The sequence below is a fragment of the Bradyrhizobium sp. NDS-1 genome, assembly GCF_032918005.1.
In the GTDB taxonomy this organism is placed as follows: domain Bacteria; phylum Pseudomonadota; class Alphaproteobacteria; order Rhizobiales; family Xanthobacteraceae; genus Bradyrhizobium; species Bradyrhizobium tunisiense.
Genome location: NZ_CP136628.1, coordinates 5,854,996 through 5,911,001 on the forward strand (window position 1 = coordinate 5,854,996; position 56,006 = coordinate 5,911,001).

The following is a 56,006-nucleotide window of genomic DNA, read 5'->3' on the forward strand; positions in this document are numbered from 1 at the left end:
GTCGGGCTTGGCACGCTGATCGGCATCGTCACGGCCGTGCCGCTCGGCATCGCCATGGGTGTGAGCCCGACAGTTGCAGCCTTCCTGACGCCGCTGTTCCGCTTCTTCTCGGTACTCGCAGGCATCGCCTGGATCCCGATCGCGACGCTGTGGTTCGGCTACGGCTTCGGCGCGATCGTCTTCGTGATCTTCAACGCGGTGTTCTTCGTCGTCGCCTACAACACCCTGCTCGGCGTCCGGACCATTCCGCACACGCTGCGCAATGCTGCCGCCGCGCTCGGCGCCGGCCGCTGGGCGCTGCTGACCGAGGTGCTGCTGCCGGGCGCGCTGCCCAACATCGTCACCGGCATCCGTACGGGCCTCGGCTTTGCCTGGCGCGGGCTGATTGCCGCCGAGATGATCGCGACCAATGTCGGGCTCGGATACATGCTGTTCGTCGCACGCGACTTCTACCGCACCGAGGTGATCGTGTTCGGCATGGTCGTGATCGGCGTGCTCTGGCTTCTGATCGACCGTCTGCTGCTGGTCCCGCTGGAACGCGCGACCATCGAGCGCTGGGGCATGGTGAGGCGCGCATGAATCTGATGCTGCAAGTCTGGGCTGGCTATACCCGCCTGACCCGGCGCTGGCCGGGGATAGCCGCCATCATTCCATTCATACCGGTGCTCGCGCTGTGGACGGCGGTCAGCGAGGCCGGGTTGTTTCCGCGCGCATTCTTCCCGGGACCTGCCGACGTCGTACGCGCCTTCTTCACGCTGACCTACAAGGGCATCCTGCCCGATTATCTCCAGGACAGCCTGATCCGCCTCGCCACGGGCGCCGCCGTCGGCATGGCGCTCGGCATTCCCTTAGGGATTCTGATCGGCACCAGCCGCTGGGCGCACCGCATCTGCTGGCCGGTGCTGCTGTTCTTCCAGGCGATCGGCGACATTGCCTGGCTGCCGATCCTCCTGATCTGGTTCGGCTTCGGCCTCACGACGATGACCTTCGTCATCGTCTACACCGTGCTGTTCCCGGTCGTGCTCAACACCGTGCTCGGCGTCGAATCCGTACCGCGCGACCTGTCGCGCGCCGCCCTCAGCCTGGGCGCCTCTCGCGCGCGCGTGCTCTGGGAGGTGACACTGCCGGGCGCGTTGCCGAACATCATCACGGGCCTGCGCAACGGCCTGGGTTATGGCTGGCGCGCGCTGATCGCGGTCGAGATGATCGTCGGCACGTCGGGCATCGGCTTCATGATGTTCGACGCCCGCCGCGCCGGCTCGACCGTCGAGATCGTCCTCGGCATGATCATTCTCGGATTGCTCTGGTACATCGTGGACGCCTGGATCCTCGCGCCCCTCGAGCGCGCGACCGGCCAGCGTTGGGGATTGGTGACATCATGAAGACGCTCTCGCTGCGCAATCTCGGCAAGACCTATTTCGATCCTTACGCAGGCGCGCATGTCACCGCCGTCCACGACGTCTCGCTGGACGTCGAGCCCGGCGAATTCATCTCGGTGGTCGGCCCCTCCGGCTGCGGCAAGACGACGATCCTGAACATGATCGCCGGTTTCATCCCTTATTCGAAGGGAGACATTCTGCTCGACGGCAAGCCGGTGCACGGGCCCGGCCCCGAGCGGGGCGTCGTGTTCCAGTCGTTCGCGCTGTTCCCCTGGAAGACGGTGCTCGACAATGTCGGCTTCGGCCCGAAGATGCGCGGCGTGCCGAAGGCCGAGCGCGACCGCATCGCGCGCGAATACCTCGCGCTCGCCGGACTTTCGCACGCGGCGCACCGCTACCCCAACGAACTTTCCGGCGGCATGCAGCAGCGCGTCGGCGTGGTGCGTGCACTCGCCAACAATCCCGATGTCCTGCTGATGGACGAGCCGTTTGCGAGCGTCGATGCGCAGACGCGCATGACGCTTCAGGAGGAACTGACCCGCATCTGGCAGGAGCGCAAGCCGACGGTGATCTTCATCACCCATGACGTGCAGGAGGCCGTGTTTCTCGCCAATCGCGTGGTCGTGCTGTCGAAGGGACGCGTGCTCGACCAGATCGCGGTCGACCTTCCGCGCCCGCGCGTCTGGGACGATCTCGTCAAGGACGACGACTTCAAGCAGCTCTCCGCGCGGGTGCTTCAGATGGTGCGCGCGGCATGAGCATCGCCTCCGACGTCCTGCGCTCTTCCAAAGGCCGCGTCGTGCTCGGCGCCATTGCCGCATGGGCGCTGTTTCAACTCTGGCTGACGATGGCCGCACCGGGAAAGATCTCCCCGGAGCTCAAGGGCTCCTCGGAAAAGGTGAACGTGCAGATCGAGCTGCCGTTCACGCCGGAGCGCTTCCACGTGCTCGCGTTCCAGCAATATGGACGCGTCTCGGGCACCGACGAGCATTCGATCGAACTTCGCGGCGTCAAAAGAACGGACCTCAAGGCCGTTGCCCGCCCCTATTGGGTGACGGCGGTGGGGCCGATAAAAGAGGGAGGCTGAAAATATGAAACGGTTCGTGTTGCTTGGATTCGCGCTGCTCGCCGGCATGGTGCCGGCAAGCGCCCAGACCCCGACGAAACTCAAGGCCGGCATGGTCACCGGCATCGACCAGATCGGCCTGCCGATCGCCCTCGAGCGCGGCTTCTTCGAGAAGTACGGGCTCGACGTCACGATCGCGCGCCCCTACGCGACCGGCGTCGACGCGCTGAACGCATTGCAGGCCGGCGAGAGCGAGATCGTGCAGGTCGGCGTGCCCATGATCGGCGCCGTGCTGCGCGGCATGGACCTCGTCGCCCTCGGCAATTACAGCGGCAACGCCACAAAGGCCGGCTCCGACGCCACCATGGCGATCATCGCGCGCGAAGGTTCAGGCATCGTCAAGGGCGATCTGTCGACGCTGAAGGGCAAGAAGATCGCGGCCTCCTTCGGCACGATCAACCATCTCTACATCCTGGCGACGCTGGAGAAGGCAGGGCTGAAGCCCGACGACGTGACATTGGTCAACACGCCGCCGCCGGACATGACCGTCGCCCTGCTCGCCAAAGGCATCGATGCGTTCTCGGGCTGGGATCCCTGGCCGATCGTCGCCGGCAAGGACGTGCCGGGTGCCGTCGAGATCATCCGTGGCGGCGATGTGATCTCCTACATCGGCTTCAACGTCGCGCTCAGGCCCTGGGTGCAGGCCAATGGCGAGACCATCGAGAAATTCCTCGCGGCCGTCTCCGAGGCCGACCAATGGATGCGCAAGAACCCGAAACAGGCAGCGCAGGTTGCCACGCGCTGGATTCCGGGACTCAAACAGGACGTCGCCGAGACAGCGATGCAGTTCAACGTCCAGCAGGCCGACCGCCGGCTGTCGGCGAACAATTACCGCGCGCTCTGGAGCGCCGAGGACCGGCTCTCCCGCCTCGGCATCCTCAAATCGACCTTCGACGTCAATGCGCATATCGAGCCGAAGCACATTCTCAAGGTCATGAAGGACCGTCCCGAACTGTTCGCCGACCTGCCGCCGATCCCGGAGGCTGCGGCGATCTCGCCGGGCTACGTGTTCAAGCCTTGATCTGTTGCAAACCTCTGGACCGGCGCGCTCGGCGCGCCGGTCCAGTCGTTCGTCTACAACGCCGGAAACGTCTCCAGGCTCGCCTTCATCGCCGCAACCGGCGATCGCGAGCGTCTCAAGCGCGATGAGATTTGGATGAACCATCATCGCGCTTGAGGTTGTTGTTTACGCGTGATCTTTCCGGAAAATCGCTTCGCACTTTTCCGGATCATGCTTTGGTCTACACGGTCGAGATACCGTCGATCGGGCTGATATCGCCGACGAAGCGCAGCAAGTCCGCCATCGTGAATTCGCCTGGCACTTGCGACGGAAGTGTCGGCTTCCAGCTCTTGCCTTTGACCCAGAGATACGACTGGTGATCGCCATGGACGAGGCCGACGAAGACCTCGGCAAGCAGCGTCGCGCCAACCGGTCCGAGCCGTTCCCCGCCGCCCCGCTGCTCGGCCTCCTTGAGGATGTAGTACCAGAGCGGCGTATGCTGGTGCAGGCCATGCTTCCTCGCCACGGCACCGTCGCTCCCCTTCGAGATTTCTTCCGGCGTCAGCGGATTCTTGATCTTCATGGCCTTGGCAACGTCCTGCCCTGACGGCAATCCCAGCAACACGCCGCGCTTGAGGTTGCGGAACGGCAGGCTGCCGCCATCACCAGGCAGGGTATGCAGTTGCGGCACGACGAATGGGTCGATCTTGCGAGATGGATTGAGCGCCACACCCGGCGGATTGGCCGACAGGACCTGATAGAAGCGGCGCCAGTCGATGATCCAGTTGCTTGAAAGCACCGGAAGCGGAAGCGGCGGCTGAACCGGATTAGGTGCGAGATCTCCGATGATTCCTCCCGAAAGCCCCGTAAACCTGAACAGCAGGTCGAGAGTTGCAGGAATGCCGCCCGGCCCGGGCGTGAAGATCCTGTTGTGGCTATAGACCTGACGAACCATGCTGTGGCCGAAACGATAGACGGCCGCGGAAAACTCGACAGGCATATAAGGGATCTTCTTGAATCGATAGAAGCGCCGTCCCTGCTCTAGGATCTTGGCCACCAGCCCCTTCTCGGTGATCCGCTCCACGAAATCGTGCAGAACCATCCATTGATAGTGCCAGGTCACGATCTGGCGCGCTTCCTCGAATATCTCTCCCGGCGGCTTCCCTGACGCCGCGAGCCGATCGCAGACCTTGTTGTGAAATTTGAGCATCGCCAGATGGGTCTGCGCGACAAGCAAATTCTCATCGTTGCGATGGTCGCCGATCAGGGCAAACCCTTCGGGGCTGCGCGGAAGATCGTTACGATGATCACCCGTGATGCTATCGACGTTGACCGTTTTGCCGATCAGCAGCTTGGGCCCCGGTGTCTTGCCGTTGTCGGTGGCCGAGTTGCGCGCATACAAGTGGCGGCTTCCGTCGGGACCGAGACCATAGACGCAGTCGAGATCGAGCGCCGGCGTGCGAAAATTCTGCACGCCCATGGGATCGGCCTGCTTGTCGCCAAAGGAGGTCAGGTCAAGCGTGATGTCATGATCGACGAATTGGCCGAGATAGGTGAAACCCGCCGGGACGTTGAGATTGTTTCCCGCGGCGTCGCCGGGGGCGGGGTCCTTCATCGCGTCAGCGAGCTCACGCAGCGGACCGTCGTCGACAGCCAGCGGCTCCAAGGTCGGAAACATCCGGCCAAACATGCCCGGATCGTCGTGTCCGGAAAGCGTATCCAAAAATTGTCGCGTCGGTTGACGTCCGGCCTTGCCGTGACCGGGATGAACATTCACGTCGGTTCCCATCGCTTGCTCCTGCTCAAAATGCTGTAAGGGAGAGGGGCGCCGAATATGCCGATTGGTCTCAAATTCTCGTTTCAGTATACGTTCAGAAGAATTGCCCCTCAGGGTGCAGTAAAATGAAATATTACTACAGATTGCATTCTGTGGGTGGGTCCTACCGCGAGGCTTTTTGCCCCACCAGCCACACAGGCTTTTGATCGCCCGGAGCTTGAGCAAGAAAGACTAAGGCGCGATCAACGCGCCGGCTCGATCTCTCAGCGCTTCAGTGTTTGGCAGCGAACCGCGACCAGATCTCGGCGTCGGTGTAGAAGTCCACGCCGCCATCGAGATCTCTCACCAGCCACTCGCCGAGATAGACGATCTGAGTGCCGCTGCGCCGCTCGTGCCGAAGCTCGAATTTCCCGTCGGCATCCTTCTGCAACGAGCAATTCGACTGAACCCAGCTCGGCCATTCCTGCAACGGCTGTCCCAAAAATTGCCAGGCAACCAAAGCCGCGTTGTCCGACAGGGGTTCTAAGCGCAGTGTCTTGGTCACGTGATCTCCACCATGCGAGTTGTCCCCGTGCAACGCCTCGGGACCGGAAAGGTTTGGAATCGTCGTTCCGTGACAGCATGCCTGACGGGATTCAACGGTTCCTCTACTTTTCCGCCCGTGAAAACCCGGCCCCCCCTGCGCTCTATCCGATCGTCTGCAACGCCGGGAACGTCTCCAGCAGCCAGATGCTCACATTCGTGACTGCACCGGTGAGGAAGCCGATACCGGTGATGACCATCAAGACGCCCATGGCGCGCTCGACGTTGACGAGATGGCCTTTCATCCGCGCGAACAGCGCAGAAAACTGTTCGATCATCAGGGCCGCCAGCAGGAAGGGAATACCTAGGCCCAAGGAATAGACGGCGAGCAGACCTGCACCCTTGGTCACCGTCGCCTCGGCTGCGGCGATCGAAAGAATCGCCGCGAGGATCGGGCCGATGCAGGGGGTCCAGCCGAAGGCGAAGGCGAGGCCCATGATGTAGGCCCCCCAGAGCCCGACGGGCTTGGGGATAGGCAGCCGCCCCTCGCGCATCAGCAGGCCGATGCGCGTCAGGCCCAGGAAATGCAGGCCCATGACGATGATGACGAGGCCAGCGAGGATCGACAGCTCTGCCGACCAGGCCCGGATCAGCCCGCCGACCAGCGAGGCGCTGGCGCCGAGCGCGACGAACACAGTGGAGAAGCCGAGCACGAACAAGAGCGCCGACAACATGATCGCGCGCTTCGACGCCGCGGCCGGCTCGTCGCTCTCGACATGCTCGATCGTGGCGCCCGTGAGGTAGATCAGATAGGGCGGGACCAGCGGCAGGACGCAAGGCGAGAGGAAGCTGACGAGGCCGGCAATCAGCGCCGCCGGGATCGAAACATTTTGCATGATGCCGTCTGAGCCATCTCAGGCGCCGGTAGGCGCGCAGGATATGCGCCCGGCCGGAGCCGAACCGGCTCTGGTGTAGCCGATGCCGGAAAATGCGCAACAGAGGCGCACGAAACCAGGGCTCCTCCCGATGCCGTCTGTGATCACAGGTGCGGCATCGGGACGCGCACAAGTCTCGCCAAAAAGCGAGACTCGGCGGCGCGGCTACTTCACCACGCGGAGCAGCGGACGCCGGGGCTGGTCCTGCGTCTGCTTGGAAGGGGACGGCGGCTCGCTCGCAGCGCTCCGCAACATTTCGTCGCACAGTGCCTTGAGATCGGCACTGTCAATTCCTTTGAGCTTCATCCTGACGTCGAGGATGACGATGGACAGCAGCTCGGCCGATTCACGGCTCTCGCACGCGTTGAGCACCCTGCGGCACTCCTCGAGCGTTTTCAGCACCGACTGCAACTGTTCGTCTGAATGCGACACCGGCGTTCTTTCCGTTAATTCGGCCTGCGAGACGTGGTTGCGGCGCCCCCTTCGGCCCCCATGGTGTACCGAGGATAGCATGAGGCCGCGGCGCCTCCGAACCTGATTTCAAGCGGTTTCAGCCCAGGAACCGAGAGTCCAGCCAACACCGCTGCGCTGCGTAGTTGGCCATTGTCGAAGCGGTCCGGGAGCAAACGCCTGGCGTACTGTGATTGATCCGTCGAGGGAGACGGCGGTGCCTTTCGCGCAAAGTCATTCCTTGCGGACAGCGCCTGCAATCCCGCAGCCATTTGGCGGCTCGCAACGGAACTCACGCCACACCCCTCATCCGGGCAAACAATGCGCCCGATTCCCCAGCCTTGGCAGCACTCGGATACCACCCACGAGGTAGTAAGGATGACGTTCAAAACTCATCATCCCCCAACCCGCAGTGGTTGTGGTTTGCGCCAGATTCTGCCAGTTTAGCCGCCCGAAGGGAATTGTATGCACTCCTTAGCGGAAAGGGGCGTTCGTCAGGTGGAACGCCCAAAAGCAAATCTCAGCGGCCTCTCTGATTGGGATACGGCCCGCATATTTCTGGAAGTCGTCCGATGCGGAAGTTTCCGCTCGGCGGCCGAGCGCTTGTCGCTGTCGATCAACGCCGTGCGCCGGCGGATCGACGATTTCGAACGTCAAACCGGCACGACGCTGTTCACCCGCGACGTTCACGGGACCCATCTGACCGATGAAGGCGCGCTGGTGGTCTCCGCCGTCGAGCGCATGGAGGCTGCCACCTTCGATGTGCTGCGCGCCAGCGATTCGATGGCCAATGCTTTGTCCGGCGAGGTTCGGGTCGCCGTCACCGAGGGGCTCGGCACGTTCTGGCTCGCCCCGCGCCTGGTTGAATTCCAGCAGGCCTATCCGAAGATCCTGGTCGACCTGCATTGCGCGATGCGTTCGGCCGACGTCTCGCGTCACGAGGCCGACGTCGCCATCCATCTATCGCGTCCCTCGGCGCTCGACATCAAGCTGGTGCGGCTCGGCCGCATGCACCTGATGTTCTGGGCCTCCGAGAAATACATCGAAAAGCACGGCGCGCCGCGTTCGGCAGCGGAATTGATCAAGCATCGCCTGGTGCTGCAATTCGCAGATCAGCTCGCCGCCAAGGAATCCTTCGAGAGTTTCTTCCCGGGCGTTTCGGAACGTGACCTTCTGGTCATGAAGACCAACGTCTCGAGCGCCAACTATTGGGCGGTCGCAAATGGCGCCGGCATCGGCGTCTTCCCCAGCTACGCCATCGCGCTCGGCGGGAAATTGATTCCACTGGAGGTCGAGCTGAACCGGCCGCTGGATATCTGGTTGTCCTACCACCCCGGTAGCGGCCGTATTCCGCGCGTGCGGCACATGATTGACTGGCTGATCGAAGCTTTCAGTCCAGCTCGTTTCCCGTGGTTTAAGGAAGAGTTCGTGCATCCGCATGAATTCAAGGACTCCTATATGGGCGAACCCCTGACCCAGCTCTTCGGGGGATTTTCAACCGAAGAACAAAGGTGAGAACGAAGATGAAAGCAGCGGCGAAAAGAATGAAGCAGCGCAGTGCCGGCAAGCCGGACATTGAGCTTGGCAAGCGGATCCGCTTGCGGCGCGTCGAGATGAAGATCTCGCAGGCCGAGCTCGGCGAGAAGCTGGGCGTCAGCTTCCAGCAGGTGCAGAAATACGAGAAGGGCGTCAATCGCGTCGGCGCGGCTCGGCTTCAGCAGATCGCCTCCGCCCTCGATGTGCCCGTGACCTTCTTCTACGACGGCGACAACAAGGCCCGCGAAGTCGAGAGCCTGCTGTTCCTCGATAGCGCCTTCAGCCTCCGCCTGCTGCGCGCCTACAGCAAGATCAAGGACCAGACGGTGCAGCGTCAGCTCGTCTCGCTGATGGAATCGATCGCGGCGAACGAAAGCTGAGACCGATCGACGGTCTGCATTTGCCGCCGACCTTCAATCCGCCGCGTCACCGGGGCGCGGCGGGATTGAACGAGACCGGACGGCATACGGCTCGCGCGCTTGCGCGCGGCCTTTCCGGGGGCGGTTCGACCGTCCCTTTTTCCTTGCGGCACGATCCGAGGACCACGCGCCATGCGATCCCGGAACAGGCGGATGCAGACTCGCGCGCCCTGCCCCGGTTGACCCCGCTGGCGCCCGCGCAGCACATTGTCCCTCGCACATGACGAGCGAGCGCGATGTCCGACATCTTCAGCACGACCGAAACGCCTTACGCCGACGGCAAGATCCTCAGGCACGCAGCCGGTGGCGTCGGGGTGATCACCTTCAACAATCCCGACAAGCGCAACGCGATGTCGCTGGAGATGTGGGAGGGATTTGGCGAGGCGCTGACGGCCTTGCGCGACGACGAGACCGTGCGCGTCCTGATCCTGCGCGGCGCCGGCGGCAAGGCGTTCGTATCAGGGGCCGATATCAGCCAGTTCGAGAAGACGCGCCATAACGCAGCGGCGTCCGAGGAATACGCCAAGCGCAGCGCGGCACAGCGCGCGCTGCTCGCCGACTTTCCCTTACCGACCATCGCCTGCATCGAGGGCTTTTGCCTCGGCGGCGGCATGCAAGTCGCGGTGCTCGCCGACATCCGCCTCGCCGCACACGGCAGCCAGTTCGGGATTCCCGCGGCCAGGCTCGGCATCGCCTATGGCTATGACGGTCTGAAGCATCTGGTGTCGCTGGTCGGCCCGTCCTGGGCGCGCCTCTTGATGTACACGGGCATGCGGATCGATTCCGCAGAGGCACTGCGCATCGGTCTCGTCGAGCGCGTGTTTCCGGAGGGCGAGCTCTGGGGAGAGACCATGACGATCGCGAAGGCCATCTCCGAGAACGCTCCGCTCGCAATCAAGGCCGCCAGGATCACCATCGCGCAGGTGCTGAAGGACGAAAGCCAGCGTGACATGGAGGCGATCAAGGCGATCGGCCATGCCTGCATGGACAGCGCGGATTTCCGCGAGGGTCGCCGAGCCTTCATGGAGAAGCGCCGACCCAAATTTCAGGGGCGCTGAGTCTGAACCTTCATTCAGGAAGATTAAATCCGCGCGCGGCCGCAGCTCGGTAGCAACCAGTTGATCTGTTGGAAGTTCTCCCGCCACCAACGAGGGAGATTGCGATGAAATTCAAACTTGCTTTTCTTGGTCTGGCCGCCTTGGGCGGTGCAGCGCTCGCCTCGGGCTCGGCATTCGCGGCAATGCCGAACGGCATTCCACAAGCGGACCGAATCGCGAGCGGCCCGGCCGCTGACGTCGATCAAGTACGCTGGGTCTGCAACCCCTGGGGTCGTTGTTTCTGGCGCCCGAGCTATTACGGCGCCTACGGCTATTATGGCGGCCCGCGACGATTCTACGGACCCCGTCCTTGGGGGTGGGGTCATCGCCACCACCACTGGCGCCGCTGGTGAACGACAAAGGGGCCGCGAGGCCCCTTTTCCTTGATTACACCGCCGCGAGCACAGCTTTCGTGATGTCGGCGGTGCCGTTGCTGCCGCCAAACTCCATTGGCTTGATGCCGCCTGCATAGATCTGATCCACCGCACGCTCGATCGTCTCGCCGGCTTCGGCCGCGCTCTCGATGCCATGCTTGTCGGCGAGCCAGTCGAGCATCATCGCCGCCGACAGGATCATGCCGGTGGGATTGGCCTTGCCCTGCCCCATGATATCGGGCGCGGTGCCGTGACAGGGTTGGAACACGGCGTATTTGTCGCCGATGTCGGCCGACGGCGCCATGCCGAGGCCGCCGATCAGGCTCGCGGTGATGTCGGAGACGATATCGCCGAACATGTTCTCCATCACCATGACGTCGAAATCCCAGGGCCGCTTCACCAGCATTGCCGAGCAGGCATCGACATAGAGACGATCGGTCTTCACCTCCGGATGCTTCTTGGCGATCTCGTCGAAAATGCCGCGGAAGAAGGCAAAGGCCTTGAACACGTTGGCCTTGTCGACGCAGGCGAGCGCCCCCGGCTTGCCGCGCGCCTTGCGCCGCTCGGCGAGGCGAAACGAAAACTCGAACAGGCGCTCGGACGTCTTGCGCGTGATCACCATGGTTTCACGCGCGTCCTCATGGGTGACGACACCCTTGCCCATCGAAGCGAACAGGCCCTCGGTGGATTCGCGGATCACGACGAGATCGATGCCGCGCTGGTCGGCACCGACGATCGGGCTCGGCACGCCGGGAATGAGACGCGCGGGCCGCACGCCGGCATAGAGATCGAAGATGAAACGCAGCTCGATCTGCGGCGCGATCTCGGTATTGTCGGGGTAGCGCACCGACGGCAGACCGCAAGCTCCGAGAAGTATGGCGTCCGCCTCCTCGCACAGCTTGATCGTGGTATCAGGCATCGACTTGCCGGTCGCGAGATAGTTGTTGGCGCCGGCCGGAGCCTCGGTGAAGCGAAAACGCAAATCTGATTTCTGCTCGATCTTGCGCAGCACCTCGATGGCCGGCGCCATGACTTCGGGACCGATGCCGTCACCGGCGAGCACGGCAATATGGAAGGCGTTGTTTGCGGACATGGGTTTCCTGCGCGTAGGACGAAGACGGTCGTCATTGCGAGGAGCGAAGCGACGAAGCAATCCAGATTGTTTCCGATGAGGAATTCTGGATTGCTTCGCTCGCAATGACGGAAGAGAGAGCGAGATTACGGCGTCAGCACCGTTCGGCCGACCACCGCGCCCTGCTGCAATTGCACCAGGGCGTCATTGGCCTTGCTGAGCGGTGCCGTCGTCACCGGGATCGGCGGCACTTTCTTCGTTCGCACGAGATCGAGCAGCTCCTGCGTCTCACGCAGATTGCCGACATAGCTGCCCTGAATCGTAATGGCCTTGATCGGAATCAGTGGCAGCGCCCAGGTCGCGCCGCCCCCGAACAGGCCGACGATGACCAGCTTGCCGCCCTTGGTGAGGCAATCGAAACCGAGCTGTGTCGTCGCGGCGTTGCCGACGAGATCGATCACGGCGCGAATCGGCCCGCCTGCCTTCTTCGCAAGCTGCTCCAGCGCATCCGGGGCCTTGGGATCGACGGTGGCGAGCGCGCCGGCCTTCTCCGCCGCCTCGCGCTTTCTGGCATCGATGTCGACCATGATGGCGCCCTTGCCGCCCATCGCCTTCAGGAGCGACAGCGCCATCAGGCCGAGACCGCCGGCACCGAACATCACGATCGGCGTGTCGAAATGCTGTTCGACCTTCTTCAGCGCGCTGTAGGTGGTGACGCCAGAGCAGGCATAGGGCGCGGTCGTCGCCGGGTCGAGGCCCTTCAGATTGAGCAAATAGCGCGGATGCGGCACCAGCATGTGATCGGAATAGCCGCCGTCGCAATAGACGCCGAGCGAGCGCGGCGTCAGGCACATGTTCTCGTCACCCGCCAGACACGTGGCGCACTTGCCGCAGCCGATCCAGGGATAGACGAGGCCGACATCGCCAGGCTTCAGGTCGCCCTGGTCGGTCGGCTTCACGTCCGGACCGAACGCCAGGATTTCACCGACGGTCTCATGGCCCATGGTCAGCGGCAGGTTGATGCCGCGGTCCTTCAGCGACAGCGGTTTGCGGCCATGGCCGAGATCGTAGCCGCCTTCCCAGATGTGGAGATCACTGTGGCAGACTCCGGCCGCCTTCACCTTAATCAGCACCTGCGTGCCCGACGGTTGCGGCGTCGCCTCGTCGAACTCCTGTAGCGGCGCCTTGAAATCGGCAACCTTGAAACTCTTCATCGGCGTCCTCCCGCATGGTTCTTGTTGTCGCGCCACCATGCCACGGCCGGCGAGGCGAGACAAACCGGTCTTAGTTCAGGCCAGCGGATGGTGGCAAGCCGCGAACTGGCCGGGTACGACCTCGCGCAACTCCGGTATCTCCGCGCTGCATTGCTGATCGGCGCGCGGACAGCGGGTGCGGAAGCGGCAGCCGGACGGCGGCGCAATCGGCGATGGTGGCTCGCCGGCCGCCACACTCTCGGCGGGACGCACATCCGGATCGGGCACCGGGATCGCCTGCAGGAGCAGCCCGGTATAGGGATGCGCCGGCCTTGCAAACAATTGCTCCGAGGGCCCGACCTCGCAGAGTCGGCCGAGATACATCACCGCGACCCGGTCGCTGACTGCTTTGACGACGGCGAGATCATGCGCGATGAACAGCAGCGTCAGACCGAAGCGCGCCTTCATCTCTTCCAGCAGATTGAGGATCTGCGCGCGGATGGAGACGTCGAGCGCCGACACCGGCTCGTCGCAGACGATGAACTCGGGATTGAGCACCAGCGCGCGCGCGATGCAGATGCGTTGGCATTGCCCGCCGGAGAATTCATGCGGCAGGCGGCCCGCGACGAGATCGGGGTCGAGCCCGACCGCGGAGAGCACCTCGTGAACGCGTCGTCTGCGCTCGGCAGTATCCTTGACGCCGGCGATGATCAGCGGCTCGGCGACGATGTCGCCGATACGCCGGCGCGGATTGAGTGAGGCGATCGGATCCTGGAAGATCAGCTGCACGCGCCGGCGCATCCTGCGCAGCGCCTCGCCCTGCATTGCCGTCAGATCCTCGCCGTCGAACATGACCCGGCCGGAATTGGCGCGGCGCAGTTGCAGGACCGCGCGCCCCAGTGTCGACTTGCCGCAGCCGGATTCGCCGACCAATCCCAGCGTCTCGCCGCGCGCGACCTGGAGGCTGACGCCGGAGACGGCATGCACGGTCTTGTTGCCGAGGCCATATTCGACCACGAGATTGTCGACGTTCAGCAGCGGCTCAGGACGCACGGCAAGTTGCATCATGCGCCGATCCCCTCGGCCATCCGGATCGGATGGAAGCAGGCATAGAGATGATCAGGCATCTCGGCGCCCCTCAGCTCCGGCTTGGCCTCGTGGCAGCGTCCCGACGCATAGCGGCAGCGCGGCGCAAACGAGCAGCCCTTCAGGGGCCGCGTCGGATCGGGCGGACGGCCGGAGATCGCCGGCAGCGGCGTATGCGGCGCGGCCTCGAGCTTGGGGATCGCCGCCAGCAGCGCCTCGGTGTAGGGCATGTGCATGCGCTTGAACAATGCCGACGTCGGCGCCCGCTCCACCACCCTGCCCGCATACATCACCGCGACCTCGTCGGCGCGGCCGGCGACGACGCCGAGATCGTGGGTGATGATGATCATCGCCATGTGGCGGCGGCGCTGCTCGCGCGCCAGCAGATCGAGGATCTGCGCCTGGATGGTGACGTCGAGCGCCGTGGTCGGCTCGTCCGCGATCAGCAGCTTCGGCTCGCACGACAGCGCGATCGCGATGGCGATGCGTTGGCGCATGCCGCCGGAACATTGATGCGGATATTGCACCAGCCGCTGCTCCGGCGCCGGAATGCCGACGGCCGCCAGCAGCTCGACGCTGCGCTTCTTCGCCGCCGGGGCATCCAGCTCGAGATGCTCCTGGATCGTCTCAATCAGCTGGGTGCCGATGGTGAGCACCGGGTTGAGGGAAGTCATGGGATCTTGGAACACGACTGCGAGATCGCGCCCGCGCAAGCGCCGCAGGCGTTCCGCATCGAGCTGCACCAGATCCTGGCCATCGAACATCACACGTCCGGTGAGTTTTGCCTTTTTCGGCAGCAGCTGAAGCACCGCGCGCGACAGCATCGTCTTGCCGCAACCGGATTCGCCGACGATGCCGAGCGTGCGGCCCGCGTCCAGCGAGAGATCGACATGATCGACGGCGCGCAAATTGCCGCGCGGCGTCGGCAGCTCGACCGCGACGTCCTCGATGGTCAACAGCGCGGTGTTCACAGCGCCCCCTGCCGCGGGTCGGTCAGCGCCCGCAAGGTGTCGCCGACGAGGTTGAAGGCCAGCACGGTCAGGAACAGTCCCGCCGCCGGCAGGAAGGCGAGCCGCGGCGCGATGTCGAGGCTCTCGCGTCCCTCGCCGATCATGCTGCCCCAGCTGGCCATCGGCGGCGGCACGCCCAGACCGAGGAACGACAACGCGCCTTCGACGACGATGGTGACGGCAACGCCGAGCAGGAAGAAGGCGAGCAGCGGCAGGATCACGTTCGGCAGCAGCTCGCGCAGGATGATGCGGGCATGGCTGGCGCCGAGCGCCTCGGCAGCGATCACGAATTCGCGCCGCGCCAGCGTCAGCGTCGCCGCGCGCGCCACGCGCATGAAGGCGGGAATGCCGAGCACGCCGAGGATCAGGGTGAGATTCTGAACGGATTGGCCGAGATAGGCGGTCACCGCGAGCGCGAAGATCAGCGGCGGAAAAGCCAGCAGCACGTCCATGCCGCCGACCACCAACGTCTCGAACCGGCCGCGAAAATAGCCGGCAAAGAGACCGAGGGCGCCGCCGAAAACGAGGCTGATCATCGGCGCGATCAGCCCGACCGTCAGGGAGACGCGCGCGCCGAAGATCAGGCGAGCGAGCTCGTCCCGCCCGAGCCCGTCGGTGCCGAGCCAGTGCTCTCCAGAGAACGCCGCGCGGCGCTCCAGCATGTCCATATCGGTCGGATTCTGCAGCGGCAGCACCGGCGCGAGGATTGCGAGCGTGAGGATGATCGCAAGCCAGCCGCTCGCGAGCCAGAACAGGACGCCGAGCTTGCGCCGGCGAACGGGCGCCGGCACGGCTTCGTCTTGAAGTGACAGCTCAAGCGTGGCCATGGCGGATCCTGGGGTCGAGCACGGCGTAGAGCATGTCGACGATGAAGTTCACGATGACGAAGCCGCAGGCGACCAGCAGCACCACGCCCTGGAGGATGATGAGGTCGCGGGTGTAGATCGCGCCGACCAGCAGCCGGCCGAGTCCCGGCAGCGCGAAGATCGATTCCACGATCAGCGTCCCGCCGAGCAATCGGCCGATATTGATACCCGTCACGGTCACGAGGGTCAGCGACGATGGCTTGAGGGCGTGCACGAACAGGATGCGCGCCGGCTTGAGGCCTTTCGCCTTGGCGAGCGCGATATAGTCCTCCTGCAAAGTCGCGATCATGTCGGAGCGCAGCACCCGCATGATGCCCGGCCATTCCGCCAGCGCCAATGTCAGCGCCGGCAGCACGAAGAAGCGCAGATTGGCGAGCGGCGCCTCGGTGAACGGCACATAGCCGGTCGCCGGCAGCCAGCGCAGCTCGACCGCGAACAGATAGATCAGGAGGATCGCGGTCAGGAAAGACGGCATCGACAGCATGGCGAAGGCGCTGCCGGTCATGAAGCGATCGAACGCGCCGCCGGCGCGCGCGGCGCAGGCGATCGCGAGCGGCACCCCGATCAGGAGCCCGATGAACTCGGCCATGAGCATCAGTTGAAGCGAGACCGGGAAGCGTTCGGATACCGCCTCCAGCACAGTCTGCCCGGTGCGAAAGGAACGGCCGAGATCGCCTTGCAGGACGTGACCGAGCCAGCTCAGATAGCGCCACCAGAGCGGCTGATCGAGCCCCATGTCATGGCGCAGTGCCGCGACATTCTCCGGCGTTGCCTGATCGCCGAGGATGACGAGCGCCAGATCACCCGGCAACAGCGAGGCGATCAGGAAGGTCAGCAGGGACACGGCGAGCAGAACCGGCAGCATGGCAAGCAGCCGCCGAACGACGAAGTTCAGCATCGCGCGTTCATTCAAGCCAGGTGGTGGAGACGTCGATCACGCCGTTGTAGATCTTCGGAAAGCCTTTCAGCTTGGTGCTCGACAAAGCGTAATAGGTGTTCTGGAAGGTCCAGAACCAGATCGCCTCCTTGTTGATCAGGCGGCTGATCGCGCAATAATCCTCGGTGCGCTGGCCGAGATCGGCGGTGACGCGGGAATGGTCGAGCAGCCGGTCCAATTCCGGATCGCTGAAGTTGGACAGCGCCAACGGGCTGCCGCTACGGAAGTTCGCATACATCTGCGGATCGGGATCGGCGAGGTCCACGATGCGCCACGGTGTCAGCTGGAACTGGCGGGTGAAGGCGCGCGAGGGAATGGTGGCCTGGTCGACCTGCTCGATCTCCATGTTGGCCCCGACGCGCTTCCAGAACTGCTGCAGCACCTGGCCGACCATGCGGCCGCGCGGCGTCGCGGTCACCAGCATCTTGAACTCGACCGGCTTGCCGTAATCCTTGATCAGGGCCTTGGCCTTTTCGACGTCGAACGGCAGTGCGCCGTCGTCCTTGCACTTGACCCAGGATCCGTCGCCATAGGGATTGCTCGCGGGGCGGCTCAGCCCGTTGCTGATCGCCTGTGACATCTTCGGACGGTCGATCGCCATCACCAGCGCCTGTCGCACGCGGACATCGTCGAACGGCGCCACTTTGGTGTTGAAGGCATAGACCTGCGCGCCCGAGCCCTTGTAGGTGTGCACGGTGAGCTTGGAGTCCTTCTGCGCCCTCATGATATTGTCGGCGTCGTTCTCGTCGTCCCAGATGATGTCGGCCTCGCCCGATTGCAGCGAGGCGAAGCGCGACTGCGCGTCGGGCAGCGGCTTCAGGATGATGCGATCGAGATACGGGCGGCCCTTGTCCCAGTAATTCGGGTTCTTCTCCAGCACCATGCGGTCGCCGGCGGTCCAGGATTTCAGGATGTAGGGACCAGTGCCGACGGGATTGCGATTATAGTCGTCGCCCTTGCTCTTCCAGGCCGTGGGCGAGTGCACGACGTTGTTCTGGCTCTGAATGGTGATCACCGCCGGAAGGTTCACCGAGGGATCGGTGAGATTGTAGACGAGCGTGTAATCGTCAGGCGCCAGCACTTCCTTGACGTTGGTGATGTAGAAGGCGCAGCGACACTTGTTGGCCGGGTTCTTCTGCCGGTCGAAGTTTTCCTTGAAGGCCTGCGCGTTGAACGGCGTGCCGTCGTGGAATGTCACGCCCTGGCGCAGCTTGAAAGTCCAGCTCATGTAGTCGTCGGAATGGGTCCAGGACACCGCAAGTTTCGGCGCCGCCTCGCCTTTCTCATTGAGCGTGGTCAGCGTGTCGAAGATTGCGGCGGCGGCGGTGAAAGTCGAAGTGTCGTAGACGCCGACCTTCAGCGGGTCGAAGCCGGCGATTTCCAGCTCCTGGCCGACGGTGATGCTGCCGCCTGATTTCTGCGCCTGTGCCGGCGCGACCAGTGCAAATGCCGCAGCAAGGAAAATCGGCACGCGCTTGCGTGCAACGGCAGCCGCCTTCGTCATGGTTCCTCCCGGGATCCTCGTCCGATGTTTCGGATCGTTGAATGACTGGAAAGCGAGATTGACGACAAATACACGGGACGGCAAGAGGAACGGACGCGGGCTCGAGCGCGGATGTGCGGCGCAATGTGATTTAGTTTGTCGCGGCCGTCTTGCCCGGCGAAACCGGCGCATCGCTCGCGGGGCCGATTTCATCGCGCAACGCGTCCGTATGCTCGCCGAGCACAGCCACCGTCCTGGCGGGCGTGGTGTCGGCGCCCGACATCCGGAACGGCAGATTGAGCACCTGAAAGGAGCCGGCCTCGTCGCGCACCTCGGAGAGCGCCTGCCGGTGCGCGAGCTGCGGATCGGCCAGCGCCTCGGACACTGTCCGATAGGCCGAAGCCGGGACGCCGGCCGCGCCGAGCGCGGCAAGGCATGCGTCGGTCCTGAGCTGCCGTGACCAGGCCTCGACGCCATCCATCATCTCGACCCAGTTCTCGCGGCGCGCGGCGTAGGTCGAGAAGCGTGGATCAGAGATCCAGGCGGGGCGGCCGATCACGCCCATCAAGCCTTGAAACGTCTTCTCGCTGGCGACAGTGATCATGACATAGCCGTTTTCCGTCTCGGTTGGCCCGAACATCGGGCGCGCGGTGGGTTTCACCGCGAATTGCGAGGTCTGCAACTCGGTCAGCGTCAGCGACAGCATCGTTTCCATCATGGAGACATCGATGTGCTGGCCAACCCCTGTCACCGTGCGCTGATAGAGCGCGGACGCGATTGCGCCGAAGCCGTAGGTGCCGGTGACGACGTCGGCATGATAGATGCCGCAATGATCGGGGCGGCTGCGGCCGGGCTGATAGGACAGATGCGCCATGTCGTAGCCGGAGGCCGCGTGGACCACCGGCGCATAGGCCGGCAGCTCGGCCGAGGGGCCGGTCTGGCCGTAGCCCGAGATCGAGCAGTAGATCAGCTTCGGGTTGATCTGGCGCAGGCTGTCGTAGTCGAGACGCAGCCGCCGCATCACGCCGGGGCGGAAATTCTCGACCAGGATGTCTGATGTCGCCGCCAGCCGGCGCACCGTCTCCTTGCCGTCCTCGGATTTGAGGTCGAGCACCAGGCTCTTCTTGCCGACATTGAGCTGGCCGAACGCCGTGCTGCACCCCTGGCGCAGCGGTGGTCGGGTCCGCATCGTCTCGCCGCCATCGGTCTCGATCTTGATGACCTCGGCGCCCATGTCGGCCAGCATCCGCGTGCAATGGGGACCGGCGATCGTGGTCGAAAAATCCAGCACCCGCAGGCCCGCGAAGGCTTTTGTCGTCGTCCCCTCATGCTTATCTGCTAGCTGCATGCCTGCCTGCGTCCTTGGGCTCTCTTAGGAACTATCGAAGTTCTCTGTTGTTGATGCGGCGACCCTAGAGGGCGGCGGCTGAGTAGGAAAGTGTTTACCGAACGGACGCGCCGCGTGGGCGGGCTTTAAGATTTCCAGGACAACTGGACCTGTTCTTGCATAGCAGCAGACGGGATCGACAGAGGGCAGCTGTTCTTGAGGGTCTTGTTCGTCACGACAGAGATGGACGACTTCGTCCGTGTCGGCGGCCTTGGAGCCGTTTCCGCTGCCCTGCCCCGCGCCCTTCGCTCTTTTGCCGATATCCGGATCATGCTGCCCGGCTATCGCGACATCATCGAGCAACTCACGCATATTCAGGTCGTCGGCCGCTGCCCGGCTTTCGCGGAGATGCCGGCCTGCTCGCTCGGGCGAGCCGCGACCAAGGACGGCCTGCCGGTTTACGTGCTGTTGTGCTCACAGCTCTACGACCGGCCCGGTAACCCCTATGGCGACGAGTCCGGGCGCGATTGGCCGGACAACGACATACGCTTTGCGCGCTTTGCCTCGGCAGCTGCTGAGCTGGCCATGGGCAAGCTGGACAAGAATTGGGCAGCAGACCTGATCCATGCCAATGACTGGCCAGCCTCGCTCGTGCCGGCCTATCTCGCCTGGCGCGGCGCCAAGCTGCCGTCGATCCTGACCATTCACAACCTCGCCTATCAGGGTCTCTTCCCGAAGGACGCGCTGCGGCGGATCGGCGCACCGGAGAGCTCCTTCCACATCGACGGCGTCGAATTCTACGACCAGGTCTCCTTTCTCAAGGCCGGGCTGGTCTATGCCTCGCACCTCACCACCGTCAGCGGCACCTATGCGCGGGAGATCACGACGGAGGAATTCGGCTGCGGCCTCGAAGGCCTGCTTCGCGTCCGCTCCGACGCTTCCGAACTCACCGGCATCCTCAACGGCATCGACGAGAGCTGGGACCCGCGCTCCTGCGCCCAGCTTGCCCAGCAGTTCGGCGCCGGCGACTGGATCGGCAAGAAGGCCAATGCGGATTACGTCCGCAAGCAGTTCGGCCTCGCGGTGTCGCGTGGGCCGATGTTCGGCATCGTCGCCCGCCTCGTACATCAGAAGGGCATCGACCTCGTGCTGTCGGCCGCCGACGAGATCGTCGATGCCGGCGGACAGATCGTCGTGACGGGCTCGGGTGAGCCGGCGCTCGAGCAGGCCCTGATCGACGCCCATCGCCGCCGCCCTGACGCCATCGGCGTGGTGATCGGCTTCAACGACGCCCAGGCGCGCCGCATCTTCGCCGGCAGCGACTTCACGCTGATGCCCTCGCGCTTCGAGCCGTGCGGCCTCAGCCAGATGTACGCCCAGCGCTTCGGCTCGCTGCCGATCGGCCACCAGACCGGCGGCCTCGCCGAGACCATTACCGACGGCGAGACCGGCTTCCTGTTCTCGAAACCCTCGCGCGAGTCTTTCCTGGGCGGCGTCCGCCGCGCCTTCTCGGCTTTCGTGGCGCAAGACCAGCTCGACACCATGCGCCGCAGCGCCATGGGACGCTCGTTCTCCTGGAGCATCTCCGCCGGCAGCTACAGCGCGCTGTATCGGAAGCTGGCGTCCGTGTGAGACGCGACGGCGCTTCCACGGCCTCCGTTAATACGAGCCCCACCCCAACACCGTTTAGCCCGAGAGCTTCACAAGCTCTCAGGATGACGGGGCTAGTCTAGAAGCAGCGGAGATCCTCACCCCTTCCCGCGCACCTCCATCTGCGGCCGACCGATCCAGGCGCGGTTCAGGCAGCGGATCATCCAGTCGGGCTTCGGCTCGCCCCGCAAGCGCGCCTGCGCTTCCTGATAGGGGCCGACATAGCGCAGCCGGTTCGGCAGTCTTGGATAGACGCGCCGGATCCATCTCACCGCACGGTCAGCAGATCTGGTGTCGCGCTCGTCGAGCACAAACCCGAAGCCCGCACGCAACCGCTCCGGCAACATCCTCGCCGTGAGCGCGCGATACCAGCGCGGCGGCCGCAACCATGGACGCGCACCGCCAAAGATCTGCGTCGCGATCTCGCGTGCCGCCGGGCTCACGGTCAGCGTCTCCGATTGCACCATCCCCGCGGTGTAGGCTGTAAAGCCCGACCAGTCCGCCGGCAGGTCGTCCGCCGTCAATCCGAACAAGGCGCCGAACAGCCGGCTCTCGGTCCAGTAGCGCTCGCGCTCCTCCGCCGAGAGAGGTGGCAGCACCAGGTCGTGCGCCATGAGCGCGGACTCAACCAGCGTCGCGTACACCCACCGCAGCGACGGGATGTCGTTGGCACAATAGCGCGAGCCTGCCGCGAAGGGACCGACCGTCTCGGGCATCTCGCCGACGATCACGCCGTGGCGCCGATGCAATTGCCGAGACGACAGCAAGGCCCGGTCGAGCGAGCCGAACACCATGGCAAAGACGATGTCGAAGGTGCGATGGAAGCGGCCGATCGGGTCGGCCAAGGTGCGGGAATGCTCGGCGATGGCGGCGGCGACCCAGGGATGCGCCAGTTGCAGCAACAGCGCGCGTCCTGCGCCGAGAAAGATGACGGCCTCCCGGTCGATCCGCCAGGTCACCGTGTCAGGACCGAACACACCGGCAACCGGTCCCGCCGCGTCGGCGCGGACCCGATCGAGTGTTGCTTCGAGATCCTTCTCAGCGACCAAGTGCAGGCCTCGTGACGAAGAGACGGCAACAGTAACCCAGACGGCGCCCTCGGGAAATCGTCATCGCTCAAGACAATGAGCGACGAGGCCTTCACTCCGCCGCAATCGGCAGCACGTCCATGTGCTCGTGCAGCACCACCCCCGCGAGCGGATCGAATTCGCCGATCCACGGTTTGCGTTCGAGCACGGACCTCGTGTGAGCATAGCCGGCGTCCCAGCGCCGCATGATGCCGGACGGGCTGAAGTCGATGTCCTTGGTATGGGTCTCACGGTCGAGCTGCGGCGCCAGCAGCCGCACGACATGCATCCTGGTCGGGCAGCCGTAGCCGACCAATTCCTTTACCGCGGGGTCGCGGCGCTCGCTCTCGGAGAGACGCGCGGCGAGCTGGTTGATGACGTGGCGCAGTCGGTGGGCCTGCTGCTGGCGGGCAATCTGGCTCGCGATGCGGCTGGAGTACTGCACGTCCTTGTGCCGGTTCAGCACCTCCGCCATCGTCGTCGGCTCGGCGCCGACGGGATTCCACAGGTGCACAGCGAAGATCAGCGAGTTCTTGCGCGGATTATCGTCGAACACAGCCTCCGTCGGCGTGTTCGAGAGAATGCCGCCATCCCAGTAAAGCTCGCCGTTGATGCGCACCGCCGGAAACGCCGGAGGCAACGCGCCCGAGGCCATGACATGCTTCACGGTCAGTTCGCCGTCGCGGCTGTCGAAATAGCGCATCTGGCTGCTGCGGACATGTGCCGCGCCGACCGTCAGCCGCGGTGAACAGCGATTGACCAGGCTGAAATCGACCAGCTCCAGCAGCGTCTTCTCCAACGGCGCGGTTGAATAGAAGCCGGCGTGATCCGCTCCCAGCGGATAGGAATCCCCCGCATGCGCAAGCGCGTTGGGACGAAAAAAACCGGGAATGCCGTGGGTGACGGTCGACCAATAGGCCAGCTTCTCGTTGAAGCCGGGAAAGGCGGTTCGCAGATTCCAGACCGGGTTCTGCTCCATCCGCTTCCAGAATTCCTTCAAATGGGCCAGCCGCTGGCCGGGCTCGTTGCCCGCGATCAGGCTCGCGTTGATCGCGCCGATCGAGGTGCCGATGATCCAGTCCGGCTCGATCCCGGCCTCATGCAGCGCCTGGTACACCCCAGCCTGGTAGGACCCGAGCGCACCGCCGCCCTGGAGCACCAGCACGACCTGCCCCGGCAGTGTTGCACCCTTGCTCTGCGGGTTGTCCTGCATGCCGTTCATGTCTTGCTCCTGGTCAGCTTGCACCGATCGAATTCGTCGCTGCAGCTTGTTGCGCCGGCCCATGTCAATGCGCGGTCCAGCCGCCATCGACCGGCAGCGCGATGCCAGTAATCGAAGCGGCCGCGTCCGTCGACAGGAACACCGTGAGTGCGCCGAGCTCACCGACCGTGGCAAAGCGCTTGTTCGGCTGCTGCGCGAGCAGCACGTCGCGGATGACCTGATCGCGGGAAATGCCGTGCGCCTTGGCTTGCCCGTCGATCTGCGCTTCCACCAGCGGCGTAGAGACGTAGCCCGGACAGACCGCGTTGCAGGTGATCCCCTCCTCCGCAGTCTCCAGCGCCGTGACTTTGGTCAGACCGACGATACCGTGCTTGGCGGCGACATAGGCCGCCTTGAACGGCGAGCCGACCAGGCCGTGCGCCGAGGCAATGTTGATGATCCGGCCAAAACCGTTCTGGCGCATCGCCGGCAGCGCGAGCCGCGTCGTGTGGAAGGCCGAGGTCAAGTTGATCGCAAGGATCTGGTCCCATTTCTCGATCGGAAACTGCTCGAGCGGCGCGACATGCTGGATACCGGCGTTGTTGACGAGAATGTCGAGCCGACTCGATTGGGCGATGGTGGCCGCGATCATCTCGGCAATGGACTTCGGCCTCGTCATGTCGGCCGGAGAGTAACTCGCCTTGACGCCGAACTCGGCGGCGATCTGCTCGCGCGCCCGCCCGATCTCGCTGGCGACGCCGAGGCCGTTCAGAACGACATCGGCGCCGGCCGCAGCCAAGGCGCGTGCGATGCCGAGACCGATGCCGCTGGTGGAGCCCGTGACCAGCGCCACCTTGCCGGCGAGTACGCGTGAAGGCTGAGATATCTGCGGCTTCAGCGGTATATTCATGGCATGGGCTCCGTTGGCGACGACTGGGCTTCCAGCTTTCGCAGAACCCTGGAGGATCGCCGGCGCAAACGGAAATACTGGCTGGCTTCCGACTCCATACGTCCGCGCTATCGCGGGCGGGATGTCATTTCCCGCTCCGATCGGTTAGATTTGCGGCCGATCTTGCTGGGAGCCGATCCATGGAAATGCACCAGGTCCGCTATTTCCTCGCGGTGGCGCAGCTGCTGAATTTCACGCGCGCGGCAGAGGAGTGCAACGTCACGCAGCCTTCGCTGACGCGCGCGATCAAGCAACTCGAGGCCGAGCTTGGCGGCGATCTGTTTCGCCGCGAGCGGCCGGCGGCGCAACTGACCGAGCTCGGCCAGCGCATGCATCCGCTCCTGAAGCAGTGTTTTGACGCCGCCGCCGGTGCGCGCTCGCTCGCCTCCTCGTTCAAGAGCGGCGAGGTCGGCGCGCTGCGCATTGCCTTGACGCATTCGATCGACCTCGCGCTGCTCATTCCCCATCTCGATCAGATCAAGCGGCAATTCAACCGGCTCGAATTCCGCTTCCTGCGCGGCTCGAATCGGGAGGTCGGCGACTTCCTCAAAAAGGGGGAAGCGGAGCTCGGCATCGCCGCCGAGATCGACGAGACCTGGGACCGGCTCGACGTCTGGCCGCTGTTCACCGAGAGCTTCGAGCTCGTGGTCGGTGACGGACATCGGCTGGCCGGCCGCAACAGCATCGAACTGGACGATCTGCGCTCGGAGCAACTGCTGAGCCGGACCTTCTGCGAGCACTCGCGACGCATCGCGGCGAGCCTGCGCGAGCACGGCATCGAGCATGGACACGAGATTTCAAGCGAGCGCGATCTGATCGAGCTCGTCGAGGCCGACATCGGCGTCGCCATGGTGCCGCACACTTCTCCCCTGCCGGAGAAGCTGACGCGAACCGCCGTCGCCGGGCTGGACGCCCGCCGCACAGTCAGCCTTTACGGGGTGGCCGGCCGGCAGCGCACGGCGGTCGCCAATGCCGTGATGCGTATGCTGCGCGGCGCAGACTGGCGCGAGATCGCGGGGTAGCGGGGGCGAATGACGGCGCGCTTCTTCCTTCTCCCCTTGTGGGAGAAGGTGGCGCGAAGCGCCGGATGAGGGGTTCTATCCGCGTAGTCGACGCAAAAGACTCACGCGCGGAGAGAACCCCTCACCCGTCTCGCACAAAGGGGAGAGGGAAAGAACACGCCGCTATCAAAATTCCAGACCTAGCTCTCCCTGCTCGCATCCTCCAACGCCGCGAGCAGATCATCGATCTCCATGCGTTTGCGGAAATCGGGGTCGACGAAGCGGGCTTTGACGATCCCGTCGCGGCCGACCACGAACACGGCCGGGATCGGCAGTATCCAGCCGTCATTGCCGTGGAATTTCGCCATGTCCTGATAGGACAACAGGTCCTGGATCTCGGCGCCAAGCCAGATCGCGAGATTGAGGGACAGCGCATAGCCGTTGTCGAGATCGGTCAGGACCGGAAACGGCGCGCCGGATTCGGCTTTGAGCTGCCTCGTGTATTCCTGCGTCTCCGGCATGACCGCAACGATCTGCGCCCCGGCGGCCTTGATACGATCGAGCGCCTGGACCACGGCGCGGACATTGAGCCGGCAATAGGGACACCAATGGCCGCGGAAGAACATGACGGCCAGCGGGCCGCGCTCCAGCAACGAAGGCAACGTGACGAGACGCCCGCCCTCGTCCGGCAGCATGAACGGCGGCATCGCATCGCCCGGGCGCGGCGCGGCTTCGCCACCGCCGTTCCCGCCCAGTCTCGCCACGAGGCGATCGACGGCCTCGCCATAGGCCGGAAAGACCGTACGGCTGGCATCGGCATAGGCGCGGAGCTGTTCGTTCAGCGTGCCCTCCATGTCGCGGCAGCGCTGGAAGGCAAGTCTGAGCTGTTCGGCATCGGCTGGCGAGAGGAATGTCATCTTCTGCTCCGGCATGGGCGAATATTAGTTTCCCGGCTGGGCCGCCCGCAAGGGCGGCATGGATGCCAGGATCGGTTCAGTTGACGTAGAAATTGCCGGTCGGATCGAGCCGTCCCGAGGTGGAGTACAGCGATCCGTTGTTCATGAAGAAAACGGTGTTGTCGGGCACCTTCCTAGCGTTCTTCATCATCGCCTCGTGACTCTTCCCGGCCGAGGCCATGGCCATCGCCGACATCTTGCCGGGTCCGCCATAGACGTAGGCCGTGCCAGCCTTGAGGTCCCAGGCGACCTCCGAGAAGGCCGCAGTGGCGATGACCGCAAACGCAGCGGTGAAAATCAGGGCCTTGGACACTCTCGTCACGACATGCTCCTCCGGATCGACGCGAACGCCCGCCAATCGGGCGCTTGCCATCGGACGCCGAAAGCTGCGGAAGCGGAAATGCCGATACCCAATCGGTTCGATAGCGGGCGCGTATCGCGCTGCGATAGCGCCGGGCTATCGCAGCGAGAGCGAAAGGGCATTTCAGAACGAGCGTTGTTTCAAACAAGGTCCTGACACAGCCGGTGACCACCGCGGTCGCGGCCAACATAGGAGACTCTCATGTTCAAGCATCGCACATTGCTCCGCGCGGTCTGGCCGGGCCTCGCGGTCTTCGCCGCGCTTACGCTCTCGGCGCAGCCAGTCGTTGCCGGCGAGTGCCCGGCCGGCAAGATCAAGCCGAACGCCCAGCAGATGGTCGACTACAAGCCCGTCGGCGTGACCGATGTTACGCTCGGTGCGATCGACCTCGGCAAGCAGCCGGCCCGTATCGAGGGCCGCGAGCTGCGCTTCCGCAAGCTGACCATCGAGCCCGGCGGCATCGTGCCCTGGCACAGCCATGACGACCGTCCCGCGCTGATCTTCGTGCAGCAGGGCGAGATCGTCGAATACGCCTCCAACTGCGTCGATCCGATCTTGCACAAGGCCGGCGACATTCGTCCCGAAGTTCACGGCACCTCGCATTGGTGGAAGAACCTCGGCAAGGACACTGTCATTCTCTATGTCGGCGACGTCCGCAAGGATCCCAACGACCACCACATGTAACGGGTGCACCCAGCCCCAGCGCACTCGTTACGAGATGTGGCGCCCGGGACTCCCCACCCCGGGCGCCGCATTCCCACAGGACAATCGCCATGACCGATCTTTCCGCGCCGATCAAACCGGCCGCAACGACGATGGAGGCGCACGCGCCGGGTCTGGCGCTCCGCTCGCTCGTGATCGGCCTTACCGCATTCCTGACCGTGGTCGACCTCTTCGCAACGCAGGCGATCCTGCCCTCGCTGACGCGGCACTACGGCGTCACGCCCGCGGCGATGGGGTTTGCCGTCAACGCCAGCACCTTCGGCATGGCCATTGCCAGCGTCATCGTCGGTCTTTTCAGCCCGAACATCGACCGGCGGACCGGGATCCTGCTCAGCCTGACGCTGCTGGCGATCCCGACCAGCCTGCTGGCCTCGGCGCCGAACCTTGCCGTCTTCACCGCCCTGCGCGTCGCGCAGGGTCTGTGCATGGCGTCCGCCTTCGCGTTGACGCTGGCTCATCTCGGCGAGCAATGCAGCGCGATGGACGCCGGCGGCGCCTTCGCGGCCTACATCACCGGAAACGTCGCGAGCAACCTCGTCGGCCGGCTGATCTCGGCGGCGGTCGCCGATGGGCTCGGCCTCGCCTGGAATTTCTATTTCTTCGCGGCCCTCAATCTGGCGGGCGCGGCGCTGGTTTACTTCACGATCAAGCACGTGCCGCCGATGCAGGCGGCGGCGCCGGCGAAATCTCCGCTGGCGGCCATGATCGCGCATTGGCGTGATCCGCGATTGCGCGCGGCCTTCGGCATCGGCTTCTGCATCCTGTTCGCCTTCATCGGCACCTTCACCTTCGTCAATTTCGTTCTGGTCCGGCCGCCGCTGACACTGGGGATGATGGATCTGGGCCTCGTCTATTTCGTCTTCCTTCCATCGGTCGTCACGACGCTTCTGGCCGGCAAGGTGGCATCAAAGCTCGGAACGCGTCCGACGATCTGGGGCGCGCTCGCAGTTGCCGGGCTGGGCCTGCCCTTGATGCTGATGCCGCATCTGAGCGAAGTCCTCGCCGGCATGGTTCTGGTCGGCGTCGGCACCTTCTTCGCGCAGGCCGCTGCCACCGGCTTCGTCGGACAGGCGGCGACCGACAACCGCGGCATCGCCAGCGGGACCTATCTTGCGTGCTATTTTGGCGGCGGGCTGGTCGGCACGGCCGTGCTCGGTCGTCTGTTCGACGCCTTCGGCTGGCGTGCATGTGTCGCCGGGGTCGGCATGGCGCTTGCGGCCGCGGCCATGCTCACCTTCGCCCTGAGGCGCTAACGCTTGGCCGGCGCTTCCTGCGGTGGCTCGTCGTCGGCGATGGCGCGCCAGGCGGCGCCGTCGAGATCGTCGTACTGGCCGCTTCTGAGCGACCACAGGAAGGCGACGAGACCGGCACCTCCGAGCATCAGCGCCAGTGGAACGAGGATGACCAGGATTTCCATCACACGATCTCCCGCGAGGCGCTGCGCGCGCGCAGCGAATTCAGCATGACCAGGATCGAGGATCCGCTCATTGCAGCCGCCGCGATCAGGGGCGTCACCACGCCGCTGATGGCAACCGGCACCGCCAGGACATTGTAACCGATCGCAAGCCAGAGGTTCTGCCGCATCAGGTGCAGCGCCTTGCGCGAAGCGTCGATGGCCGCGACCACCGGAGCCAGCGGCCGGCCGAGGAAGACGAGGTCGGCAGTGGCCTGGCTCAGATGCGCGGCCGAGATCGGCGACATCGAGACATGGGCTGCCGCGAGCGAGGGCGCGTCGTTCATGCCGTCGCCGACCATCAGCACTTTCGCGCCGCGCCGCTTCAATTCCTCGATCCGCGCGATCTTGTCGGCCGGGGTGACGCCGGCGCGCCATTCGGGAATGTCAAGCGCATGGGCCGCCGCCTTCACCGCCTGCTCGCGGTCGCCGGAGAGAATCTCGATGCCGATGTTGCGCGCCTTCAGTGCCGCGATCACGGTCTGTGCATCCGGACGCAGGCCTTGGCGGACCGAGAGGATGAACCTTTCCTCGCCCTTGCTGAAAGCGACGATGGAGGCTTCGGGATCGACCATGGCACTGCCGACCAATGCCTCCGCTCCGCAGAAAGATGGACGGCCGAGACGAATCTCGACGCCGTCCACGGTCGCACGGACGCCCTGTCCGGTCTCCTCGACCGCACCGACGACAGGTGATCTGGCGGCGGCCGCCTGCGCGACGGCGGCGGCAACCGGATGATGGCTCGACAGCGCGAGGCGGCCGGCGAGCTCGAAGACATCGGCGGGAAGGTCCGCGGCATTCATCACTTCGAGATCGGGGAGCGTCAGCGTGCCGGTCTTGTCGAAGATGACATGGTCGGTCTCGGCCAACCGCTCGATCGCGTCGCCGGAATTCAGCAGCACGCCGGACTTGAACATCGCGCCGGAGGCGATCGTCTGCACGGTCGGAATAGCAAGCCCCAGCGCGCAGGGACAGGTGATGATCAGCACGGCGACGCCGGTTACGATTGCATCATGCCAGGACGCGCCGGCAATGACCCAGCCGAGAATGGTGATCAACGCGGTCGCATGCACCACCGGCGCGTACAGCCGCGAGGCGCGGTCGGCGAGGCGCATGTAGCGCGAGCGCGCCTGCAGCGCGTTGTCGAGCAGCCGCGTGATCTCGGCGAGCAGCGTCGCCTCGGACGCGGCCGAGACCCGCACCCGCAGGGTGCCGGAGATGTTCATGGAGCCCGCATAGACCGGCGTGCCCTGCCCGGCCGTGACATAGAGCGTCTCGCCGGTGATCAGGCTCTGGTCGATCTCCGAACGTCCCTCGATCACCGTGCCATCGACCGCGCAGCGCTCGCCGGGCCTGAGCAGCACGATGTCGCCGGGATGGATCGCGGCCACCGGCACCTGCGAGATTTCGTCAGGGCCGACGAACTTCGCGGCCGTCTCCGCCTTCAGCGCCGCAAGATTGCCGGCGACGGCGCGGGTCCGCCGCCGCATGTTCTGGTCGAGGAATCGCCCGACCAGCAGGAAGGTCAGCAGCATGATCGCCGCGTCGAAATAGGCGTGCTCGGCGTGGTGGATGGTCTCGACCACGGACATGCCGAGCGCCAGGATCACCCCGATCGAGATCGGCACGTCCATGTTGGTTGTCTTCGCCGACAGCGCGCGCCAGGCCGAGCGGAAGAACGGCTGACCGGCATAGGCCGCCGCCGGCAATGCGATCAACGCCGACAGCCAGTGGAAGAAGTCGCGCTGCTCGGGCAGCATGTCCGAGACGTTACCCGACCATACCGGGATCGACAGCATCATCACGTTCATGGTGGCGAACGCCGCGACGCCGAGGCAGCGCAGCAGGAGTCGCGATTCGGCGACCTCCGCCACCTCCGCACTCTCGGTCTCGAACGGATAGGCCTTGTAGCCGAGCTCATCGAGCCGATCGATGAAGCGGGAAGGATCGAGCGTGCCCGCTTTCCATTCCAGCGCGACGCGGCGGTCGGTCAGGTTGACGCGCGCCAGCGTGACGTCGGGGATGGCAGACAGGCCGCGTTCGATCTTGGCCATGCAGCCGGCGCAGTGAACGCCTTCGACCGCGAGATCGATGTGCTGGACGCCCTCGCCCGCGGTCCGGACGTAGTGCGAGAAATCCCGCGTGACGTGCATGACTAGGTCCTTCAGTTCAGGATCACGCGGTTGCGCGACAAGAACACGCGCGTTCCCCGCGCCTCGCCCTCGATCACCAGATCCCATTGACCCGGCCCGACGGACGCGGCATTGCCACGATAGAGGCCGATGCCGGCCTCGGTGAGCTCGACGGCGAGATCGGCGCGCTTGTCGGTCGGCCGCTCCAGGCGTCCGCCAAATCTCAGTCCGGCGATCGGCTGACCGCCGGCATCGCGCGCTTCGACCTGGACCACGGCGCCGCCGTCGCTGCGGCGCTCGATATGGGCGTTGACCTTCCATTTGCGCAGCGCCTGGTCATGCGCCGCCGAGATCTCGCGGTCGTAGGTCAGGCCCGCGGCATAGGGGCTGTCGACATCGGTGCCGGGCAGCGTCGCGATCGCCAGCTTCATCATGGTGACGTTGACGCCGATCACGAGACCGAAGAATGCGACCAGCATCAGGAAGACCTTCGTTCCGGTCAGCGGCTTCGGGGCGGATGCCATGGCTTGCTCCAGACTTTTCTCAAGGAGAGACGAAATTGTCGGTGGCGGAAGCGACTTCGCCGAGCCCGATATCGGTAACGTGGAAACGGACGGGGACCGACTTCTCCGGATTGTTCTCGGCCGGCGCGGTGACGAGCAGCCGCAGCTCGCTGGTGGAGTCGCGCGGGATCACGATCATCGGCCGATCCGGCGTCACCGAATCGACGCCGATCACGTGAATGGTCGCGTTGGCCGGACCGTTCGCGTCGATCGCGATGACGCGGTCGTAGCCGCTCTTGTTCAGCAGGCGCACCGTGTAGGCGTTGCGGATCGAGCCGTCGCTGAGCTTGACCGCGACCGGATTTCGGTCGTGCAACACGTTGACGTCGAGCAGGCTGCGCGTCGCCAGCGTGTAGACCATGAAGCCGCCGATGGCCACGATGATCGCGCTGTAGACGATGGTGCGGGGCCGGACGACGCGGTAGATCGGCGCCTTGCCTTCCTGGCGGCGATGGATGTTGATGTCGTTGTCGTAGCCGATCAGGCGCTTCGGCCGGCCGATTTTCGTCATCACGTTGTCGCAGGCGTCGATGCAGAGACCGCACTGGATGCATTCCATCTGCGGTCCGTTGCGGATGTCGATGCCGGTGGGGCAAACCGCGACGCACTGGTAGCAATCGACGCAATCGCCGACCTGCTCGCCGAGCGCACGCAGCTCGGCGGCCTTCTTGACCGACGTGCGCTTCTCGCCGCGGTCGTAGCGGTAGGTGACGTTGAGTGCCCATTCGTCGGTGAGTGCGGCCTGGATCCGCGGCCACGGGCACATATAGGTGCAGACCTGCTCGCGCATGTAGCCGGCGAGCAGATAGGTCGTCGCGGTGAGGATGCCGATCCAGATGTAGGCGATCATGGGCCCCTGGAAGGTGACGAGCTCCTTCACCAGCGTCGGCGCATCGTTGAAGTAGAGCACCCAGGCGCCGCCGGTCCACCAGGCGATCATGAGCCAGATCGAATGCTTGAGCACGATCTCGGAGATGCGCTCGAGCTTCATCGGGTCGGACGATTTGTCCTTCTTCATCCGCTCGCGCCGGTCGCCCTCGATCAGACGTTCGACGGCGTAGAACAGGTCGGTCCAGACGGTCTGCGGACAGAGATAGCCGCACCAGATCCGGCCGCCGACCGAGTTCATCAGGAACAGCGCCACCGCAGCCACGATCAGCAGGCCGGTGAAGTAGTAGACCTCCTGCGGCCACAGCTCGATGAAGAAGAAGTAGAAGCGGCTGTTGGGAAGATCGATCAGAACGGCCTGGCTGGGAGCGCCGAGGCCGCGGTTCCAGCGCACGAAAGGCAGGAAATAATAGACGCCGAGGCAGAACGCCATCAGGCCCCATTTGATGCGACGGAACGTTCCGGAGACGCTCTGGGGATAGACCTTCTTGTGGGCCGCATAAAGCGGCCCGCTATCGTCCGCCGGCTTCAGCTCTTTCGGGTTGACGATCTTGTTCATCGCGGAATCTTCTCAAGAGGTGCGATTGAACCTAGACCCGGTGTCCGCCGGTCACTTGATCCAGCGCAAACGGGGGCGTTTTTCTGCGCCCCCGTTTGGAAATCGGCCGTGGTCCGCCGGCTTATTTGCCGCCACCGAGCGAGTGGACGTAGACCGCCATCGCCTTGATGGTGGCGGGATCGAGCCGGCCTTCCCAGGCCGGCATCACGCCGGCGCGGCCCTGGCCGATGGTCTCGATCAGGCTCGCCTCGTCGGAGCCGTAGAGCCAGATCTTGTCGGTCAGGTTCGGTGCGCCCAACTCCTGGTTGCCTTTGCCGGCATCGCCGTGACAGGCGGCGCAATTCTCCGCGAAGATCTTCTCGCCCTTGGCGGCATCGAAGCCGTTGCGGGTCGAAAGGCCCGCCAGCGACCGCACGTAATTGGCGACGGTGACGATCTCGTCGCTCTTCAGCACGCCGTCCTTGCCGAAGGCGAGCATCTGGCCCTCATGCGTCTTGGCATGGCCGGACCGCACGCCGAACTGGATGGTCTGCATGATCTGGTCGAGCGTGCCGCCCCACAGCCATTCGTCGTCGTTCAGGTTCGGATAGCCCTTGGCGCCGGCGCCACCAGAGCCGTGGCAGGGCGCGCAATTGTCGCCGAACACGGTCTTGCCCTTGGCGCGTGCGAGCGCCAGCAAGGCCGGGTCCTTCTCGATGTCGGCGAGCGAGGCCGCGCCCAGCGCCACCATCTTGTCACCGCGGATCTTCTCGAGGTTGGCGAGTTCGACCGCGACGTCGGCGCGCGAGGAGTAACCGAACATGCCCGTGGTGTTGCTGGAGATCAGCGGCCAGGCCGGATAGACGACCCAGTAGCCGATCGACCAGACGATGGTGAGGTAGAAGCAGATCACCCACCAGCGCGGCAGCGGCGTGTTGAGCTCCTTGATGCCGTCCCACTCGTGTCCGGTCGTGGACTTGCCGGTGACGGTATCGATGTCGCTAGAATGGTCGGTCATGGTTCTCTACTCCTCCCGCAAGGGCAGGTGCGCGGCTTTGTCGAACACAGCCTTGTTACGGGGCCAGAATGCGTAGGCGATGATCGCGAGAAAGATCGCGACGAACACCGGTGTCCAGATCGTCGTCACGAGATCGGACGCTAGATTATGGACTGTCAGGATGGCTTTCATCGTTCATGCCTTCTCAGCGAAGATTGGCTTTCTCGTTGTAGATCTTGAAGTCGACCAGCGTGCCGAGCATCTGCAGGTACGCGACCAGCGCGTCCATCTCGGTCGGCGTACCGATCTTGCCGTCGAAGTTGCGCACGACGGCCTTGGCGTAGCGCTTGCCGAAGGCGTCGGTGCCGGCATTCTCGGGGTCGGCCTGGGCCTTCAGGTCGGCGGCCGCATTGGCGATCTGCTCGTCGCTGTAGGGGACGCCGACGGTCCTGAGCGCGCGCATGTCGCCGGCGATCGCATCGGGGTCGATCTCGTTCTTGCTGAGGAACGGATAGCCCGGCATCACCGACTGCGGCACGATCGCGCGCGGATTGGTCAGATGGGTGACGTGCCAGTCGTCGGAGTATTTGGCGCCGACGCGGGCAAGATCGGGTCCGGTACGCTTGGAGCCCCACTGGAACGGGTGATCGTACATGCTCTCGGCGGCGAGCGAGAAGTGGCCGTAACGTTCGACCTCGTCGCGCAACGGCCGGACCATCTGCGAATGGCAGAGATAGCAGCCCTCGCGAACGTAGACGTTGCGGCCCACGAGCTCCAGCGGCGTATAGGGCCTGACCCCGTCGACCTTCTCGATCGTGCTCTTGAGGTAGAACAGCGGGGTGATCTCGACGAGACCACCGACCGCGATCACCAGCAGGATGCCGACGATCAGGATGATCGAGTTCTTTTCGAAGATTTGGTGACGTGTCCAGAACGACATGGTTGAGCTCCTCACTCCGCCGGCTGAAGAGCGACGGGCATCTGGACTTCCTGTTCGCCGACGCGGACGGTCATCCAGAGGTTATAGGCCATGATCAGCGCGCCGATCAGGAACAGACCGCCGCCGGCGGCGCGGATGATGTAGAAGGGATGCATCGCCTCGACGGTCTCGATGAAGGAATATTCGAGGAAGCCGAGCGAGGTGTAGGCGCGCCACATCAGACCCTGGAGGATGCCGGACACCCACATCGCCGAGATGTAGAGGACGATGCCGAGGGTCGCGACCCAGAAGTGCCAGTTGACGAGCTTCAGGCTGTAGAGGCCCTTGCGATTCCAGGCCCACGGCACCAGGCAATAGAGCGCGCCGAAGGAGACGAAGCCGACCCAGCCGAGCGCGCCGGAATGCACGTGGCCGATGGTCCAGTCGGTGTAGTGGCTGAGCGAGTTGACCACCTTGATCGACATCATCGGGCCTTCGAAGGTCGACATGCCGTAGAATGCGACGGAGACCACGAGCATGCGCAGCACGGGATCTGTGCGCAGCTTGTCCCAGGCGCCCGACAGCGTCATCAGGCCGTTGATCATGCCGCCCCAGGAGGGCATCCACAGCATGATCGAGAAGGTCATGCCCAGCGTCTGCGTCCAGTCCGGCAGCGCCGTGTAGTGCAGGTGGTGCGGGCCGGCCCAGATGTAGAGGAAGATCAGCGCCCAGAAGTGGATGATCGACAGCCGGTAGGAATAGATCGGCCGCTCGGCGCGCTTCGGGATGAAGTAGTACATGATGGCGAGGAAGCCGGCGGTCAGGAAGAAACCGACCGCATTGTGGCCGTACCACCACTGGAACATGGCGTCCTGGATTCCGCCCCAGGCGACGTAGGACTTCGAGCCGAACACCGAGACGGGAAGCGCCGGATTGTTGCCGAGATGCAGGACCGCGATCGTCACGATGAAGGCGAGATAGAACCAGTTCGCGACGAAGATATGCGGCTCTTTCCGCTTGATGAGAGTGGCGACGAAGACGAGCAGATAGACCACCCAGACGATGGTCAGCCAGAGGTCGGCATACCATTCCGGCTCGGCATATTCCTTCGATTGCGTGACGCCGAGCAGATAGCCGGTGCCGGCGATCAGAATGAAGAAGTTGTAGCCCAGCACGACGAACCACGGCGCGAGATCGCCGGCGAGGCGCGTGCGGCAGGACTTCTGCACCACGTAGAACGAGGTCGCGATCAGCACGTTGCCGCCGAAAGCGAAAATCACGGCGGAGGTGTGCAGCGGCCGCAGGCGGCCGAAGCTGGTCCAGGGCAGATCGAAGTTCAGCGCCGGCCAAGCCAGTTGCGAGGCGATGATAAGGCCGACGAGGAAGCCGGCAATGCCCCAGAACATGGCCATGAAGGAGGAGAACTTGATCGGGCCCATGTTGTAGTTCGGGCGGCCGTAGATCTCCGCCGGCGGAAGCGCCGCCGGACGGTCGAGGTAGCGGTTGACGATGACGAACACCGCGGCCAGGCTCGCAGCCGCGCTGAGCGCGGCATGGAAGGCGAAGGGTGTGTCGAGCGCCTTGGCCGAAGCGATCACGCAGAGGAAGGCGGTGACTGCGAACACGACAGCCAGGCCGCTTTCACCGATGGTCATGGATTTGGAGATGGAGGGCTGGCTCATGCGGATTCTCTCTGAAAGAACACGCCGCCAGAAACCACATTCACCCTCGCGGGGAATTGATTGAAATCAAGATAGGTGGATTTCTGTTAACGTGGACTGATGCAGCGCCAGTCGAAATGCCTGCTCCCCGTAGGCGCACGGCCATCTCCGTTGAGGGCTTTTCCTGAAACCATCCTTCGAGAGTCCGCTCAAGGCGGACTCCTCAGATGAGGACGGAGTGCGTGGCAGTTAGATTCAACGGGCACCGGCGTCGATTAGCCTCGTCCCGAGGAAGGCGCATAGGCGCCGTGAGGACGAGACGCGCCTGAAACGAAAACCTCCGTGAGATTACGGAAGTTGGAACCTCATGACCGAAGGGGGCCGCGTTCAGTCGCGCGCCGTCGCCTTGAGGGCCGCGATGACGTCCTCGCGGGCGATGATTCCGACCAGTTTCTGCGCGCTATCGAGAACGATGATGCTCCTGATGCGGTGTTCGACCATGATCTGGAGCACGCGCGTCAGCCGCGTGTCGGGACTGACATAGATGAACTCGGGCGTCATGACGTCGCCGATCTTGCGGCTCATCAGGTCGTGATAGCGGGGCAGCATCTGGCTCGGCGTGAAGGCGAAGCATTTCAGAATGTCGAATTTGGTGACGATGCCGACTACCTGCCCGTCGTCCTCCACCGGATAGGAATTGAAATCGTCGGTCTCGAACATCTCGCTGAGCTCGAGCAGGTCTCGATCGCGCTGCACCGCCTTGACGTTGCGCGTCATGTAGCCGTCGACGGTCTGTTCAAGAAATCTGTACACGGCGCGTCCTCCTCGATTCGATTCTACCTGCCGTCAATGTGACAGCAGCACGCTGCGGGCAGTCTGCGTGACCAGATACTGGGTGACGCCGCCCAGGATCAGTTCACGAAACCTCGAATGACCATAGGCGCCCGCTACGATCAGGCCGGCATCGACGTCGCCTGCGGCTTTCTCCAGTTGCGCGGCGGCGGTTTCGTTCCGGGCGCCTTCGCAGATGCGCGCCGTCGCGGTGACGCCGTGGCGGGCGAGCCAGGCGGCAACGTCGGTGACGCCGGCCGTCGCGACCGAACGGTCGTCATCGCGCTCCGGAATCGTGGCGATGGTGACGTCCCTCGCCTTGCGCAGAATTGGCAGCGCATCGGCCACCGCCCGTCGCGCCTCCGGCGTGTCCTTCCACGCCACCAGCACGCTGCGCAGGTCGAGCCAGTTGGCCCGGTCGGGGACGACGAGGAGTGGGCGGCCGGCCTGCATCACCAGATCCTTGGGGCTCGCGAGCGCGAACGCGTCGGAGAAGGCCGGGCTCTGCCCGCCGCTGACCACGATGTCGGCGCAACGCGCCTGCGCCAGGGCGAATCGCGCCGGAAAATCCATGGCGCTGCGCCACTCCGCATGTCCGCCACGATTCCTGGTAGCGGCACGGAATTGTGACTCCAGGCCCGCCAGTCGCCGGCTGATCGAAGCTTCGCCCTCGTCGATCAGCGCTTGCGCCTCTGCGCCGTCGGTGAAATAGAGCGGCGGCGCAAACCGCGCCGCGGCGACCCCGACGATGGCCGCTTCGAATCGTTCGGCGAGCTCGCCGGCGACCTGAAGACGCGCCTCGTTGGACTGATCGAGCGCCAGACTGACCATCACCGTCGCGTACGTCATCGGAATTCTCCAGTGCAGAAAGCTCAGTAAGATTTACGCCAGCCTCCGCACATGGGGATGAGATAGATCAAGGAGGCCGCCGGCACCCGATTTGCCCTCCTTAGACTCGACGGAACTTGCCTCCGGCCCGGCCTTAGGCGACATTAGGGGAGCGGTAACCCCGTCCGGGGCCGCCGCATCAGGATCAGGAGCTTCATTTGTCGCCGACCCGCGTAACGCACTCGCAGGACGATGGTCGGGGCGAACGTTTCCGCGTTCGGATCGAAGGATTTGGCGTCGGCACCTGGGATCTCGACCTCGCGACGCGGGAATTGGACTGGTCCGAGACCGCCAGCGCTCTGCTCGGCGTCGAGCGGAATCAGCCGGCGAGCTACGACCTGTTCATGTCGCAGCTTCAGCCCGCGGACAGAGAGCGGGTCGAGAGCGCGATCAATCGCGTTTCCGAGCGGGGCGGCAGCTTCGATGTATCCTTCAGGATCACGAATGCCTCCGGCACCGGGCAATGGATCCGCGCCCGGGCAGGACTCCTTCGGGACGAAGCCGGCGCCGCCCGTCATCTCACCGGCATCTTTCTCGACATCGACGAGGAAAAGCAGGTCGAGGAGGCGTTGCGCACACGCGAGACCCACCTCCGCTCCATCCTTCAGACCATTCCCGACGCCATGATCGTCATCGACGGCCACGGCATCATGCAGCTCTTCAGCTCGGCCGCAGAGCGCCTGTTCGGCTGGTCAGAGCACGAGGCGATTGGCCAGAACGTCAACATCCTGATGCCGGAGCCCGATCGCACCCGCCACGACGGCTACATCGCCCGTTACCGCACCACGAACGATCCGCACATCATAGGCATCGGCCGCATCGTGACCGGCAAGCGCCGCGACGGCACGACTTTTCCGATGCATCTGTCGATCGGCGAGATGGAATCCGGCGGCGAGCCCTATTTCACCGGCTTCGTCCGCGATCTCACGGAGCACCAGCAGACCCAGGCCCGGCTCCAGGAATTGCAAGCTGAGCTCGTCCACGTCTCGCGGCTGACCGCGATGGGCGAAATGGCCTCCGCGCTCGCTCACGAGCTCAATCAGCCGCTGGCGGCGATCAGCAATTACATGAAGGGATCGCGGCGCCTCCTCGCCGGCAGCAGCGATCCCAACATGCCGAAGGTCGAAAGCGCGCTGGATCGCGCAGCGGAGCAGGCCTTGCGCGCCGGCCAGATCATCAGGCGCCTGCGCGACTTCGTCTCCCGCGGCGAATCGGAGAAGCGGGTCGAGAGTCTGTCCAAGCTGATCGAGGAGGCCGGTGCGCTCGGGCTCGCCGGCGCGCGCGAGCAGAACGTGCAGCTCCGCTTCAGCCTCGATCCTGACGCCGATCTCGTCCTTGCCGACCGCGTGCAGATCCAGCAGGTGCTGGTCAATCTGTTTCGCAACGCACTCGAAGCAATGGCGCAGTCGACGCGGCGCGAACTCGCCGTCGCCAACACCCGTGCTGCCGACGACATGATCGAGGTGGCGGTCTCCGACACCGGCTCGGGCTTCCGGGAGGACGTCATTCCAAACCTGTTCCAGACCTTCTTCACCACCAAGGACACCGGCATGGGCGTGGGTCTCTCCATCAGCCGCTCGATCATCGAGGCTCACGGCGGCCGCATGTGGGCCGAGAGCAATGCAGCGGGCGGAGCGACATTCCGCTTCACCTTGCCGGCAACCGACGAAAGCTGATTCATGACGACCAAGGGACATGTCTACGTTATCGACGACGATGCCGCGATGCGCGATTCGCTGAACTTCCTGCTGGATTCCGCCGGATTCGGCGTCACGCTTTTCGACAGCGCAATCGCCTTTCTCAATGCCCTGCCCGGGCTCGGCTTCGGCTGCGTCGTCTCGGACGTGCGCATGCCCGGCCTCGACGGGATCGAGCTGCTGAAGCGGATGAAGGCGCAGCAAAGCGCGTTCCCGATCCTGATCATGACCGGTCACGGCGACGTGCCGCTCGCGGTCGAGGCGATGAAGCTCGGGGCGGTCGATTTTCTGGAGAAGCCGTTCGAAGACGACCGTCTCACCGCCATGATCGAGTCGGCGATCCGCCAGGCCGAGCCCGCCGCCAAGAACGAAGCCGTCTCGCAGGACGTCGCCGCCCGAGTCGCGTCCTTGAGTCCCCGGGAGCGCCAGGTCATGGAAGGACTGATCGCGGGCCTGTCCAACAAGCTGATCGCACGCGAATACGACATCAGCCCGCGCACCATCGAGGTCTACCGGGCCAATGTCATGACCAAGATGCAGGCGGGCAGCCTCTCGGAACTGGTCCGGCTGGCGATGCGTGCCGGCATGCTCAACGATTGAGACAGGTCAATCCCCCGTTCCGGCGCTGTGCTAGCCTAAGCAGCATGATCGAGGTCGGTTCACATCATGAGCGGCCGTCGTCGTCAGCGCGCCGCACCGTCTATGTGGTCGATGATGACGCCGCCGTCCTGGGGTCCCTGCGGTTCCTGCTGGAGACCGACGGCTTCGCCGTGCGAACCTTCAGGAGCGGCACGGCACTGCTCAATGTCAGCGGCGCGCCCGGTCCGGACTGCTACGTCATCGACTACAAGATGCCGGGCCTCAACGGTATCGAGCTCGCCGGCCAGTTGCGCGAATCCGACCGCGACGCGCCTGTGATCCTGATCACCGGCTATCCCGACGAGAATATCTCGGCCCGGGCTGCGACGGCGGGCATCAAAGACGTGGTTTTGAAGCCGCTTCTGGACGAAAACCTCGTCAAGTGCATCCGCCATGCCATCCAGGACCGCACCCGCGCCTGACCTATGGGATTCTACGTAGGTAATCGTCCTTAAGATATCGCTCGAAATTTCCGGATGGCACAATCCAGCGTAGCAATGCTCCATCACAACGGAGATGGCGCAGATGCTCACCCAGACGATCAACACCCAGGCGATCAACACGCAGATTGTTGGCAAGATTGCCCCTGCCCATCCCGTCAGTGACCAGTTCGGTGCCGTCACCGGCCACGTCGGTCTGGTCGCCACGGAATTCTCCTACCGCAAGGACGAGGAGATCTACGGCGAGGACGAACCGTCCGAATATGTCTACCAGGTCGTGTCCGGCGCCGTGAGCAGCTACAAGCTTCTGTCCGACGGCCGCCGCCAGATTGGTGCCTTCCACCTTCCCGGCGACGTGTTCGGCCTCGAATCCGGTCCCACTCACCGCCTTGCCGCCGAAGCCATCATCGACACCACCGTGCGCCTCGTGAAACGCGCCAGCCTCGAGAAGGCCGCGGGCACCGACGTCCAGGTCGCTCGCAAGCTCTGGGCGATGACGGCCGGCGAGCTGCGCCATGCCGAAGACCACATGCTGCTGCTGGGCCGCAAGACCGCAATGGAGCGCGTTGCGACCTTCCTGCTCGAAATGGACCGCCGCCTCGCCGTTGCCGGCATGATGGCGCTGCCGATGTGCCGCCGCGACATCGGCGACTATCTCGGCCTCACGCTCGAAACCGTGTCGCGCGCGCTGTCGCAGCTTCACGCCCAGGGCATTCTCGGCTTCTCCGGCGCCCGCCAGATCGTGCTGCGCAACCGTCAGCGTCTGCAGCATCTCGACGCCTGATCTTCCTCCTCCCTACCCGCTTGGCCGGCCGAACTCGTTTCGGCCGGCCATTTTCTTTGGTCCGCGATCATGCCTTGCGCCGTGTCTCCGGCATCACGAAGAGAACTAGCAACAGCCCCGTCGCGGCAACGCCCGACAGCCCGATGAAGGCCGTGGCATTGCCGAACTTGTCGCTGACATAGCCTCCGAGCGCCGTGCTCAGTGACGCGCCGATGCCGGTGGCGGTGCCGACGATGCCCTGCGCAAGGTTGAAGTGCCCGCTGCCGAAGGCGACGTCGGCCACGATCAGCGGAATCATCACAGCGAACACTGCCGCTGTGATGCCGTCGAACACCTGCACCGCGACCAGTAAATACGGGTCGCGCACGGTCGCAAACAGCAGGCCGCGAATCATCAGCGCGCCGAATCCGATCAGAAGCAACGGCCGCCGGCCCCAGAGCTGCGCCTTGCGGCCGACCGTCGGCGACAGCAGCGCCACGATCGCTTGCGGGACGACGATGCAGAATGCGACGAGCACCGTTGCCCACTGGCTGGATCGCGCCGTCACGGCGCTTGCCATCAGCGGCATCATCGCAGCGTTCGCGAGCTGCAACAGCAGCACGCTGAGGGCGAAGACGATGAGCGGGCGCTGCCGGATCAGGTGCCAGAGATTGGTGTCGCCACGATCGGCCGCTTCAGGCGGCATCTCGCCGTGACAACGCCTGATATCGACCTCGTGCTCGCGGATGCGCGAGAGCGCGATCAGGGTCGGGATAACTAGCAGGAAGGTCACGAGGAAGACCGCCCGGCTCGACAGCAGATAGCCGACGGTCCCCATCACCGCCGCCGCGATGCCGCTGCCCAGCGAGGCGAAGCGCGCGTTGCGCCCCAGACGCTCGCCGATCGCGAGCGGGCCGACGAGACCGAGGCTGATCGCGGCGATCGCCGGGCCCAGCACGCAGCTCGCCGCCGCGTGCAAGGTGGCCGCGGCCACGACGACGGCGAAGATCGGCATCGCCGCATAGGCCAGCGCGCAGGCGCCGATCGTCGCGATAGCCAGGGCGGCGACCAGCCGCTCCGATTTCGCGGCATCGATGATCGCCCCGCCCGGCATCTGTCCGATCAACGCGACGATCCCGCCGATCGACAGCACGAGGCCGATCTCGACCTGGGTCCATTTCTGGGTGGTCAGATAGACCGCGATGAAGGGACCGAATCCGGTCTGGACGTCGGCGAGGAAGAAGATGAACCAGTCGAGACCGCGCAGGCTCTGGCGCGACGGCGCCGGAATGCCAGCGGCCGACGGCGCGGCGACGTTGTCCTGTTCAACGCGGCCGTCGCGATCCGCTCGGTTCGGCTTCCTCGACAACAGCACGGCCGGTCAGCCCTCCCCGCACCTCACTGGATCGCTTGCAGCGGTTGAAGGCTGCCGGACGCACCGAGCACGACGATCGGCGTGTCTTCCTTGTATTCGGGCGCGGCCGCGACCTGCGCCTTGGTCAATTCCAGCGTGATGCTGTCCTTCTTGTTGGCGATCTTGCCGAATCGCAGTGCGTTCCAGTCCACCACGATCTTGCGGCTGCCGACGCCGAGAAACCCGCCGAAATCGATGGCCGCGGCGCGGACATGGCCGCCGCGATCGACGACGACATCGACGATGCGGCCCATGTCCTCACCGGCAGCGCTGCGCACGTCGCGGCCGAGCACGCCGTGGGCCTCGCTGGCGCCGATGATGGTCACCGACGGCGGTGGGGCGGCGTCCTTCGGCGTGACGGGCACCGTCGAAGCCGACGGCTGGGTCGCCGGCGCATTCGCCTCGCTCGGCCCTGTGGGAGGCTCGTCTGCGGCCCGCGAGGTGGCGACCGCCAGGTTCGCGACGAGGACGATGCCAAGAATCAATGCTCCGATCGCACGCATGACGCCCTCCTTGCGCGCCGCTAGCGCGCCAGCACGATCGAGACCTGGATCTGGCCTCGCGTGCGCAACACCTCCAGCGCCACGTCGTCGCCGTGGCGGCTGACGCGAAGATCGACGCTGGATTCGCCCAGGCGAAGATCGCGCAGGATCACCTCGTGGAGGAACGTCGGCAGATGCGGGTTGCGCAGGCGAATTTCGCCGCGCGCCACGTCGAACTCCAGGCCGAGGGCCGCTTCCAGCAGTGTGAACGGCGTCGCGCTGGCCCAGGCCTGCGGCGCGCAGGCGACCGGATAGAGCGTCGGGCCGCGCCGCTTTTCGCGCCGGAAGCCGCAGAACAATTCGGGCAACCGGCGCAGGTCCATGTAGGTCGCCGCGTCGAAAAGTCCCTTGAAGACATGCGCCACCGAGTGCTTGAGGCCGTAGCGCGCAAGCCCGAGCGCGATCAGTGCGTTGTCGTGCGGCCAGATCGACCCGTCATGATAGGACATCGGGTTGTAACGCACCTCGCCTCGCGCGACGGTGCGGATGCCCCAGCCCGAGAAGAAATGCGGTCGCATCAGATCGGCCGCGACGAGGCGGGCACGGTCCTCGCGGATCATGCCGCTGAACAGGACCTGACCGGCGTTCGAGGTCCGCACCTTGCACTGCCGCTTCTTGCCGTCGAGGGCGAGCGCATAGGTGCCGAGCTCCTCGCACCAGAACGCCGCCTCGAAACGGTCGGCCAATGCCCTGGCCTCGGCCTCGAGCTTGCACGCACGGTCCGGCTTGCCGAGCCGCAAGGCGCAACGCGCGGCGAGCTGCTTGGCGGCGTAGACGTAGCCTTGGACTTCGGCGAGCGCGATATTGCCTTCCGCGAGCTTTCCGTCGGCGTGGAAGATCGCGTCATACGAATCCTTCCAGCCCTGGTTGGCCAGCCCCTTCTCGGTCGCGCGCTGGTATTCGACGAAGCCGTCCTGGTCGGGATCGCCGGGACCGTCGATCCAGGCCAGCCCCGCCTCGATTGCCGGCCATAGCTCGATCAACGTGGCCTCGTCGCCGGTGCGCTCGAAATAGCTTCCGGCCAGCAGGACGAACAGGGCGGTCGAATCCACGCTGCCGTAATATTGCGCGAACGGCACCTCGCGCAGCGCCGCCATCTCTCCGCCGCGCATCTCGTGCAGGATCTTGCCGGGCGCGGCATCGGCGAGCGGGTCCGTCGCCTTGGCCTGGAAATGCGCGAGCCGGCGCAAGACGCCCTTGGCGACGCGCGGATCGACCCACAGCATCTGGAGCGCGGTGATCAGGCCATCGCGACCGAACGTCGTCGAGTACCAGGGAATGCCGGCATAGGGATAACGCCCCTCCGGCGTCTCCGTCATCAGCATGTTGAGGTCGGCCATGGCCTGGCACAGCACCTCGTTGAAGATGTTGTTGGAGGTCTCGATGCTCGCGGCACCGATCGTGGACTGGCGCATCTCGCGGCGATGGGCGAGCAGCCCCCTGAAGAAGCGCGCAGGCTTCTCCGCGATCGGCCGGTTGCAGGACACGGCCACGAACAGCGATTCCGATTCATGCGGATCCAGTTCGATCTGCCAGGTTGCGGCATTCACCGACAGCCGCGTCGGACGCGGGTCGAAATGCAGGCCCGTGGTGCGCTCGGCGTCGTCGAGACCGCGATATTCAAACAGCACGTCGGTCGGCCCGAGCAGTTTGCTCGTGCCGGTCCCGCGGCGCGGGCGGCGCTCGCCGCGGACCTCGAACAGGTCGGCAAAATCGTTGTCGAACAGCAGCGTCAGCTCGAAGCTGGCGCGTGCGTCGCCGTGGTTCTGCACGCCGATGCGCTGATAGGCAGTGTCGCGCCACAGGAAGATCGTGCGCACGATGTGCAGCAGGTCCTTCTGAAACACCAGGTGGCCCTGACGGTAGATGTCCGGATTGGTCAGATCGACGGTCAGCGCCGAATTGTCGTCGCGCAAATTGGAACCGAGCAGCAGCGGCTGGAGATCGTCGAGCACGAGCTCCAGCCGCGCCAGATAGCGCGTGTCGCAGTGAAACAGCCCGTCCGGGCCGCCCGCGGAGGCGCCGATGTCGCCATGGCTGTCGAGCACGATGAACATGTCGTCGTGCTTGAGGGACCGCCGCGGCCGTGCCGCGGGCCCGGTCATCGGGATGTAGAACGTCTGCTCCGCGACCTGTTCCGGGGTCCGTGTCACGGAGACGAGTTGGGTTACGGCTTCGGCCGACATGAGCTGCTCCCCTGCGCTTGTTTCAAGAAACGCGACCGACTCGAGAACGCGACTGTTGGTTTACGCGGCGGCTTGCGCGAGCCGGCTCATTTCCTGCGTGACCAGCTCTCGATAGGGCCCGTGGCCCTGCATCAGGCGTTCGGGCGAACCATCTTCGATGATCTTACCATTCTTCAGCACCACCACGCGGTCGAAATTTCGCAGCGTCGCGAGCCGGTGCGCGATCGCAATCACCGTGCGCCCGCGCATCAGCCGTGACAAGGCCTCGCGGATCGCCTCTTCCGACTCGCTGTCGAGCGCCGCCGTGGCCTCGTCCAGCAGCAGGATCGGCGCGTCCTTGAGGAAGGCGCGCGCGATCGCGATGCGCTGGCGCTGGCCGCCCGACATCTTGACGCCGCGGTCGCCGACCATGGTGTCGAGGCCCTCGGGCAGGCTGTCGATGAAATCGCAGCGCGCCGCGATCGCCGCGCGAAGCACCTCGTCGTCGGTCGCGTTGGGGCGGCCGTAGCGGATGTTCTCGCGGATCGACCGGTGAAACAGGGAGATGTCCTGCGGCACGACGGAGATCGCCTCGCGGAGGCTCAGCTGCGTGACCTTCGAGATATCCTGCCCGTCGATCGTGACGCTGCCCTCGTCGACGTCGTAGAAGCGCTGCAGCAGCATGAACAGGGTCGATTTGCCGCCGCCGGACTGGCCGACCAGACCGACGCGCTGACCGGGCTGCAAGCGAAGGCTGAAGCGCTCGAAGATCTTCTCGCCGCCGGGATAGCCGAAGGTGACGTTGTTGTACGCAATCGCCGCGCCGCTCTTCACCAGCGGCTCCGCCTCGGGGTGATCGCTCAATTCGTGCGGCACCAGCAGCGTCGCGATCGCCTCGGTCAGGCGGGCGACGTGCTGGGTGACGTCGACCAACGCCACCGCAAGATCGCGCGTGGCGCTCAGGATGGAGATGCCAAGCGTACAGACCAGCACGACGTCGCCGGTGGTCGCTGCGCCCTTCTGCCAGAGCGTGACCGCCCAGGCCATCAGCGCGATCGTCAAGAGCACGGTCACAACGGCATGCAGCAACCGCAGCTTTTCCAGATAGCGCAGGCTGCGGCTTCGCGCCGTCAGTTCCCGGTTTACCGTCGCGTCGAACCGCTCGTGCTCGTGGCCGATGCCGCAGAAGGCCCGCACCAGCGGCATGTTGCTGATGACGTCGATCATCTCGCCGTCGACGACGGCGGCCTTGTCGGCGAAGTCGTCATGCAGCGGCTTGCCCGCCGCGGCGAGACGGAACATCGCAACCACCATGCCGCCGGCGATCACGGTCAGGCCGAGCGCCATGTAGGGACTGACGGTTCCAATCAGGGCGATTGCCGCAATTGTGGCAATGCATGGCGGCAATACGTTCCAGACGAACATGTTCTCGACCGTGAACACCGCGTTCGACGTCGCCGTGATGCGGCTCGTCAGCATGCCCGGCATCCGGTCGGAGAAGTAGCTCGGCGCGTGTCCGGTCAGATGACGAAATATGTCACGGCGTAAATCACCCGTGACACCGACGAAGGTGAAGCTCGCCGTCCAGCTCGCGATCCGCCACAGGAAGTTGTCGGCGGCAATGAGCGACATGAGTAAAATGAATGCCAGCCATACGTTCCCGCCCTGTGATGGCCCTGCGGACAGGCTGTCGACCAACGATTTGACGCCGTACTGGGTGCCCACGGAGCAGGCAACTGCTGCCACGACAGCGGTCAGGATCACCAGATGCGAGGCGAGACGACGCCGGAGATAGCGCAAGACAAAGGCAAATGGCCTGCGCGCGTATCCAGAAAGCTGATCCATATGGCTATCGCCCCGTTATGCTGGTTCTTCGTTTTGTTACTGATCGACTGAACATCGACCTCTTCGCCTCGGTTCCCGGGCCGGGCGATCACGACATGCGGATGCGGACGATCTGAGAAGATGTAGTGGCAGCATCGCGACGGCCCGCAGACGTGTCGAATATGTAACGTTCGCAGGAAGGAACTTCGCAACTGCGGGAACGTTCCCTTGTCTGGCATGCCGGTGCCGTACTGGCGGGGGTTCAACTTTCATGATCGCAGAGGAGATGGTGAGATGCGCATCGCGCAGGTAGCTCCGTTGACGGAGGCTGTTCCACCCAAGCTGTATGGCGGCACCGAGCGGGTGGTGCATTGGTTGACGGAAGAGTTGGTAGCCCTCGGGCACGATGTGACCTTATTCGCCAGCGGCGATTCGCAGACGTCAGCCAAGCTGGATGCGCTGTGGCCCCGGGCGCTCCGTCTCGACGGTTCCGTGCGCGATCCCAATGCGCTGCACATGGTGCTGCTGGAACGCGTGCGGCAAAAATGTGACGACGAGGAGTTCGACTTCCTCCACTTCCATCTTGATTACTATCCCTGGTCGCTGTTCCACCGGCAGCCGACACCATTCCTGACCACGCTGCACGGCCGGCTCGATCTGCCGGAGCACCAGCCGGTCTTCAACACCTTCTCCAAGATGCCGGTCATCTCGATTTCCAACGCGCAGCGACGGCCGGTGCCGCAGGCCAATTGGGTGACGACAATTCATCACGGCCTTCCCGAGAACCTGCTGACACCGAAGCCAGTGAAGCAGGAATACCTCGCCGTTCTCGGCCGCATCGCGCCCGAGAAGGGCGTCGACCGCGCCATCAAGATCGCGACCCATTGCGGCATTCCGCTGAAGATCGCAGCCAAGGTCGATCGTGCCGATCAGGAATATTACGACGAGCTGATCCGGCCGATGATCGAGAACAATCCACTGGTGGACTTCATCGGCGAGATCAGCGATCACGAGAAGTCGGACTTCCTGAGCGGCGCGCTCGGACTTCTGCTGCCGATCGACTGGCCGGAGCCGTTTGGCCTCGTCATGATCGAAGCGATGGCCTGCGGAACGCCGGTCGTCGCCTTCAACCGCGGCTCGGTGCCGGAGATCATCGACGATGGCCTCACCGGTTTCATCGTCGAGGACGTCATCAGTGCCGCGGGGGTAGTGAACCGCCTTTCGCAGCTCGATCGCGCAGCGATCCGCAAGCAGTTCGAGACGCGCTTCACGGCGCGGCGAATGGCGCTGGACTATCTCGCGGCCTATCGCAGCCTCGCCGAGGAACAGGCGCCGCGGATCAAGCTGGTGAGCAGCGCGGAGTAAGAGGACGCTGCTGCCGCTGCATCGCGGCTCCCCGTCGAAGCGCCCTCTCCCCTTGTGGGAGAGGGCTCAAGAACCTTCCGACATACTCGCTTGGGTGAGGGGTTGCTTCCGCAGAGAACTCTTCTCGGTAGAAAGAGCCCCCTCATCCGGCGCTTCGCGCCACCTCCTCCCACAAGGGGAGACGGAAGAAGCCGGCGGCGCTCCACCCGCCCTACTTCACCACCGCCCGCTTCGGTTCGACGATCTCGAACATTCTCGGGAATTCATCCATCAGGCCCATCAGCTCGGCGAGCCTCATCGGGTTGCCTGACAGCTTGATCTTGCCGGATGCGACGGCTTCCGGAAAGCTCGTCAGCTTGGCAATCACCTCGTCGAGCGTAGCGCGCGCCAGCGTGAAGCTGGCATCGGCCCCTTCCGTCTGCACGCCCTCGGTGTAGGTGAGCGCGCAGTTCTCCAAATTGAGCACGAAGATCTCGCCGGTGTCGGAGAAGCTCCAGTTCAAGACGATGTGCTTGCCTTCCGCCTTGGGGCCGTTGAGGCGAATACCCAGCACATCCCAGAGCTGGGAGGTGCGAAGCGCCGCCAGCGTCTCGCGCGGCATTGGCGGGCGCGCCGGCACTTTCGGCATGCCCAGGCGCAATTCCTGCGCACCGAACAGATAGGCGTTGCGCCAGGTCGCGCTTTCCGCGGCGTAGCCGAGCTGCTCCAGCGTGTCGGCGAGCAGACCACGCGCCGCCGCATTGTCGGGCTCGGCGAAAACGAGATGGCCGAGCACTTGGGCCACGAAACGAAACTCCCCCGTCTCGAAATCCGCAGTCGCCCGCGCGAGGATCGCATCCGCTCCGCCCATATACTCGACGTACTTCTTGGCTGACTCCACCGGCGGCAGCGGATCGAGGTTGACCGGGTTGGCGTCGTACCAGCCGAGATATTTCTGATAGATCGCCTTCACATTGTGCCGGATGTGGCCGTAATAGCCGCGGCCGTGCCAGGCACCTTCCAGGCTCTTCGGCAACTGGATCGTCTCCGCGATCTCGGAGGCGGTGAGGCCGTGGTTCATCAGGCGGATGGTCTGGTCATGCGCGAATTTGTAGAGGTCGCGCTGCTGCCGGATCATCGTGCCGATGCGCTCAGCTCCCCACACCGGCCAGTGATGCTGACCGCACATCGCCTCCGCCTTGCCATCCCAGAGCTGCAGGGCCTCGTTCAGATATTTCGACCAGGCCAGCGCGTCGCGCACGTCGGATCCGCGAAACGGCAACAGATTATGGAAATTGTGCGTGCAGTTCTCGGCGAGGTTCAACAGCTTGTAGCGCGGGATGAAGAAGTGCATCTCCGCCGGGGCTTCGCTGTTCGGCGCCATCTGAAATTCGAACTCGACGCCGTCGATGACGCGCGTGTCACCCGTCGCCATGATCAGGTCGGTGGGGCGCAGCAGCGCGACCGATCCTGCAGCCATCGACTTGCCGAGCCCGCAATCGACCTGCCCGCGCGCACCTTTTGCGAGCAGCGGGCCGAACTGGTACTGCGCCCGGCGCAACATTGCGGGTCCCGCAATGATATTCTCGGAGACGGCATGCTCCATGAACAGGTTCGGCGCGATGATCGGCACGCGTCCAGCGGCAAGTGCGTCCTCCTCCAGCACGCCGCGCGCGCCGCCCCAATGGTCGGTGTGGGTGTGCGTGAAGATGACGGCGGCAACCGGCTTCGAACCTCGATGCCTGAAATAGAGATCGAGCGCGGCACGGGCGCCTTCGGTCGAGGTCAGGGTGTCGACGACGATGACGCCGTTGTCGCCTTCGATCAGCGTCATGTTGGCGATGTCGAGCCCGCGCACCTGGTAGACGCCGGGCACGACCTCGAACAGGCCGTGCTGCATGTTGAGCCGCGACTGTCGCCACAGGCTCGGATTGACGGTGGGCGGCGCCTCTTCGGTGGACAGGAAGCCGTAAGGCGCAAGACTCCAGACCGTCCGGCCTTGCGGGTTCGTGATCTCTGCATTCTCGATCGTGCCGAGAAAGCCGCGCGTGGCATCGTCGAAATCCCGCGTGTCGGAGAACGGCAGCGCGTTCAGCATGGCCTCGTGCCGTGCGATGACGGAGGGCGAGGCGTCCTTGGGTTCACTGCTGTGCTCGATCATGCTTGCTCCTCCGCGAAGGTCTTCTCTTTCCTTCTTCCCTTGTGGGAGAAGGTGGCGCGAAGCGCCGGATGAGGGGTATATCTCCGCGAGCTCAACGAGAGCTGGGCGAGCGGAGAGAGACCCCTCACCCGTCTCGCGGCTACGCGGCGAGCCACCCTCTCCCACACAAGGGGAGAGGGTTAAGCAACTACATCCCCAGCAGTCTCGGCAGCCACAGCGACAGACCGGGCCAATACGTCACCACCACGAGGAATCCCAGCATGGTGAGGAGCCATGGCCACACCGCGACCGTGAGCTCGGTGATGCCCATCTTGGCGATGCCTGAGGCGACGTAGAGGTTGAGGCCGACAGGCGGATGGCACAGGCCGACCTCCATGTTGACCGTCATCAGGATGCCGAAATGGATGGGATCGATGCCGAGCTTGACCGCGACCGGAAACAGGATCGGGGCCAGGATCAGGATGATCGAGGACGGCTCCATCACGTTGCCCGCCACCAGCAGCAGCAGGTTGACCAGCAGCAGGAAGCCGATCCACCCAAGACCCAGGTCGATCATCCATTGCGCGAGCGCTTGCGGCACGTTCTCGTAGGTCATCAGGAACGAGAACAGCACCGCGTTGGTGATGATGTAGAGCAGCATCGCCGAGAGGTTCGCCGATGACAGCAGAACGCGCGGCACGTCGCGCAGCTTCAGATCCTTGTATATGAACACTGCGACGATGAATGCGTAGACCGCGCTGACGGCGGCAGCTTCGGTCGGCGTGAACAGGCCGCTGTAGATGCCGCCGATCACGATCACGATCAGCAGGATGCCCCAGATCGACTTGCGGAATGCGTCGAGACGCTCGAGGAAGGTCGCCTTGCGCATCCGTGGATAGTTGTTGCGCCAGGCGCGATAGAACGTCGTCATGCCGAGCAGCGTGGCGAGCGCAAGACCCGGCACGATGCCGGCGATGAACAGCTTACCCACCGAGGTGTTGGTGGAGACGGCATAGAGAACCATCGGGATCGACGGCGGAATGAGGATTCCGAGCGAGCCCGACGTCGTGATCACGCCCGCGCCGAACCGCTTCGGAAACCCCTGCGCCACCATCGCGGGAAGGATCACCGAGCCGATCGCGACCACGGTCGCCGGCGAGGAGCCGGAGATCGCGGCAAACAGCGCGCACGCGACCACCCCCGACAGCGCGAGACCGCCGTACCAATGGCCGACCAGCGAGGTTGCAAACGCGATCATCCTGCGCGCCACGCCGCCATGGGTCAGGAAGTTGCCGGCGAGGATGAAGAACGGGATCGCCATGATCTCGAAATTCTCGATGCCGGTGAACAGCTTCAGCGCCACCGATTCGGTTCGCACGTCGGTCAGCGTGAACATGAAGCTCAGCACGGTGAGACCAAGTGCGATCGAGATCGGCATGCCCGTCAGCATCAACGAGAGCAGAAGCGCGAACACGATGAGGACGCGCAGGCCCTGCGGGAGCGTAATGACATGGCCCGCATGGGCGACGCACAGCGCGACGATCAGGACCGGCAGCAGCATCAGGATCCAGCCGAGCGGGCTGCGCTCGTCGCGGACGACCTGGCTATGCGTGACCGGCGCGGGATGCACCGGATCGGCCTCGACGCCCTCGACGCCAGCCATGTCGTGATGCGGAAGTTCGCCGGTGCGGTAGAACGACCAGGCGACCTGCAGGAAACGGAAGCACATCAGGCCGGAGCCGATCGGGATGGTGAGATAGACCATCCACATCGGCGCTTCGAGGTCGTTAGACTGCTGGCCGCTCTGCCACATGTGGCTGACGAAGGCAGCCCCGAAATAGCCGACGATGGCGGTGAAAAGCGCGCCGCACAGAAGGCCGAAGGTGATGACGCGGCGGCGCGATCCGCCGGGAAGGATATTGACGAGCACGTCGACGCCGACATGGATGCCGGTCCGCACGCCGTAAGCGGCGCCGAACTTCGCCATCCAGATGAACATGTAGATGCAGAGCTCCTGCGCCCAGGACAGGTCGAGCGCGGCAAGCCAGACGAACGCCGCACGTGCCGGGACGGCCAGGAAGGCCAGGTTGCGGGCTTCGGCCCATTTGGCGATGTCGATCGACAATCCGGCCCCGTAACGGTGCAGCACGGCGACGAAGATGAGCGACGTTGCGGCCGCGATCATCGTCGCGATCAGCCACTCCTCGAGATGATCGAGAAAACGATTCAGTGCGCGCAGCAACTTGATCCCCCCAGCATTGGCTCGTCCATTCGGATGCGAAACGGCCGGGAGTGCGTTCACCCCCGACCGTCGTTGTCATTTCTGACAGGCGGCCGTCAGTTCATCTTGACGTCGAGTTCCTTGGCGACGAGGTCGAGCACCTCCTGCCCGACCCGGCCCTTCGCCCATTTGTAGGTCGGCTGCATCGCCTCCTGCCACGCCTTGCGATCGGCGTCTGTGAGGTAGTGCAGCGTGGTCTTGCCTGTCTTCTTGATCTCGGCCAGCGCGTCCTCGTTCTCCTGGCGCGCGATCGAGTTGGTGTAGTCGGTGGCCTCCGCCATCGCCTTGTCCAGTTGGGTGCGGATATCGGGCGGCAGACCAGACCAGAACTTCGAATTGACGATGACGGCATATTGCAGATGCGCATGATAGGACACGGTGATGTCCTTCTGCACCTCGTAGAACTTCTGCGTCAGGTAGTTGGATGCCGTGTTCTCGCATCCGTCGACCACGCCGGTCTGCAGCGCCTGGTAGACTTCGGAGAACGCCATGATCTGCGGAATCGTACCGACGAGGCGGAAATACTGGTCGGCGACCTTGGATCCCGAGATGCGAAACTTCAGGCCCTGGAAATCCGTCGGCTTTATCAGCGGACGATTCGAGGAGACCATGTGGAAGCCGTTGTCCCAGTAAGCGAGGCCGGTGATGCCCTTGGCCTCGAGCTTCTGGAACAGCCACTTGCCGATCGTGCCCTTGATCGCGTTGGAATAGGTCTGGTCGTCCTTGAACAGCCAGGGCAGGTCGAGCGCCTCGAACTCCTTGATGCCCAGCGGCGCGAATTTCGCGGTCGAGGGCGCGAGCATGTGCACCGAGCCGAGCTGGAGCGCCTCGATCTCCTCCTTGTCTTTGTAGAGCGATGAGTTCGGGTAGACTTCGACCTTGACCTTGCCGTCGGCGTATTTCTCAGCGAGCTCCTTGAACTTCAGCGCGCCCTTCCCCTTCGGGGTGTCGTTGGCGACGACGTGGCTGAACTTGATGACGATCGGAGCTTGGGCTTGCGCAACGACAGGGGCCAGAACGAGCGCAGCCGCCGCGACCGCGAGAAGCAGTTTGCGCATGAAGACCTCCCCAACAACCTCGAGAATCGGGCTCTTCTTGTTTTGCAGGCCAGTCGTGGCAGCTATCCGCAAGCCGAACAACTAGACCTAAGCCCAATTTGCCGCAGCCAAGCTATCTTGACGGGTGCGGTCAGCGCAACCCGACCCTCGCGTCCGTCCAAGGGAACGAGCGCTTATGTCGCATTGCGGCAGCGCCCTTAGCCCTTGCGCTGAGCAACAATGAAGAGGCGCCGGAACGGGAAAAGGGTCTGCCCCGCCGCATTCCTCGGATAGGCTTTCGCAACGCGCGCGCCATAGGCGGCTTCGAACGCCATCTTCTCCTCGCCTGCGAGCACGTCGAGATAACGCGTCAGCCAGGTCCCCTTGGTCCATTCCTTGACGGGGTTCTCGCCTTCGAGCACTTGCAGATATTCGGTCTCCCAGATGTCGATGCTGGCCGACATCGGCGCGAGAATATCGTGATAGAAGGCCGGCCCCTCGACCGGCGGCGGCGTGACGAGATGTTCCAGCTTGGACCGCCACGGACCATCGAGCGCGGTCTCGCCGATCAGCACATGCGATGGCGCGGTAAAATTGCGCGGCATCTGCACGGCAAGCATGCCGCCGGGCATCACCTTCTCCATCACCGCCGGGAACAGAGCCGCGTGATCGGGCAACCAGTGCAGTGCGGCATTGGAATAGATCAAGTCGTATTGCTTGACGGGGCGCCAATGGCCGAGGTCTTGGTGCAACCATTCCACATCCGGCGCGGCCTTGCGCCCGGCCGCGACCATCTCGGCCGACCCCTCGACGCTTGTCACGCTTGCCTCGGGCCAACGCTCCTTGATCAGTTTCGTCACGTTGCCGGCGCCAGCTCCGAGATCGGCGATGGCCCGCGGCGCAATATCCGGAATCCGCAGCAACAGGTCGACGGCGGGCCGCAGCCGGTGGCCGGAGAATTTCAGGTATTGCTGCGGATCCCAGACCATCGCCCGACGCCTTCTCTTTTTCGTTTTCCTTCGCCAAGGCTCTTGTCCTTCGGCCAGCCTCTTGGTTACCACTGCTCGTCCGGGTCGGGCAATTCGCAAAGCCCGCGGGCACAGGGCGGAAAACGAACAGCACAAAGCAAGCAAGACCAAGAGAGCGTGCGACCATGGACCTCGGGCTCAAATCGAAAACCGCTGTCGTCACCGGCGCGAGCATCGGCATCGGCCGCGCCATCGCCAAGGGCCTCGCCGCCGAAGGCGTGCGTGTCGTCGGCGTGGCGCGCCGCGCCGATCTGCTTGCCGAGCTGGTGAAAGAGGTCGGCGGCGGCTTGATCGTCCCGTTCGCGCAGGACGTGATGGCCAAGGA

The 56,006-nt window shown here is 64.4% G+C and carries 54 protein-coding genes and 1 pseudogene (2 of these 55 only partly in view); 19 read left to right on the plus strand and 36 right to left on the minus strand.

Annotated elements, in window-relative coordinates:
* The 5 genes in view from RX330_RS27260 to RX330_RS27280 are tightly spaced (at most 4 nt apart) and all read left to right on the plus strand, a layout consistent with a single transcriptional unit that may run on beyond the window.
* A protein-coding gene (locus tag RX330_RS27260; protein ID WP_212081083.1) for an ABC transporter permease crosses the window boundary here: on the plus strand, nucleotides 1-579 show its 3' portion. 243 nt of this gene lie to the left of the window's left edge; the window shows 579 of its 822 coding nt (coding positions 244-822); its start codon lies off the left edge, out of view; the stop codon is at nucleotides 577-579.
* Complete coding sequence (locus tag RX330_RS27265) at nucleotides 576-1,382, plus strand: ABC transporter permease (protein WP_317240527.1); 807 nt, start codon at nucleotides 576-578, stop codon at nucleotides 1,380-1,382. Before RX330_RS27260 ends, RX330_RS27265 begins: the two co-directional genes overlap by 4 nt.
* A complete protein-coding gene (locus tag RX330_RS27270; RefSeq protein WP_212081081.1) occupies nucleotides 1,379-2,137 on the plus strand; it encodes an ABC transporter ATP-binding protein in 759 nt (252 codons plus the stop codon). Before RX330_RS27265 ends, RX330_RS27270 begins: the two co-directional genes overlap by 4 nt.
* Nucleotides 2,134-2,466 (plus strand): hypothetical protein, encoded by a 333-nt coding sequence (locus RX330_RS27275; RefSeq protein ID WP_212081080.1) that lies wholly within the window; start codon nucleotides 2,134-2,136, stop codon nucleotides 2,464-2,466. The genes RX330_RS27270 and RX330_RS27275 overlap by 4 nt, the downstream gene beginning before the upstream one ends.
* A gap of 4 nt (nucleotides 2,467-2,470) precedes the next feature.
* Nucleotides 2,471-3,526 carry an ABC transporter substrate-binding protein gene (locus RX330_RS27280; RefSeq protein WP_212081079.1) on the plus strand — a complete coding sequence of 352 codons (1,056 nt, stop codon included), beginning with the start codon at nucleotides 2,471-2,473 and terminating at the stop codon, nucleotides 3,524-3,526.
* Nucleotides 3,527-3,746: 220 nt separating this feature from the next.
* Here RX330_RS27280 and RX330_RS27285 read toward each other — a convergent pair whose 3' ends face one another.
* The 4 genes from RX330_RS27285 to RX330_RS27300 form a co-directional block, all read right to left on the minus strand.
* A complete protein-coding gene (locus RX330_RS27285; protein ID WP_317240528.1) occupies nucleotides 3,747-5,507 on the minus strand; it encodes a peroxidase family protein in 1,761 nt (586 codons plus the stop codon).
* 46 nt (nucleotides 5,508-5,553) lie between these two features.
* Nucleotides 5,554-5,826, minus strand: coding sequence for a hypothetical protein (locus RX330_RS27290; protein WP_212081078.1), 273 nt, complete (start codon nucleotides 5,824-5,826; stop codon nucleotides 5,554-5,556).
* A 142-nt stretch (nucleotides 5,827-5,968) separates the two neighbouring features.
* Nucleotides 5,969-6,700, minus strand: coding sequence for a cytochrome c biogenesis CcdA family protein (locus RX330_RS27295; RefSeq protein ID WP_212081077.1), 732 nt, complete (start codon nucleotides 6,698-6,700; stop codon nucleotides 5,969-5,971).
* 204 nt (nucleotides 6,701-6,904) lie between these two features.
* Nucleotides 6,905-7,171: a hypothetical protein gene (locus RX330_RS27300; protein ID WP_212081076.1), complete on the minus strand. Its 267-nt coding sequence runs from the start codon at nucleotides 7,169-7,171 to the stop codon at nucleotides 6,905-6,907.
* Between the two features lie 483 nt (nucleotides 7,172-7,654).
* On the opposite strand from RX330_RS27300, the gene RX330_RS27305 reads away from it, so the two are divergent.
* The 4 genes from RX330_RS27305 to RX330_RS27320 all read left to right on the plus strand — a co-directional run bounded on the left by RX330_RS27305 (nucleotide 7,655) and on the right by RX330_RS27320 (nucleotide 10,594).
* Nucleotides 7,655-8,704 (plus strand): LysR family transcriptional regulator, encoded by a 1,050-nt coding sequence (locus RX330_RS27305; RefSeq protein ID WP_317240529.1) that lies wholly within the window; start codon nucleotides 7,655-7,657, stop codon nucleotides 8,702-8,704.
* Between the two features lie 29 nt (nucleotides 8,705-8,733).
* Nucleotides 8,734-9,105, plus strand: coding sequence for a helix-turn-helix domain-containing protein (locus RX330_RS27310; RefSeq protein ID WP_020608151.1), 372 nt, complete (start codon nucleotides 8,734-8,736; stop codon nucleotides 9,103-9,105).
* A gap of 275 nt (nucleotides 9,106-9,380) precedes the next feature.
* Nucleotides 9,381-10,202 carry an enoyl-CoA hydratase gene (locus RX330_RS27315; RefSeq protein ID WP_317240530.1) on the plus strand — a complete coding sequence of 274 codons (822 nt, stop codon included), beginning with the start codon at nucleotides 9,381-9,383 and terminating at the stop codon, nucleotides 10,200-10,202.
* Between the two features lie 104 nt (nucleotides 10,203-10,306).
* Nucleotides 10,307-10,594 (plus strand): hypothetical protein, encoded by a 288-nt coding sequence (locus tag RX330_RS27320; protein WP_212081073.1) that lies wholly within the window; start codon nucleotides 10,307-10,309, stop codon nucleotides 10,592-10,594.
* 34 nt (nucleotides 10,595-10,628) lie between these two features.
* Here the strand turns inward: RX330_RS27320 and RX330_RS27325 are convergent, their stop codons facing one another.
* From RX330_RS27325 to RX330_RS27360, 8 genes are all read right to left on the minus strand, one after another.
* Nucleotides 10,629-11,708: an isocitrate/isopropylmalate dehydrogenase family protein gene (locus RX330_RS27325; protein WP_212081072.1), complete on the minus strand. Its 1,080-nt coding sequence runs from the start codon at nucleotides 11,706-11,708 to the stop codon at nucleotides 10,629-10,631.
* A gap of 125 nt (nucleotides 11,709-11,833) precedes the next feature.
* Nucleotides 11,834-12,901 carry an alcohol dehydrogenase gene (locus tag RX330_RS27330; protein ID WP_212081071.1) on the minus strand — a complete coding sequence of 356 codons (1,068 nt, stop codon included), beginning with the start codon at nucleotides 12,899-12,901 and terminating at the stop codon, nucleotides 11,834-11,836.
* A 75-nt stretch (nucleotides 12,902-12,976) separates the two neighbouring features.
* Nucleotides 12,977-13,933, minus strand: a complete 957-nt coding sequence (locus RX330_RS27335; RefSeq protein WP_375847660.1) for an ABC transporter ATP-binding protein — start codon at nucleotides 13,931-13,933, stop codon at nucleotides 12,977-12,979.
* Between the two features lie 11 nt (nucleotides 13,934-13,944).
* The gene (locus RX330_RS27340; RefSeq protein WP_212081069.1) at nucleotides 13,945-14,937 is read right to left on the minus strand and encodes an ABC transporter ATP-binding protein; all 993 of its coding nucleotides are present in this window, start codon (nucleotides 14,935-14,937) and stop codon (nucleotides 13,945-13,947) included.
* Entirely contained in the window at nucleotides 14,934-15,803 is an 870-nt protein-coding gene (locus RX330_RS27345) for an ABC transporter permease (RefSeq protein ID WP_317240531.1), read from the minus strand. Before RX330_RS27345 ends, RX330_RS27340 begins: the two co-directional genes overlap by 4 nt.
* The gene (locus tag RX330_RS27350; RefSeq protein WP_317240532.1) at nucleotides 15,790-16,740 is read right to left on the minus strand and encodes an ABC transporter permease; all 951 of its coding nucleotides are present in this window, start codon (nucleotides 16,738-16,740) and stop codon (nucleotides 15,790-15,792) included. Before RX330_RS27350 ends, RX330_RS27345 begins: the two co-directional genes overlap by 14 nt.
* Nucleotides 16,741-16,747: 7 nt before the next feature.
* Entirely contained in the window at nucleotides 16,748-18,283 is a 1,536-nt protein-coding gene (locus RX330_RS27355) for an ABC transporter substrate-binding protein (RefSeq protein WP_317240534.1), read from the minus strand.
* A 130-nt stretch (nucleotides 18,284-18,413) separates the two neighbouring features.
* Nucleotides 18,414-19,610 (minus strand): CaiB/BaiF CoA transferase family protein, encoded by a 1,197-nt coding sequence (locus RX330_RS27360; RefSeq protein ID WP_317240535.1) that lies wholly within the window; start codon nucleotides 19,608-19,610, stop codon nucleotides 18,414-18,416.
* A 195-nt stretch (nucleotides 19,611-19,805) separates the two neighbouring features.
* Between RX330_RS27360 and glgA the strand changes: the two genes are divergently transcribed.
* Nucleotides 19,806-21,221 carry a glycogen synthase GlgA gene (gene glgA, locus RX330_RS27365; protein ID WP_212081064.1) on the plus strand — a complete coding sequence of 472 codons (1,416 nt, stop codon included), beginning with the start codon at nucleotides 19,806-19,808 and terminating at the stop codon, nucleotides 21,219-21,221.
* 116 nt (nucleotides 21,222-21,337) lie between these two features.
* Here the strand turns inward: glgA and RX330_RS27370 are convergent, their stop codons facing one another.
* The 3 genes from RX330_RS27370 to RX330_RS27380 form a co-directional block, all read right to left on the minus strand.
* Entirely contained in the window at nucleotides 21,338-22,288 is a 951-nt protein-coding gene (locus tag RX330_RS27370; RefSeq protein WP_317240536.1) for an oxygenase MpaB family protein, read from the minus strand.
* 91 nt (nucleotides 22,289-22,379) lie between these two features.
* Nucleotides 22,380-23,528, minus strand: coding sequence for a patatin-like phospholipase family protein (locus RX330_RS27375; protein WP_317240537.1), 1,149 nt, complete (start codon nucleotides 23,526-23,528; stop codon nucleotides 22,380-22,382).
* A gap of 64 nt (nucleotides 23,529-23,592) precedes the next feature.
* On the minus strand, nucleotides 23,593-24,417 hold the full coding sequence (locus RX330_RS27380) for a 3-hydroxybutyrate dehydrogenase (protein WP_212081061.1): 825 nt from the start codon (nucleotides 24,415-24,417) through the stop codon (nucleotides 23,593-23,595).
* A 179-nt stretch (nucleotides 24,418-24,596) separates the two neighbouring features.
* Here RX330_RS27380 and RX330_RS27385 point away from each other — a divergent pair, with 179 nt between their 5' ends.
* Nucleotides 24,597-25,478 (plus strand): LysR family transcriptional regulator, encoded by an 882-nt coding sequence (locus RX330_RS27385; protein WP_212081060.1) that lies wholly within the window; start codon nucleotides 24,597-24,599, stop codon nucleotides 25,476-25,478.
* Nucleotides 25,479-25,657: 179 nt separating this feature from the next.
* Here RX330_RS27385 and RX330_RS27390 read toward each other — a convergent pair whose 3' ends face one another.
* Both RX330_RS27390 and RX330_RS27395 read right to left on the minus strand, forming a co-directional pair.
* Entirely contained in the window at nucleotides 25,658-26,374 is a 717-nt protein-coding gene (locus RX330_RS27390; RefSeq protein WP_317240538.1) for a peroxiredoxin-like family protein, read from the minus strand.
* Between the two features lie 76 nt (nucleotides 26,375-26,450).
* The gene (locus RX330_RS27395; protein ID WP_317240539.1) at nucleotides 26,451-26,735 is read right to left on the minus strand and encodes a hypothetical protein; all 285 of its coding nucleotides are present in this window, start codon (nucleotides 26,733-26,735) and stop codon (nucleotides 26,451-26,453) included.
* Nucleotides 26,736-26,975: 240 nt separating this feature from the next.
* Here RX330_RS27395 and RX330_RS27400 point away from each other — a divergent pair, with 240 nt between their 5' ends.
* On the plus strand, nucleotides 26,976-27,458 hold the full coding sequence (locus RX330_RS27400) for a cupin (RefSeq protein WP_212081057.1): 483 nt from the start codon (nucleotides 26,976-26,978) through the stop codon (nucleotides 27,456-27,458).
* A gap of 89 nt (nucleotides 27,459-27,547) precedes the next feature.
* Nucleotides 27,548-28,750 carry an MFS transporter gene (locus tag RX330_RS27405; RefSeq protein ID WP_212081056.1) on the plus strand — a complete coding sequence of 401 codons (1,203 nt, stop codon included), beginning with the start codon at nucleotides 27,548-27,550 and terminating at the stop codon, nucleotides 28,748-28,750.
* Here the strand turns inward: RX330_RS27405 and ccoS are convergent.
* The 10 genes from ccoS to RX330_RS27455 form a co-directional block, all read right to left on the minus strand.
* Nucleotides 28,747-28,914, minus strand: coding sequence for a cbb3-type cytochrome oxidase assembly protein CcoS (gene ccoS, locus RX330_RS27410; protein WP_008550618.1), 168 nt, complete (start codon nucleotides 28,912-28,914; stop codon nucleotides 28,747-28,749). The genes RX330_RS27405 and ccoS overlap by 4 nt on opposite strands.
* On the minus strand, nucleotides 28,914-31,103 hold the full coding sequence (locus RX330_RS27415; RefSeq protein WP_317240540.1) for a cation-translocating P-type ATPase: 2,190 nt from the start codon (nucleotides 31,101-31,103) through the stop codon (nucleotides 28,914-28,916). Before RX330_RS27415 ends, ccoS begins: the two co-directional genes overlap by 1 nt.
* Before the next feature lie 11 nt (nucleotides 31,104-31,114).
* Nucleotides 31,115-31,606, minus strand: a complete 492-nt coding sequence (locus RX330_RS27420) for a FixH family protein (RefSeq protein WP_317240541.1) — start codon at nucleotides 31,604-31,606, stop codon at nucleotides 31,115-31,117.
* 19 nt (nucleotides 31,607-31,625) lie between these two features.
* Nucleotides 31,626-33,092, minus strand: a complete 1,467-nt coding sequence (gene ccoG, locus RX330_RS27425) for a cytochrome c oxidase accessory protein CcoG (RefSeq protein ID WP_212081053.1) — start codon at nucleotides 33,090-33,092, stop codon at nucleotides 31,626-31,628.
* A 121-nt stretch (nucleotides 33,093-33,213) separates the two neighbouring features.
* The gene (gene ccoP, locus RX330_RS27430; protein ID WP_317240542.1) at nucleotides 33,214-34,089 is read right to left on the minus strand and encodes a cytochrome-c oxidase, cbb3-type subunit III; all 876 of its coding nucleotides are present in this window, start codon (nucleotides 34,087-34,089) and stop codon (nucleotides 33,214-33,216) included.
* Nucleotides 34,090-34,095: 6 nt separating this feature from the next.
* Nucleotides 34,096-34,260: a cbb3-type cytochrome oxidase subunit 3 gene (locus tag RX330_RS27435; protein WP_028135114.1), complete on the minus strand. Its 165-nt coding sequence runs from the start codon at nucleotides 34,258-34,260 to the stop codon at nucleotides 34,096-34,098.
* 13 nt (nucleotides 34,261-34,273) lie between these two features.
* Entirely contained in the window at nucleotides 34,274-35,008 is a 735-nt protein-coding gene (gene ccoO / locus RX330_RS27440) for a cytochrome-c oxidase, cbb3-type subunit II (protein ID WP_317240543.1), read from the minus strand.
* 11 nt (nucleotides 35,009-35,019) lie between these two features.
* Nucleotides 35,020-36,669: a cytochrome-c oxidase, cbb3-type subunit I gene (gene ccoN / locus RX330_RS27445; RefSeq protein WP_317240544.1), complete on the minus strand. Its 1,650-nt coding sequence runs from the start codon at nucleotides 36,667-36,669 to the stop codon at nucleotides 35,020-35,022.
* A 366-nt stretch (nucleotides 36,670-37,035) separates the two neighbouring features.
* Complete coding sequence (locus tag RX330_RS27450; RefSeq protein WP_317240545.1) at nucleotides 37,036-37,461, minus strand: HPP family protein; 426 nt, start codon at nucleotides 37,459-37,461, stop codon at nucleotides 37,036-37,038.
* A 33-nt stretch (nucleotides 37,462-37,494) separates the two neighbouring features.
* Complete coding sequence (locus tag RX330_RS27455) at nucleotides 37,495-38,328, minus strand: universal stress protein (RefSeq protein WP_317240546.1); 834 nt, start codon at nucleotides 38,326-38,328, stop codon at nucleotides 37,495-37,497.
* A gap of 197 nt (nucleotides 38,329-38,525) precedes the next feature.
* On the opposite strand from RX330_RS27455, the gene fixL reads away from it, so the two are divergent.
* From fixL to RX330_RS27475, 4 genes are all read left to right on the plus strand, one after another.
* Nucleotides 38,526-40,043: a sensor protein FixL gene (gene fixL, locus RX330_RS27460; protein ID WP_212081047.1), complete on the plus strand. Its 1,518-nt coding sequence runs from the start codon at nucleotides 38,526-38,528 to the stop codon at nucleotides 40,041-40,043.
* A gap of 3 nt (nucleotides 40,044-40,046) precedes the next feature.
* The gene (gene fixJ / locus RX330_RS27465) at nucleotides 40,047-40,664 is read left to right on the plus strand and encodes a response regulator FixJ (RefSeq protein WP_317240547.1); all 618 of its coding nucleotides are present in this window, start codon (nucleotides 40,047-40,049) and stop codon (nucleotides 40,662-40,664) included.
* 44 nt (nucleotides 40,665-40,708) lie between these two features.
* Complete coding sequence (locus RX330_RS27470; RefSeq protein WP_317240548.1) at nucleotides 40,709-41,125, plus strand: response regulator transcription factor; 417 nt, start codon at nucleotides 40,709-40,711, stop codon at nucleotides 41,123-41,125.
* Between the two features lie 103 nt (nucleotides 41,126-41,228).
* Nucleotides 41,229-41,927, plus strand: a complete 699-nt coding sequence (locus tag RX330_RS27475) for a helix-turn-helix domain-containing protein (protein WP_212081044.1) — start codon at nucleotides 41,229-41,231, stop codon at nucleotides 41,925-41,927.
* A 67-nt stretch (nucleotides 41,928-41,994) separates the two neighbouring features.
* Here the strand turns inward: RX330_RS27475 and RX330_RS27480 are convergent, their stop codons facing one another.
* The 4 genes from RX330_RS27480 to RX330_RS27495 are packed head-to-tail and all read right to left on the minus strand — an operon-like array spanning nucleotide 41,995 to nucleotide 47,872.
* The gene (locus RX330_RS27480) at nucleotides 41,995-43,281 is read right to left on the minus strand and encodes an MFS transporter (protein WP_212081043.1); all 1,287 of its coding nucleotides are present in this window, start codon (nucleotides 43,279-43,281) and stop codon (nucleotides 41,995-41,997) included.
* 23 nt (nucleotides 43,282-43,304) lie between these two features.
* Nucleotides 43,305-43,823 (minus strand): PRC-barrel domain-containing protein, encoded by a 519-nt coding sequence (locus tag RX330_RS27485; protein WP_317240549.1) that lies wholly within the window; start codon nucleotides 43,821-43,823, stop codon nucleotides 43,305-43,307.
* A gap of 20 nt (nucleotides 43,824-43,843) precedes the next feature.
* Complete coding sequence (locus RX330_RS27490) at nucleotides 43,844-46,048, minus strand: amylo-alpha-1,6-glucosidase (RefSeq protein ID WP_317240550.1); 2,205 nt, start codon at nucleotides 46,046-46,048, stop codon at nucleotides 43,844-43,846.
* Between the two features lie 60 nt (nucleotides 46,049-46,108).
* On the minus strand, nucleotides 46,109-47,872 hold the full coding sequence (locus RX330_RS27495) for an ABC transporter ATP-binding protein (protein WP_317240551.1): 1,764 nt from the start codon (nucleotides 47,870-47,872) through the stop codon (nucleotides 46,109-46,111).
* Between the two features lie 273 nt (nucleotides 47,873-48,145).
* On the opposite strand from RX330_RS27495, the gene RX330_RS27500 reads away from it, so the two are divergent.
* Complete coding sequence (locus RX330_RS27500; protein ID WP_212081039.1) at nucleotides 48,146-49,216, plus strand: glycosyltransferase family 4 protein; 1,071 nt, start codon at nucleotides 48,146-48,148, stop codon at nucleotides 49,214-49,216.
* A gap of 211 nt (nucleotides 49,217-49,427) precedes the next feature.
* Here RX330_RS27500 and RX330_RS27505 read toward each other — a convergent pair whose 3' ends face one another.
* The 5 genes and pseudogenes from RX330_RS27505 to RX330_RS27525 all read right to left on the minus strand — a co-directional run bounded on the left by RX330_RS27505 (nucleotide 49,428) and on the right by RX330_RS27525 (nucleotide 55,642).
* Nucleotides 49,428-51,356 (minus strand): alkyl/aryl-sulfatase, encoded by a 1,929-nt coding sequence (locus RX330_RS27505; protein WP_317240552.1) that lies wholly within the window; start codon nucleotides 51,354-51,356, stop codon nucleotides 49,428-49,430.
* 187 nt (nucleotides 51,357-51,543) lie between these two features.
* Nucleotides 51,544-52,785, minus strand: a complete 1,242-nt coding sequence (locus tag RX330_RS27510; protein ID WP_410707564.1) for a TRAP transporter large permease — start codon at nucleotides 52,783-52,785, stop codon at nucleotides 51,544-51,546.
* A 306-nt stretch (nucleotides 52,786-53,091) separates the two neighbouring features.
* A pseudogene (locus RX330_RS27515) lies at nucleotides 53,092-53,520 on the minus strand (TRAP transporter small permease); the annotation flags it as partial.
* 152 nt (nucleotides 53,521-53,672) lie between these two features.
* A complete protein-coding gene (locus tag RX330_RS27520; protein WP_317240553.1) occupies nucleotides 53,673-54,674 on the minus strand; it encodes a DctP family TRAP transporter solute-binding subunit in 1,002 nt (333 codons plus the stop codon).
* Between the two features lie 197 nt (nucleotides 54,675-54,871).
* Nucleotides 54,872-55,642: a methyltransferase domain-containing protein gene (locus RX330_RS27525; RefSeq protein WP_212081035.1), complete on the minus strand. Its 771-nt coding sequence runs from the start codon at nucleotides 55,640-55,642 to the stop codon at nucleotides 54,872-54,874.
* Between the two features lie 164 nt (nucleotides 55,643-55,806).
* Here RX330_RS27525 and RX330_RS27530 point away from each other — a divergent pair, with 164 nt between their 5' ends.
* A protein-coding gene (locus tag RX330_RS27530; RefSeq protein ID WP_317240554.1) for an SDR family NAD(P)-dependent oxidoreductase crosses the window boundary here: on the plus strand, nucleotides 55,807-56,006 show its start. It continues 544 nt past the right edge of the window; only the first 200 of its 744 coding nucleotides appear in the window; its start codon is at nucleotides 55,807-55,809; its stop codon lies beyond the right edge, outside the window.

What these genes read in the sequence shown, in the direction of transcription:
- RX330_RS27265 (WP_317240527.1), top strand. Translation starts at nt 576, where the DNA reads ATGAATCTGATGCTGCAAGTCTGGGCTGGCTATACCCGCCTGACCCGG.
- RX330_RS27270 (WP_212081081.1), top strand. Translation starts at nt 1,379, where the DNA reads ATGAAGACGCTCTCGCTGCGCAATCTCGGCAAGACCTATTTCGATCCT.
- RX330_RS27275 (WP_212081080.1), top strand. Translation starts at nt 2,134, where the DNA reads ATGAGCATCGCCTCCGACGTCCTGCGCTCTTCCAAAGGCCGCGTCGTG.
- RX330_RS27280 (WP_212081079.1), top strand. Translation starts at nt 2,471, where the DNA reads ATGAAACGGTTCGTGTTGCTTGGATTCGCGCTGCTCGCCGGCATGGTG.
- RX330_RS27295 (WP_212081077.1), bottom strand. Translation starts at nt 6,700, where the DNA reads ATGCAAAATGTTTCGATCCCGGCGGCGCTGATTGCCGGCCTCGTCAGC.
- RX330_RS27305 (WP_317240529.1), top strand. Translation starts at nt 7,655, where the DNA reads ATGCACTCCTTAGCGGAAAGGGGCGTTCGTCAGGTGGAACGCCCAAAA.
- RX330_RS27310 (WP_020608151.1), top strand. Translation starts at nt 8,734, where the DNA reads ATGAAGCAGCGCAGTGCCGGCAAGCCGGACATTGAGCTTGGCAAGCGG.
- RX330_RS27315 (WP_317240530.1), top strand. Translation starts at nt 9,381, where the DNA reads ATGTCCGACATCTTCAGCACGACCGAAACGCCTTACGCCGACGGCAAG.
- RX330_RS27320 (WP_212081073.1), top strand. Translation starts at nt 10,307, where the DNA reads ATGAAATTCAAACTTGCTTTTCTTGGTCTGGCCGCCTTGGGCGGTGCA.
- RX330_RS27325 (WP_212081072.1), bottom strand. Translation starts at nt 11,708, where the DNA reads ATGTCCGCAAACAACGCCTTCCATATTGCCGTGCTCGCCGGTGACGGC.
- RX330_RS27330 (WP_212081071.1), bottom strand. Translation starts at nt 12,901, where the DNA reads ATGAAGAGTTTCAAGGTTGCCGATTTCAAGGCGCCGCTACAGGAGTTC.
- RX330_RS27345 (WP_317240531.1), bottom strand. Translation starts at nt 15,803, where the DNA reads ATGGCCACGCTTGAGCTGTCACTTCAAGACGAAGCCGTGCCGGCGCCC.
- RX330_RS27350 (WP_317240532.1), bottom strand. Translation starts at nt 16,740, where the DNA reads ATGCTGAACTTCGTCGTTCGGCGGCTGCTTGCCATGCTGCCGGTTCTG.
- RX330_RS27355 (WP_317240534.1), bottom strand. Translation starts at nt 18,283, where the DNA reads ATGACGAAGGCGGCTGCCGTTGCACGCAAGCGCGTGCCGATTTTCCTT.
- RX330_RS27360 (WP_317240535.1), bottom strand. Translation starts at nt 19,610, where the DNA reads ATGCAGCTAGCAGATAAGCATGAGGGGACGACGACAAAAGCCTTCGCG.
- RX330_RS27375 (WP_317240537.1), bottom strand. Translation starts at nt 23,528, where the DNA reads ATGAACGGCATGCAGGACAACCCGCAGAGCAAGGGTGCAACACTGCCG.
- RX330_RS27380 (WP_212081061.1), bottom strand. Translation starts at nt 24,417, where the DNA reads ATGAATATACCGCTGAAGCCGCAGATATCTCAGCCTTCACGCGTACTC.
- RX330_RS27385 (WP_212081060.1), top strand. Translation starts at nt 24,597, where the DNA reads ATGGAAATGCACCAGGTCCGCTATTTCCTCGCGGTGGCGCAGCTGCTG.
- RX330_RS27390 (WP_317240538.1), bottom strand. Translation starts at nt 26,374, where the DNA reads ATGACATTCCTCTCGCCAGCCGATGCCGAACAGCTCAGACTTGCCTTC.
- RX330_RS27400 (WP_212081057.1), top strand. Translation starts at nt 26,976, where the DNA reads ATGTTCAAGCATCGCACATTGCTCCGCGCGGTCTGGCCGGGCCTCGCG.
- RX330_RS27405 (WP_212081056.1), top strand. Translation starts at nt 27,548, where the DNA reads ATGACCGATCTTTCCGCGCCGATCAAACCGGCCGCAACGACGATGGAG.
- ccoS (WP_008550618.1), bottom strand. Translation starts at nt 28,914, where the DNA reads ATGGAAATCCTGGTCATCCTCGTTCCACTGGCGCTGATGCTCGGAGGT.
- RX330_RS27415 (WP_317240540.1), bottom strand. Translation starts at nt 31,103, where the DNA reads ATGCACGTCACGCGGGATTTCTCGCACTACGTCCGGACCGCGGGCGAG.
- RX330_RS27420 (WP_317240541.1), bottom strand. Translation starts at nt 31,606, where the DNA reads ATGGCATCCGCCCCGAAGCCGCTGACCGGAACGAAGGTCTTCCTGATG.
- ccoG (WP_212081053.1), bottom strand. Translation starts at nt 33,092, where the DNA reads ATGAACAAGATCGTCAACCCGAAAGAGCTGAAGCCGGCGGACGATAGC.
- ccoP (WP_317240542.1), bottom strand. Translation starts at nt 34,089, where the DNA reads ATGACCGACCATTCTAGCGACATCGATACCGTCACCGGCAAGTCCACG.
- RX330_RS27435 (WP_028135114.1), bottom strand. Translation starts at nt 34,260, where the DNA reads ATGAAAGCCATCCTGACAGTCCATAATCTAGCGTCCGATCTCGTGACG.
- ccoO (WP_317240543.1), bottom strand. Translation starts at nt 35,008, where the DNA reads ATGTCGTTCTGGACACGTCACCAAATCTTCGAAAAGAACTCGATCATC.
- ccoN (WP_317240544.1), bottom strand. Translation starts at nt 36,669, where the DNA reads ATGAGCCAGCCCTCCATCTCCAAATCCATGACCATCGGTGAAAGCGGC.
- RX330_RS27455 (WP_317240546.1), bottom strand. Translation starts at nt 38,328, where the DNA reads ATGACGTACGCGACGGTGATGGTCAGTCTGGCGCTCGATCAGTCCAAC.
- fixJ (WP_317240547.1), top strand. Translation starts at nt 40,047, where the DNA reads ATGACGACCAAGGGACATGTCTACGTTATCGACGACGATGCCGCGATG.
- RX330_RS27470 (WP_317240548.1), top strand. Translation starts at nt 40,709, where the DNA reads ATGATCGAGGTCGGTTCACATCATGAGCGGCCGTCGTCGTCAGCGCGC.
- RX330_RS27475 (WP_212081044.1), top strand. Translation starts at nt 41,229, where the DNA reads ATGCTCACCCAGACGATCAACACCCAGGCGATCAACACGCAGATTGTT.
- RX330_RS27485 (WP_317240549.1), bottom strand. Translation starts at nt 43,823, where the DNA reads ATGCGTGCGATCGGAGCATTGATTCTTGGCATCGTCCTCGTCGCGAAC.
- RX330_RS27490 (WP_317240550.1), bottom strand. Translation starts at nt 46,048, where the DNA reads ATGTCGGCCGAAGCCGTAACCCAACTCGTCTCCGTGACACGGACCCCG.
- RX330_RS27495 (WP_317240551.1), bottom strand. Translation starts at nt 47,872, where the DNA reads ATGGATCAGCTTTCTGGATACGCGCGCAGGCCATTTGCCTTTGTCTTG.
- RX330_RS27500 (WP_212081039.1), top strand. Translation starts at nt 48,146, where the DNA reads ATGCGCATCGCGCAGGTAGCTCCGTTGACGGAGGCTGTTCCACCCAAG.
- RX330_RS27505 (WP_317240552.1), bottom strand. Translation starts at nt 51,356, where the DNA reads ATGATCGAGCACAGCAGTGAACCCAAGGACGCCTCGCCCTCCGTCATC.
- RX330_RS27510 (WP_410707564.1), bottom strand. Translation starts at nt 52,785, where the DNA reads ATGCTGACGGGCATGCCGATCTCGATCGCACTTGGTCTCACCGTGCTG.
- RX330_RS27520 (WP_317240553.1), bottom strand. Translation starts at nt 54,674, where the DNA reads ATGCGCAAACTGCTTCTCGCGGTCGCGGCGGCTGCGCTCGTTCTGGCC.
- RX330_RS27525 (WP_212081035.1), bottom strand. Translation starts at nt 55,642, where the DNA reads ATGGTCTGGGATCCGCAGCAATACCTGAAATTCTCCGGCCACCGGCTG.